We start from the raw sequence: 57,671 nt of genomic DNA, 5'->3' as shown, positions 1-57,671 counted from the left end.
GCGGCAACCTGCCCGCGGCCAAGCTGTCGGGTGTGAAGGACAAGAAGGTCACCTTCCTGGTCTTCCTGAACATGGGCATGCTGGCGGCGCTGGCGGGGCTGGTCTTCGCCGCCCGCTTCAACGCGGCCTCGCCCAAGGCCGGCCTCAACTTCGAGCTGGAGGCCATCGCCGCCTCGTTCATCGGCGGCGCGTCGATGAGCGGCGGCGTCGGCACGGTCCTCGGCGCCATCATCGGCGGCCTGGTCCTGGGCGTGCTCAACAACGGCATGAACCTCGTCGGCATCGGCACCGACTGGCAGCAGGTCATCAAGGGCGCGGTGCTGCTGGCGGCGGTCGGGTTCGACGTGTGGAACAAACGCAGGGTCGGTTCTTAGAGAAGCGGTCTATTCGGGCCGTACGGAGACCGCGGGCCGGTTGTGGCCGGTCGCGCCCACGCGGCGGAGCCGCACATCGACACAGCCCCGCGCCCCTGATGGCGCTTCTGTCTACCCACTTGAGGAGTTGCCGTATGGAACTGAACAGGCGCACGGTCATCGCCGGCGCAGCCGCCGTCGGTCTCACCGCCGCCACCCTCGGCGGCACCGCACACGCCACGGGAGGCAGGAAGCCGGTGAAGGAGCTCTTCGGCAAGCTCGCCGACGGCACGAAGGTGTACCGCTGGTCGCTGGAGAACGGCGGCACGCGGATGAAGGTGCTGTCGTACGGGGGCGTCGTCCAGTCCCTGGAGATCCCCGACCGCCGGGGCCGCCACGAGAACGTCTCGCCGGGCTTCGACAACCTCGACGACTACGTGGCCTCCAGCCCCTACTTCGGCGCCCTGATCGGCCGCTACGGCAACCGCATCGACAAGGGCCGCTTCACGCTGGACGGCAAGGCGTACCAGCTCTCCGTCAACGACGGCGAGCACACCCTGCACGGCGGCGCCCAGGGCTTCGACAAGCGGGTCTGGGACGTCGAGCCGTTCACCGAGGGCGCCGACGTCGGCCTGGTCCTGCACTACACCGGTGTCGACGGCGAGATGGGCTACCCGGGCACGCTCCGGGCGAAGGTGACGTACACGCTCACCCGGCGCGGCGACTGGCGCATCGACTACGAGGCCACCACCGACAAGGCCACCGTCGTCAACCTCACCAGCCACGTCTACTGGAACCTGGCCGGCGAGGGCAGCGGCACGATCGAGGACCACGAGCTGTCGATCGCGGCGTCCCGCTACACGCCCACCGACGCGGGCCTCATCCCGACGGGCGAACTGGCCAGGGTGTCCGGCACGCCCTTCGACTTCCGCCGGGCCAAGCCGATCGGCCGGGACATCCGGGACGGCCACCCGCAGCTGATCACCGCCAAGGGCTTCGACCACAACTGGGTCCTCGACAAGGGCATCACCGACCGCCCCGAGCACATCGCCACCCTGCGCGACCGATCCTCCGGCCGCTCCCTGCGCATCGCCACCGACCAGCCCGGCCTGCAGTTCTACTCGGGCAACTTCCTCGACGGCACCCTGACCGGCACCGGCGGCTCCCTCTACCGGCAGGGCGACGCCCTGTGCCTGGAGACGCAGCACTTCCCGGACTCGCCGAACCAGCCGTCGTTCCCGTCGACCGTGCTGCGGCCGGGGCAGACGTACCGGACGACCACGGTGCACTCGTTCGACGCGTGAGGGCGTGAGGGCGTGAGGGCACACTTTCTTCACACGCGTTGAACAGCGCCCCACCCCCCTCCGTATGTAAGGGCGGCCCGTGCTCCCCCGCGCGGGCCACCCACCTACGGAGGTTCACTTGTCCGGCAACGTCACCTCGTTGTTCCGCGGCACCGCGGCGCACAGCCCGTCGATGGCGGCGCTGACGCGGGAGAGCGGCGAGGCGGTGGGCGCCGGCCCGGTGGACTTCTGCATCCCCTGCAACCCGTACTTCCCCACCCCGGCGATGTTCGACGAGATGGCCGGCCGGCTGCGCGACATCATCACGTACTACCCGAGCGGCGCCGAGACCATCACCGCCGAACTGTGCAGCCTGCTCCAACTGCCGCCGCAGTGCGTGGCGATGGGCAACGGTTCCACGGAGCTGATCACCTGGATCGACCATCTGCTGGTCCGGGAGTCCCTCGCCGTCCCCGTCCCCACCTTCGGCCGCTGGACCGACCAGCCCATGGAGACCGGCAAGCGGGTCGACATGTTCCCGCTCCAGGAGTCCGGCGGCTTCGCCCTCGACCTCGCGCAGTACGCCGAGTTCATCCGGGTCCGCGGCACCCGGGTCGCCGTCGTCTGCAACCCCAACAACCCCGACGGCGGCTTCCTGCACAAGCACGCGCTCGTGCAGTTCATGGACGCCATGGCCGACCGGGACCTGGTCGTCGTCGACGAGTCGTTCCTGGAGTTCGCCGACGCGGAGGCCGAGCCCAGCGTGGTCCAGGAGGCGATGCTGCGCCCCAACGTCGTCGTCCTGCGCAGCCTCGGCAAGAACTTCGGGCTGCACGGCATCCGCTTCGGCTACCTGGTCGCCAACCCGGCGCTCGCGGGCCGGGTGCGCGCCATGCTCCCCAAGTGGAACCTCAACTCCTTCGCGGAGCACGTGGTGTTCATGCTGCGCGACCACGGGCCCGAGTACGCGCAGAGCCTCCACCAGGTCCGCCGCGACCGCCTGGAGATGGCCGGTCAGCTCTCCTCGCTGCCCGGCCTGACGGTCTATCCCTCCCAGGGCAACTTCCTCTTCGTGCGTCTGCCCGTGGGCGCCGAGGGCACCGTCGTCCGGGACCGCATGCTCACCGAGCACCGGGTCCTGGTCCGTGAATGCGGCAACAAGATCGGTTCGTCCAGCCGCTTCCTGCGTCTCGTGGTGCGCCCCCAGGCCGACGTGCGTCGCCTGGTGTCCGGCCTGGAACAGGTGCTCTACGGGTCCAGGAGGGGAGCCGCCGTGCCCGAGCCCGCTACCGGGACCGGCTACAGCTCGGGCACGGCGGCGGTGGACCGCCTGATGAGCGAGACCAACGGGGCCGGCCTGCGGGGGATCGCCGCTCGGGCCGCCGGCACCGGTGCCCCGGGGCTCGTCGCCGCCCCGGCCGCCGGCACGGGCGTGCCGCTCCCCGCCGCGGTGCCCGCCGCCCCGGCGGCGGCCGCCATCGGCCCGATGCCGGTGCCGACGGCACCGCGGCAGGCCCCGCAACCTGCGCCGGTCCCCCAGCCGGCGCCGTATCCCGGGCCGGTGCCGGTCCCCCACCCGGCACCGGTCCAGCAGCCCGTGCCCGCCCCGGCCCCCGCAGCCGCCCAGTACCCGGTGCCCGCCGGCCCCACCCCGCCCGGCGTCCCGGCCCGCGGTGGCCTCACCGCCGCCCAGGTCAGGGGCACCAACGGCCTGGAGTCGGTACCGGCGACGGGCTGGCCCGGCCCGCAGAACTGGCCGCACCCGGCGGGCATGGACCGGACTGGCTGACCCCGCTTCCGGGAAACACCACGTTTCCCAGGTGACACACGGATGAATTCCTGACGGCCGGTCAGCACAGACCCGGTCGACCGCCCTCCTCCCCGGACAACATGGCCTCCCCATCCAGGTACGTCCATGCCCCGGGAGTCGGTTGTGAACGGTGTTCCGTGGGAGTCGGTCATCGCCGTGCTCGGCCTCGCCGTGCCCGTGACCGCCGCCCTGTGGGAGTTCTTCCTCGCGGGCCGCAAACGGCTCGGCTACCGCGTCCAGATGGACACCAGCGCCCGGGACTCGGCCACGTCCTCCGGACCCGAGGCCGGGGTGCTCCAGCGCATGCAGTGGGACGGCGCCGACCTGCACGACCCCTCGGTCGTCCTGCTGCGGATGGAGAACGTCGGCTGGACCCCGATAGTCGAGGAGGACTACGTGGCCCCCGCCAACGACCCGGTGGGCATACGCGTGGCGTTCCCGGGCCGCCGCGTCGTCGGCATGGTCGTGACGGAGTGCAGCCACACCGTGCTGCGCGACTTCTTCGCACCGGGAACGCCGGGCCTCGGGGCCACGGACGGTGTCATCAGGCTGCCCAAGGTGAAGCTCAACCGCCGGGCGCACTACAAGGTGCTGGCGGTTCTGGACCGCGTACCGGACTTCACCGAGACCGACTTCCCCGATCCGGAGGTCACCGCGGGCGTCGTCGGAGGGGTGCGCGGCGGGACCATCAAGAGGACCGAGTACTACCCCTTCGCGTCCCGGCCGGTCCGCTGGCTGCTCGCCGCGCTCGTCCTGGTGAGCGTCGCCCAGTCCGTGTCCACCTTCGCCCGGAGCGACGAGACCGTGGCCGCGCCGCTGGACTGCGCCGAGGGGACGCTGCACCTGACGGGCTCGACGGCGTTCCAGCCGATCCTGGAGCGCGCCGCCGAGCAGTACACGAAGACCTGTACGGACGCCCGTATCCCGCTCACCGACAACTCCTTCAAGGGCAGCGTCCCGGGGCTGGACACCCTCGCCGCGGCAGGCGGCAAGGCCGGGTCGGAGGAGAGTCGAGGACTGGGAAACCGGCTGTCGTTCAGTGACGGCCCCAAGTCCGACGGCCGCCCGCAACTGCTGCCCAGGCCGGTGGCCCTGTCCTTGTTCACCCTGGTGGTCAACAAGGACACCGGCGTCCGGGACCTGTCGCTGAAGCAGGTCCGGGAGATCTACGCCGGGAAGATCACCAACTGGAAGCAGGTGCGGGGCAACGACCTGCCCGTCCAGCTCGTCAGCCGCAACCCCGGCTCCGGCACCCGCACCACGCTCCAGGAGCAGGTCCTGGAAGGCAGGCCCCTGCTCGCGACCACCGCCAACGACTGCAGGAGCCTGGACACGAAGACGCCCGGCCGCTGCGAGGTCGGCGCCACCCCCGGCCTGCTGGACACCGTGGCCTCGGTCCCCGGTGCCCTCGGCCACAGCGAGGTCGGCGCCGCCACCGCCCGCGACGACGTGCGCCTGGTCCGCATCGACGGCTACCCGGCGACCCTGGAGGGCGCCGACGAGGGCGCCTACCCGTACTGGCAGACGGAGATCGCCTACACCTACGGCGAACCCCCGGCGGACTCGATCGCCGCGGGCTTCCTGCGCTACCTCGCCAACGAGGTCGGCAAGGACATCATCCGCTCCCAGGGCCACCGCCCCTGCTCGGAACTGGACAAGCCGCTGCTGTGCCGGCCGTCCGGGCCGTGAACCTCATCAGGTCCAGGTCCTCGCCCCACGCGTCCAGCACGGCCCCCTGCCCGGCCGCGCGGGCCACCGCCTCGACCCGTGTGAAGAGACGGCGCTGTACGGACACGTCGCCCGTCGCCGAGACGCGGTCCGCGGCGTCGAGCAGCGGGCCCGTCTCCCAGCCCGGCAGCGGGAACCGGGCGAGTTCCCATTCCAGGTACTTGTTGTAGGGGCGGGGGCGGCGGTCCAGCGCGAAGAGCAGCTCCAGCAGGAACCGGACGCTGTCGGCGGCGTCGAGCCGGGCCGCGACCGGGTGTCCGTCGCGGTCGTTCTTGACCGAGCGGTAGAGGGAGTTGGCGTAGGCGTCGAGCCATTCGCCCGCGTCCCGGAAGGCCTCGTCGGGGTCGAGCCGTGCCTTGGCGGCCAGTACCCGGGCGATGCCTCCGTCCAGCCGGTCCAGCACGATCCGGGCGCGGGCGAGGGCGTACCGCTCGAAGCCGGGCATTCCGGCGGCGCGGAACGCGTCGAGGGAGAGGACGACGAGGTCGAGTTCCGGGGTGCGGTGCCCCGCGAAACCGGTGAGGGCCGTGGTCGCGCCGTCGGCGAGGACGACGTACAGGTCGTGGTCCGAGTGCTCGGTGGTCATGCCCTCGTGGGCCCGGGAGCCCTTGAGGACGAGTCCGACGACGGCCGGGTCGGCGGAGGCGAGTTCGACGAAGGCGTCGTAGGTCAGGGGCTGCCGAGCAGTCTGAGGGGTTTGAGGGGTGTGAGCGGTCATGACGTGATCTCCGTGAGGGCGGACGACGGGTATGCCGACCGGGCGGCCCCGCGCCGGCGGGGTCGCCCGTACCGTCTGCGGCGGCGCTCGGCCGCCGCCCGGAGGATCAACGCACGTGCGGACCCTACCCCGCACGTGCGTCGTCAACCGGGAGAGGACCGCGGCCCACGTCGAACAGGTCCGCGCACCCGGCCTCACCCGGTCAGGACTCGGGGCACTCCTTCCACGCCAGGTGGTACACCGTATTGATCTCCCCGTCCGTCGAGTCCATCGTCATGAAGCTCACCTTGGCGGGGTCGGACGTCCCCGTGCTCACCCGCAGCTCCGTGTTGATGTTGAAGTTGCGCTGGACTCCGCAGGGCGCCCAGACCAGCTGGGCCCAGTCGGTGCTGTCGGTGGCCTGCCAGTTGTCGTTGAGCGGGCCGCTGAAGGGATGGGTGCGGTACTCCGTGTTCGGGGAGCCCTGGAAGTAGTACGAGGCCCGCTGGGTGCCTGTCGCGCCGGACTGGAGGGCGGCGAAACCGCGGTAGTCCGCGCTGGCCACGGCGTAGGTGAAGCCCTGCGGGACGTGGACGAGCAGACTGAGCTGGCAGTTCTTGCGGAAGTCCGTGGAGGCGGAGTCGCCGCCCGCCTGGGCGAGGTAGTCGCTGTAGGTGACGGTGAAGGCGGTGTTGTCATCGGATACGGCGACCGCCGCCGTGCCCTGCGGGCAGCCGGAGCCGTTCACCGTGGCGACCTTGATGACGATCTTGTCCGGCGGCGGGTCCTCGAACCCGCCGGAGGGCTGGTGCTGCGCGGGCAGCGCGGAGGTGAGGAGCGCGGCGATCGTGCCGCTCAGGAGCAGGCCGGTGGCCATGGGTCTCCCATCCCGGTCAGTGGGGGGTGGATGTAGTTGAATGACCTGCACATCTGTTGTGCACATGTCATTCACGGGGCGGTCGCATCGTATGCACACCCGCGGGACGCGAACAGGTCGCACTTTGGCCATTTAACGCATCGCCGGTCCGGTTGTGGAGAATGGCCCGGCAGCGCGGCACCAGAAGTACAGCAACAGGAGAGGCTCCCTTGGAGCTCAGCAGGCTCAGCAGACGAGCGTTCAGCGCCCTCGCGGGCACCACCGTCCTCGGTCTCGCGCTCGGCGGCAGCGTGAGCAGCCAGGCGCTGCCCCGCTCCGGCGTCCGTGGCCCCGTGCCCACCGGGCCGCCGCCCGGACCGCCCGGCGCGGACGGGGTCCGCCACCGGGTCGCCCTGGACCGGTACTCCCTGCTGATCGACGGCAGACGCCTCGCGCTGTGGTCCGGCGAGATGCACCCGTTCCGGCTGCCCAGCCCGTCCCTGTGGCGGGACGTGCTGCAGAAGATGCGCGCCTACGGCTACAACGCGGTCAGCGTCCGCCTCGCCTGGAACCAGCACTCCCCCGCCCCCGGCGAGTACGACTTCTCCGGCGTCCGCGACCTGGACCTGTTCCTGCGCACGGCCGCCGAGACCCGCATGTACGTCGTCCTCCGGCCGGGCCCGTTCATCGGCGCGGACGTGGACGCGGGCGGCCTGCCCGGCTGGCTGACGGCCACCGAGGGCACGGCCCGGACGCTCGACCCCGCCTATATGCGCCACGCCGACGAGTGGCTGAGCCGCGTCAACGCCGTCGCCGCCCGGCACCAGTACACCCGCGGCACCGGCACCGTCCTGCTCTACCAGGTCGACGCCCCCCAGCGCGCCCGCCTGACCCGCCTGCACGACAAGCTCCGCGCCGACGGCATCGACGTACCCCTCCTGCACGCCGACACCCCGGTCGCCTGGGGCGAGGCGGAGCGGACCCGGGACGCCGCCGAGGCGCGCCGGGTCCACCTCGACCACCTCGCGCACGGCGTCACGCTGCACAACGTCCACACGGCGTTCGGCGGCACCTCGTGGGGCTGGCTGTCCGCGCCGTCCGCGCCCACGCCCACGTACGACCCCACCGCGGCGATCGACGAGGCCCGCCGGCCGACGGACAAGCTCGCCCCGCTCCACCAGCTCGGGCAGCTGCTCCGCCACGTGCCCGACTTCACGCGGCTGGACGAGGCCCCCGAGGTCAGGGCCGCGGACGCCCGCATCAAGGTGCGGCACCTGGCCAACCCGGACACCGGCACCCACGCGTACGTCGCGCGCAACGACTCCGCGACCGACGTCACGTCGACGCTGCCGATGGGCGGGACCGACGTGGAGGTCACCGTCCCCGCCCGGGACGCCAAGCTGTTCGCCACCGGGCTCCACCTGGGAGCGGGCCGGAAACTGGCGTACGCCACCGTGCAGCCCATGATGTCCCTGAGCGTCGGACGCCTCGACATCGCCGCCTTCGTGGGCCGGGCCGGCGAGTCGGCGCACCTGGTGCTGGACTGCCCGCACGAGCCGTGGCCGACCCGGCTGGACGAGGAGGCCGCCTGGGCGTACGACCACGGGAAACTGCACATCACGGTGCCCCTCGGCGAGGACCGGGTGACCCGGCTGCGGGTGCGCAGCGGCGAGTCCGACCGCACCCTGATCCTGCTCGTCGCCGACGACGCCGCCTCGCTGCGGCTGTGGCCGTACGAGACCCCGTCGGGCCGGGTCCTCGTGCACGGCCCGGCGCTGCTGCGCGACGTCGCCCTGGACGGCGCCACGATCCGGCTGACCGGCGACACCGTCGAGGAGCGCGGCCTGGAGGTGTGGGCGCCGCGCGGCATCACCCACGTCACCTGGAACGGCGAGCCGGTGGAGGCATCCGTCGGGCGTGCCCAGAGCCTGATGGCCGTCTGGCCGCTGCCCGGCGTGCCCGAGCTGGTGCTGCCCGCGCTGGACGGCTGGCGGCGCCGCACCGAGAACCCGGAGTCCGGGCCCGGCTACGACGACTCGGGGTGGACGGTCGCCGACCGGCGGACGTCGCACAGCACGACCCCCGTGCCCGACGGGCAGCCCGTGCTCTTCGCCGACGACTACGGCTTCCACTACGGCGACGTCTGGTACCGGGGCCGGCTCACCGGCGCCGCGGGCCTGGAGTCGGTGTCCCTCGCCTACAGCACGGGCGCGCGCGGGATGCTGATGGCCTGGCTGGACGGGGAGCCGCTGGGCATCCACCGGATGGGCCGGGGTGACGACGGCGGCGAGGGCACGTGGACGGCCACGGCCGCTTTCCGCCTGCCGGAGGAGCTGCGGACGGCGCTACGGGAGAAGCGTCGGGCGAACCCCGACGCCGCCGCCGTGCTGTCCGTCCTGGTCCGGCGCACCCAGCACGACCAGGACACCTACAAGGCGGCCCGCGGGCTGACCTCGGCCGCCTTCGAAGGGGCGTCACCGCGGGTGGAGTGGCGGATCCAGGGCGCCGCCGCGCCCGACCCCGTGCGCGGGCCGCTCAACAACGGCGGGCTGTACGGGGAGCGGTGGGGCTGGCATCTGCCCGGGTACGACGACGGCGGCTGGGAGTCCGTGTCCTCGGCGTCCTTCCCCCGCGAGGACCGGCGCCAGGGCGTGACCTGGTACCGGACCACCTTCCGGCTGGACGTCCCGCCGGACGTCGACGCCTCGGTCGGGCTCGTCCTAGACGGCGGCCCGGACCGCGACCACCGCGCCCAGGTCTTCCTGAACGGCTGGAACATGGGCGAGTACGTCGGCGACGGCCCCGCGGGCGCTCCGCACACCTTCGTCCTGCCGAACGGCATCCTGCGCACCCGCGCCGCCGCCAACACCCTGGCCCTCGCCGTCCTGGCCGACGGCGAGGCGGTGTCGGGGCCGAGGGCGGCGCGGCTGGAGCTGCTGGGCGGCGCGGCGGGAGGGGTGCCGGTGGAACCGGTCGCCTCCCCCGGCCCGCGCCGCTGACCTCGTCGGGTCTCAGCGCAGCCGGATCACGTTCCAGGAGAGCGGCTCCAGGGAGGCGGTCAGCCTGCCGTCCGCCACGGTCGTGCCCTCGGCCGGGTGCGGGACGACCCGCTCGGGCTCGGCGAGCGTGTTGCGGGCGTCCGGGTCGGCGTCCGCGAGGGCGCTGTGCTCGACGACCTCGGTCAGGTCCAGGCCGCTCAGGGCGACGTCGAGCGGCAGCGACTCGGTGCGGGAGCGGTTGACGGCGAAGACGGTGACCGAGCCGTCCTCGGCGCGCACGGCGGTGGCGTGCAGCAGGTCCGCCTCGCCGTACTTCTTCGTCTCGTACGTCGGTGAGTCCACCCGGACGTCGAGGACCTCGCCGCGGCCGTACTTCGAGGCCTGCGCGAACGGGAAGAACGTCGTCTGGCGCCAGGCCGGACCGCCCGGTTCGGTCATGATCGGGGCGATGACGTTGACGAGCTGGGCGAGGCAGGCGACGGTGACGCGGTCGGCGTGCCGCAGCAGGGCGATGAGGAGCGAGCCGAAGACGACGGCGTCGGTGACGCTGTAGTTGTCCTCCAGCAGGCGGGGCGCCTCGGGCCAGTCCAGGGCGCTGACCTCGGCCTGGGTCTTGGCCATGTACCAGACGTTCCACTCGTCGAAGGAGAGGTTGATCCTCTTCTTGGACTTGAGGCGGGCGCCGATGTGGTCGCAGGTGGCGACGACGTTCTCGATGAACGACTCCATGTCCACGGCGGAGGCGAGGAAGGAGTCGATGTCGCCGTCGAACGGCTCGTAGTAGGCGTGCAGGGAGATGTGGTCGACCAGGTCGTACGTCTCCTTGAGGACCGTCGCCTCCCACTCGGCGAAGGTGTCCATGGACTGGCCGGAGGAGCCGCAGGCGACGAGTTCGAGATCCGGGTCGATCTGGCGCATGGCGCGGGCGGTCTCGGCGGCGACCCGGCCGTACTCCTCGGCGGTCTTGTGGCCGGTCTGCCAGGGGCCGTCCATCTCGTTGCCCAAGCACCAGAGCCGGATGCCGAAGGGGTCCTTGTCGCCGTGCTCGGCGCGCAGGTCGGAGAGCGCGGTGCCGGCGGGGTGGTTGGCGTACTCCTGGAGTTCGAGGGCCTCGGCGACGCCTCGGGTGCCGAGGTTGACCGCCATCATCGGTTCGGCCTGGGGGCCGATCTTCTTGAGGAAGGCGATGTACTCGGAGAGGCCGAAGCGGTTGGTCTCCGTGGAGCGCCAGGCCAGGTCGAGGCGGCGGGGGCGGTCCTCCACCGGGCCGACCGAGTCCTCCCACTTGTAGCCGGAGACGAAGTTGCCGCCGGGGTAGCGGATGGCGGTGACACCGAGTTCCCGGACCAGGTCCAGCACGTCCTGGCGCAGGCCGGCGTCGTCCGCGGTGGGATGGCCCGGTTCGAAGATGCCGGTGTACACGCAGCGGCCGAGGTGTTCCACGAAGGAGCCGAAGAGGCGGGGGTTGACCTCACCGACGGTGAAGGCGGGGTCGAGGGTGAAGCGGGCGGTTCGCATGTCTGCCTTTCCAGAGGTTCGCGTGTGTCCGCGGGTTCGTCGTGGCCGGCCGTGCCCTAGGAGACCTTCGGCCAGCCGTCCTTGGTCCAGGTCAAGGCGTTCAGCCCGAGCTTGGGCGTGCCTTCGTCCTCGGCGTCGTAGTAGTGGTAGGCCAGCCAGTCCTGTCCCCGGTCGCGGTGCACGGACTGGCCGCCCGTGCCGATGTGGCGGCCGTGGCCCTCCAGGAGGAGGTCGCCGCCGCCCTGGAGCATGGGAGTGCCGGTGCTGTCGACGTAGGGGCCCTTGATGTCCGTGGCCCTGCCGACCTTGATCTTGTACGTGCTCTCCACGCCCGAGCAGCACGCGTCGTACGACGCGAACAGGTAGTAGTGGCGGCCGTGCTTGACGATGGCCGGGCCTTCGACGGCGTACGGCTCGTCCGGGCGGGTGGCGAGGTGGTGGACCTCCGCGTCCCGGACGGCCTTGCCGGTGCGCGGGTCCAGCTCGACCATGCGGATGCCGCTCCAGTACGAGCCGAAGGACATCCACAGGCGGCCGTCGGCCTGGACGACCGCCGGGTCGATGGCGTTCCAGGTGTCGGTCGTCTCGGAGGAGAAGACCTTGCCGTGGTCGGTCCAGGTGCCGGGCAGGCCCGTGCGGGAGGTGGCGACGCCGATCGCGGAGTGGTTGGTGCCCCAGGACGAGACCGCGTAGTAGAGCCAGTAGCGGCCGGCGCGGTAGGAGAGGTCGGGCGCCCACGGGTCGCCGGTGTCGTTGTACTCGTACCACCAGCCCGGGGGCTTCGCGAAGGCGTTGCCCGCGTCGTCCCAGTGCCTGCCGTCCTCGGAGAGGCGGGCGCCGATGACGCCACCGGTGGAGTAGGCGACGTAGCCGCCGCCCTTCAGCGGCATGACGGTGGGGTCGTGGATGATCTCCTGGCCCGTGATGGGGCGCGGGTCGGGGTAACTCTCCGCCGCCTGCGCCGCGTTCGGCAGCAGGGCCAGCAGGGATGCCGCCGCCACGGCGACGAGGGTTCTGCGCACGGTCACTGTCCCGCCAATCCCGTGTGGGCGACGCCCGCCACGATCTGCCGCTGGAAGAAGACAAAGACGATGATGAGCGGCAGGCCGGCCATGAGGCCGCCGGCCATGAGCTGGGCCCACTGGATGCCGTAGGAGTTCATGACGGTCGCGATGCCGTTCGGCATGGTCATCAGGTCGGGGTTGTTGGTCACCATGTAGGGCCACAGGAAGTTGTTCCACGAGCTGATGAAGGTGAAGATGCCGACCGCCGCGAGGGAGGGGCGGGAGAGCGGCACGATGATGGTGAAGAAGACGCGCCAGCGGCCGGCGCCGTCGATGAAGGCGGCCTCCTCCAGTTCGCGCGGGATGCCCTGGAAGAACTTGTAGAGGATGTAGACCATCGCGGCGGGCGCGCACTGCGGCAGGATCATGCCCCAGTAGGTGTCGACCATCCCCATTTGCTGGACGGTGGTGAACAGGGGGACGCCGAGCACGGCCGGGGAGACCATGAGGCCGGCCATGACCACGCCCATCAGGAGGCCCTTGCCCCGGAACTCGGTGCGCGCGAAGCCGTAGCCGGCCAGGGCGCTGACCAGCAGCACGACCGTGGTCACGCAGACCGACACGACCAGGGAGTTGACGAACCAGTTGGTGATGTTGCCGGTCTCGAAGAGGGCCGTCCACGCCTGGCCCGTCCAGTCCTCGGGCAGCCAGTGCGTCGGCACCTCGACGGCCTCGGTCTCCGACTTGAGCGAGGTGAACAGCGCCCAGGCGAGCGGCGCCAGGAAGAGCAGGGAGACGGCCGTGCCGAGGAGGGTGAGCACGATCTGGCCGGTCGACCAGGCCCTGCGGGGTGTGGTGCGCGTCGGCGCCGCGGCGGTGGTCATCGGCCGCCCTCCTCACGGTTGCGCAGCAGCCACATCCGGGCGAGGGCGACGGCCGCGATGAGCACGAAGAAGATGATGGAGATCGCGGAGGCGTAACCCACGCGGTAGCTGGTGAAGCCCTGTTCGAGGGTGTACTGCACGAAGGTGCGGGTCGATTCCTCCGGGCCCGGCCCGAAGTCCTGCATCACCACGGCCTGGTCGAACACCTGGAGCGAGGCGAGGATCTGGAGGGCGACGACGAGGCCGGTGATGTTGCGCAGCATCGGCAGCGTGATGTGGAGCATGCGGTGCCAGGCGTTCGCGCCGTCCAGCTTGGCGGCCTCGTAGAGGTGCAACGGGATGCCCTGGAGGGCGGCGAGGTAGAGCAGGAAGCTGAAGCCGACCGTCCACCACAGGGTGGTGATGACGACCGCGAGGAGCGCGTACGACTTGTCGGTCAGCCACGGCGTCTCGAGGCCGAAGACGTGGTTGATCATGCCGGTGCCGGGGTTGAACAGCCACTGCCACAGGTTGGCGGCGACGGTGGACGGCAGCAGGAACGGCATGAAGAAGCAGAGCCGCCACAGCCACTTGCCGCGCTCGATGTGGTGGGCGAGCATCGCGAGGAGGAAGGCGAGGACGGTGATGCAGGGCACCACGAGCAGCGTGAAGTACGCGCTGTGGCCGAGCGCGTCCCACATCAGGGGGTCCTGGAGCGCCTCGCTGTAGTTGTCCAGGCCGATGAAGCTCGCGCTGTCGCCGGAGATGTTGGCGTCCGTGAAGCTGAGGTAGAGGCCGCGCAGCAGGGGCCAGACGACGAAGAGCGCGAACAGGGCGAGGAACGGGGCGACGAACCAGCCGCCGTGCTGGAAGCCCTGCCTGCGGCGGACGGTGGCGCTGTCGGCGGCGGTCTTCGCGCGCGCCGGGCGGATGATCGTTTCAGCGCTGGTCGTGGTCATGCGGCCGCACCTCCCTGCGCGGCGGTCTTGCCGTCCATGGGGTTCTTCGTGCCGAGCAGGTCGGTGAGCACGCCCTTCATGCGGCGGGCGGCGGCCTCGGGCTTCGCCGAGCCCATCGTCGAGGAGACGACGATCGGGCCGACGCGCTGGGCGAGGATGCCGGTGGATCCGGCGAACCACACCTTGGGCTCGGTGGCCTGGTGGTCCATCGCGCCGGCGTACTCGCTCTGCGGGTTCAGCTCCTTGTACGCGGCCGTGGACAGGGTCGGCGTGTAGGCGGGGATGTGGCCGCCGGCCGCCCACTGCTGGGCGTGCTTGACGACGTAGGCGGCCAGTCGGTGCGCGGCCTCGTTGGTGGCGCCGCCGCGCCCGGCCTGGTGCGGGAGCACGAAGGAGTGCGACTCGGCGTGGGTGGCCTGCTTGCCGAAGACGGGCGGCAGCGGGGCCGCGCCGTAGTCGAGTTCCGCGCCGGAGAAGACCGGCACCGACCAGTTGCCCTCCCAGGCGAAGGGGGCGCCGTTGACGAACTGTTCGGCGCCCGCGCCACCACCGTAGCTCGGGTCGGCGTAGCCGTCGGCGACGTGCCGGCGCAGGAACTCCAGGACCTGGGTGGCCTTGTCGGTGTCGAAGGTGACCTCGGTCTTGTCGTCGTTGAACCAGGTGCCGCCGAGCTGGGTGTAGAAGGTGACGAAGTCCCACCACTGGAAGTTCTGGTCGTTGTGCCAGAAGCCGATGGTCTGCAGGCCCTTCTTGGTGGCCTTCCTGGCCTCCTTGAGCACGTCGAACCACTCCTCGGCCGACGTCACGGACACCATCCGCCCGTCGGCGCCGAGCAGGCCCGCCTTCTTCAGCACGTCCTTGCGGTAGAAGCAGAGCTGCACGTGGATGTCGAGAGGGAGGGCGTAGAGCTTGCCGTCGATGACGGCGCGCTTCCACAGCTCGGGGTTGAAGTCCGCCTCCCGCACGCCGTACTTGGCGAGCAGGCCGACGTCCCAGGGGTCCAGGAGGCGGCCGGGCGAGAAGCCGGTGACGCGGCCGAGGTGCATGACGCCGAGGTCGGGTGCGCGGTTGCCGGCGGCCGCCATGGCGAGCTTGGTGTAGAAGGGGCTGCCCCACTGGAGGGTGGAGTCCTTCACGTCGATGCCGGGGTTGTCCTTACGGAAGGAGTCCAGCATCGCGATCATGTTGTAGCCGTCGCCGCCACTGAAGAGGTTCCAGTAGCTCACGCGGGTGTCCGCACCGGAGGCGAGCGCGTCGGCGCCCGTGCCCAGGGCCGCGAAACCGAAGCTCCCCGCGACCGTCAGGCCGCCCGCCGCGGCCAGAAAGTGCCTGCGATCCAGGCCAGGTCGTCCCATGCCCTGCCCTATCTGCTCATAGATGGTTCGAAATATCGAATGCCGCTCGTAACTTCGAACGGGACCGTAAGTGGGCGACGACGGCGCGTCAATGGTTCGGACAAGAACTCGGGGAACGACTTTCCGCGCGCCCCCATCGCATGACGCGGACACATCCAGCCGCGTAGGCTCGAACGTCCTTGGAGACGACGGCGGGTGCCGGCGGGGGTGGGGGACGAAGATGGAGTCCGCGGACGCGGCCATGGGTCCGGCCTCGTTCCTCAGCGAGTTCTACACGTCCTTCTGGTGGGTCCCGGCCGCCGTCCTGGCCGCCGCCCTGGCGATCAAGGTGCCGACGATCATCCGGCTCTGGAAGGACCCGCTGCTGCGCGCGGTCGGCGGCCTGCTGCTGCTCGCCTGCGCGGTGTTCGTGTTCGTCGCGCCCTCGACCATCGTCTGGGTCAACCGCGTCACGGGCGTGCCCAACATCTCGGCGCCCTGGGTGTATTCGCTGCTCACCGCCTTCTGCGGCTCCTGTCTTGTGCTGATCATCGCCTGGCGCGACGGGCTGTCCGAGCGCTCCGCCCCGACGCGCCGGGCCACGCGCTGGGTCGTCTTCGCCTACGGCAGCGTGATCGTCGCGCTCTGGGTGCTGTTCGCCCTCGCCGACGTGCCCGTGGAGCGCACCCGGGACCTCGACACGTACTACGCCAACACGCCGTTCATGCGCGAGGAGATCCTGCTCTACCTCGTCGCGCACACCACCGCCGTGCTCATCACCTCGAAGCTGATCTGGAACTGGATCCGCACCGGCGGATTCGACGCCTGGCTGCGCTGGGGACTGCGGTTCCTGGGCGTCGGCTACGCGCTGAACCTGGCCTTCGACGCCGCCAAACTCACCGCCGTCACGGCCCGCTGGACCGGCAACGACCTGGACTGGCTCAGCCTGGACGTGGCCCCGGCCCTGGCCTGTCTGTCCGCGGTGTCGATCGCGGTCGGCTTCATCCTGCCGCACGCCGGGCAGTACCTGCGCGAGCGGTGGCGGATCCGCCTGGCCCACCGCCGGCTGCGACCGCTGTACCGGCTGACGCGGACCGTGCACGGCTCCGGAGTGCCGTTCGTCCTGCGCGCCAGCCCCGAGCTGCGCCTGACCCGCCGCGAGACCTTCATCCGCGACGTCCTGCTGCCGCTGGCCCGGCGCACCGACGAACGGCTGGGCGAGCGGTCGTACGTCGCCGCCCTCGGCCTCGGTTTCCCCCCGGCGCGGGCGAAGGCGCTCGCCTCGGCGGTGGTGATCCTCGACGCGGTCGACGCCGGGCCCCGCGCGGACGGCGGCGACGGCACCCGCGACCCCGACACCACGGACCTGCTCCGCGAGATCGGGGCGCTCTCGCGCGCCCTGCGCCACCCCGAAGTGCTCCGGGAGATCCGCGCCCGCGCCGCGGCACCCGAGGACACCGTGGCGGTCACCGAGTGACCGTGCCGCACGCGGAACTGGCCCGGACGGCACCCGTCTTGGCATATTGCACAGGTGACCGAGCAACAACCAGGGGAACAGGGAGACAGCGGTGCGTACCAGGAAGGAGATGCGTCGTCTCGCTGACGCCCTCATCGACCCCATCCGGGTGCCGGTCCCGGCCGATCCCGAAGTCCTGTTCGACGCGCTCGTCGCCTCCGTCAGCGCCTGGCGGGGACGCGACGTGATCGTCCACCGCGCGGCGTTCCCGCCGCACACCGCGAGCGGACTGTGGCTGGAGCGCGAGAGCCACGACGACGTGGTGGTGGACGAGCGCGCCGCCGTGTGGCACCAGATCGTGATCCTCTGCCACGAGGTGTGGCACATGAGCCGCCGCCAGGCGGAGACGGACGTCGGTGCAGGCCCCCGGCCGGTCGCCGCGCGCACCGACTTCTCCCTGGCCGAGGAGCAGGAGGCGGACCGCTTCGGCATGCTGATGGGCCGTCGGCTGCGCACCTGGCTGGAGGCCTCCACCGACTCGGTGTTCGCCGCGGAGGGCGGCGAACCCGACGACCCCCAGGACCTCGCCGGACGCATCGGGGCCGCGCTCAACTACCGCGGGACGACGAGATGAACGGCCTGATCAACTACGTCAGTTGCGGGGTGCTCTGGCTCGGCCTGCTGGTGAAGGCCCCCGATCTGGTGCGCCACCGCCGCGATCCGTATCTGCGCGCCATCTGCGCCGTGCTGGGGCTGGCCGGGCTCTGCTTCCTGCTCGGGGCACCTCCGACGGTCGGCGCCGTCAACCGGCTGAGCGGTGTGCCGAACCTCGCGGCCCCGCTCACCTACGCGGCGATCACCGGGTACTGCGCCGCTTCCCAGGTCCTCGTCGTCCACTGGCGCGGCGGGCCCCGGGTGCACCGCACGGCGCGCCGCTGGACGCTCGCGTACGCCGCCGTGGTCCTCGGCATCGCGGTGACCTTCGCCCTCGGCGACGCGCCCGTGGAGCGCCGCACCGACCTGGACACCTACTACGCGACCACCCCGTTCATCGCCCAGATGATCGTGCTGTACCTGGTCGCGCACCTCATCGCGGTGACCGTCACCACGGTGATGTCGCTGCGCTGGGCGCGCCGGGTGCGGGGCGGGCTGCGGGCGGGCCTGACACTGCTCGGCGTCGGCTCGCTGTGCGGCGCCGGCTACAGCGTCGCCAAGCTGGTCGCGGTGGGCGCCAGTTGGTCCGGGCGGGACTGGTCGGCACTCGACACCGCCTTCTCCCCGGCCGCCGCCGGTCTCGGTGCCCTGCTGATGGTCGTCGGGGTGCTGGTCCCGCTGGTGACGCCCCGGGTGACCGAGTGGCGGCGGGCCCGGCGGACGTACGCCCGGCTCGAACCCCTGGAGCGGGCGCTGGACGACCTGCTCACCCGCCGGGCGCTGCGGCTGCCCCGGCCCCGGTTCGCCTCCCCCGCCACCCGGCTGATGTGGCGCCAGACCAGCGTCCACAACGCGCTCGGCCACCTGGACGCGTACTTCGACCGGGACCTGTACGACCGGGTCCACGCCGGTGTGCTGGCGGCGACGGGTGATCCGGAACGTGCCGAGGCCGACGCCTGGGCGGCGGTGATCGTCGCCGCGGTGCGGCACGAGGCTGAACCGGAGGGGGATGCCCCGCTTCCCGGCGGCGCCGGTCCGCTCCCCGGCCGCGTGCCGGGCCCGGCCGCCCTCGGCCGGATCGCCGACGCGCTGGCCGGCACGGCGCCGCCGCCGGTCCCCGCCGCCGTGCCGAGCGGCAGGACCACGGCGGGAACCGCGTGAACCGGGCCCCGGGCGAGAGGAGTCTGCCGGTATGAGTCTCGTCGTGTATCTGGCGGCCGTCGTGTTCGGAATGACCTCCGTCCTGCTGTTCCGCCGTCCGCGCACGGCCATGCGGAACCCGCTGACCCTGTCCACCAGCATGGCGGTCGTCCTCGGCGCCCTGGTCTTCGTCTGCGCCGCCCCGGCCACCCTCGCCACCGTCAACGAACTCACCGGCGTCCCCAACTTCGGGGCCCCGCTGACCTACGGGATGCTCTCCGCGTACAGCTGCGCCGTGCTCGTGCTGCTGATCAACTGGCGGGGCGGTTCCCGCGAGCGGGTGCGGCGCATGGTGCTGCGCTGCATGGCCGCCTACGGTCTCCTGGTGGTCGCCATCGTCGTGCTGTTCACGCTCGCCGACGCGGACACCGAGCGGCTGACCGACCTCGACACGTACTACGCCGGCACCCCGTACATGCGGGAGATGATCCTGCTGTACCTGCTCGGGCACAGCGCGGCGATGCTCGTGATGTGCGCCGTCTGCGTCAAGTGGGGCCGCGAGGTGGGCGGACTGCTGCGGGCCGGACTGCGGCTGATCCTGCTGGGGGCGCTGCTGGACGTGGTGGGGTTCCAGCTGACCAAGTACACGGCGGTCGTCGCCCGCTGGTCGGGGCACGACCTCGACTTCCTGTCCACCACCGTGGCCCCGCCGATGGCGTCACTGGCCGCACTGCTGTGCTCGGCCGGGTTCCTGCTGCCCAGGCTGCTGCCCCCCGTGGTCGGCCACTGGCGGGGGCTGGGCGACTACCGGCGGCTGGATCCGCTGTGGTCCCTGGTCAGGTCGGTGTCCACCGCCCCCAAGCCGCCGACCGCCTGGTGGCAGCTTCCCCAGGCCCGGCTCCAGTGGCGCGAGGTGTCCATCCACGACGCCCTGCTCGCGCTCGCGCCGTACTTCGACCACCGGGTCCGTGAGCGGGTGCGGGACACCGCCCTGGGCGCGGGCCGCTCACCCCACGAGGCCCGGCTGGCGGCGGAGGCGGCCATGCTCGCCGACGCCGCGCGCCGGGCCGTCACCGGTGAGGAACCGCCCGAGACCGCCGGTACCTACCGTCTGCACGCCACCGAGGTGTCCGGCCCGAGCGGACTGGTGGAGCTGGCGCAGGCGCTCGACCGACCGCCCGCCGCGTCCGGCGGAGCGGACCCGTCTTCCATGACCGGACCCATGGCTGAACCCGAGGAGCCCCATGTCGCGTAGAGCTGTCGTCATCGGTGCCGGCCTGGCCGGGATGCTGGCCGCGTCCGTGCTGTCCACCGCGGGCGTGGACGAGGTGATCGTGCTGGACCGGGACGAGTTGCCCGAGGGGCCGGAGCACCGCCGTGGGCTGCCGCAGGGGCGGCACGCGCACCTGCTCATGGCCGGCGGGCTGGCCGCCATGGAGGAGCTGGTGCCGGGCGTGAGCCTGGGCAAACGGCTGCTCGCCGCCGGGGCCCACGAGATATCCCTCAGCTCGGGCATGCTGGCCCGCACGCCCGAGGGCTGGCTGCGGCGGTGGCGGCGCGAGGGGCCCGTCATGCTCACGTGCAGCCGGGCGCTGCTGGACTGGACGGTGCGGGCGGCGGTGCTGGAACACTGTCCGATCGAGGTCCGCAAGGCGGCGGTGGTGGGGCTGACGGGTTCCGCCGGCCGGGTGCGGGGCGTGCGCGTCGCGGCCGTCGGCGGGGACACGGATCTCGACGCGGACTTCGTCGTCGACGCGAGCGGGCGCGGCACCCGGGTCGTCACCTGGCTCGACGGGCTCGGTCTTGCCGGTGTCCGGGAGCACACCGTGGACTCCGGGCTGGTCAACGCGACGCGCGTCTACCGGGTTCCGGAGGGCGCGGAGCGGTTTCCGCTGACGATCGTGCAGTCCGACCCGTACGTGTCCCGGCCGGGGCGGAGCGCGATGGTGCTGCCGATCGAGGACGACCGGTGGATGGTCAGCTGCGGCGGTACGCGAGGCGGTGAGCCGCCGGCGGACCCGGAGGGTTTCCTGCGGTACACGCTCGACCTGCCGGATCCGATCGTGGGGCGGCTGATCTCCGGCGCGGAGCCGCTCACCGACGTGCATCTGAGCCGGTCGACCAGCAATGTGCGGCGGTACCTGGAGAAGTCCGCCCGGTGGCCCGACGGTTTCGTCGTCCTGGGCGACGCGCTGGCCACCTTCAACCCGGCGTACGGGCACGGCATGTCGGTGGCCGCGTTCGGCGCGCGGGTCCTCGGCCGGGAGCTGGAGCGGGCCGGCGGTCTCGGCGCGCCCGGTCTCGCCCGGCGGGTGCTGCGGGGTGCGGCGCGCTCGGCGGACCCGGCGTGGTCCATGGCCGTCGGCCAGGACGTCCTCTACCCGGGAGTGCGCGGCGGACGGCCGGGGCCCGCCGACCGCGTCGTGACGGCGTACACGCGGCGCATGACGAGGGCGGCCGCGGGCTCCTTCGCGGCGGCCTCGGCGATCTGGGACGTCACCAGCATGCGCACGCCCCCGACCCGCATGTTCCGCCCCGGCGCGGTCCTGGCCGCCCTGGCCGGCTCCCCGCTCGCCCCGCTGACCGGGCCGCCGCTGACCCCGGGTGAGCGGGAGGTGCTCCGGGGGCTGGACCGCACGGGGGTGTGAGGGAACGGGGGTGTGAGGGAACGGGCGGACGCGCACCGGCGTCCGCCCCCGCTCCGGCGGCCCCGCGCTCAGCCCGCGAACGCCGGCTGGGCCACCCCCCGGCCCGCGCCCGGCACCACCAGAACCGAGCCGGCCAGCGGGTGCGGGGCCGGCAGCCCCACCCGGGCCGTGGTGATGTACAGGTCGGTCAGGCCGGGGCCGCCGAAGGCGCAGGCCGTGACCCGGGGAACGGGGAGGGCGATCACCCGGTCCAGGTCACCGGACGGGGTGTACCGGCGTACCGCGCCGCCGTCCCACAGGGCGACCCACACGCAGCCCTCGGCGTCGACACACAGGCCGTCCGGGAAACCGGCGCCGTCCTCGATCGTGGCCAGGGCCCGGCGTCCCGTGATCCGGCCTTCCCCGGTGCCGGGGTCCGCGTCCTCGAAGACGTCGAAGACGTCGATACGGCGGGTCGGCGAGTCGACGTAGTACATCAGCCGCCCGTCGGGACTCCAGCCGGTGCCGTTGCTCACCGCCACGTCGCCGAGGAGGAGCTCGACCGTGCCGTCCCCGGTGACCCGGGACAGCGAACCGCCGCCGGGTGCCTCGTCGTAGCGCATGGTGCCGGCCCACAGCGTGCCGTCGGGAGCGACGGCGGCGTCGTTGGCGCGGCGGCCGGGGACGACCTCCCGGTGCAGCCAGCGGAAGGTGTCGTCGGTGTCTAGCAGACCGATCCCGTCCCGCAGGTTGAGGACGAGGCCGCCGCCCGCGCGGGGCTTGACGGCGCCCACGTGCTGGTCGGTGCGGCGGACCGTGCGCCGGCCGGTGGCCGGGTCGTAGGTGTGGACGCGGGAGTTCAGGATGTCGATCCACAGGAGGCGGCCCGTCACGGGGTCCCAGGTGGGCCCCTCGCCGAGGGACGCCTCCGCCCGGACGGCCACGTCGTACTCCGTCCCGGTCGGCGTCGTACCGTGCTTCGTCATGCCGCGCTCCGGTGGCCGAGTCGCTCGGAGAGGTCGGCGGCGCCCTTGACGGCGAGCTGCTCCAGCTCGCCGAGGCGCTCCTCGCTCCAGCGGATCATGGGCACGGAGATGGACAGCGCGGCGACGACCCGGCCGGTGCGGTCGCGGACCGGGGCGGCCACGCAGGAGACGTCCGGGTTGGACTCGCGGCTCTCCACCGCGATGCCCCGCCCGCGGATCCCGGCCAGGGCCTCGCGCAGGGCGGCCGGCTCGGTGATGCTGTTCGGGGTCATCGCGGTCAGCTCGGCGCCGTCGGGGAAGCGGGCGGCGACCTCCTGCTCGGGGAGGGAGGCCAGCAGCATCTTGCCGACGGAGGTGCAGTGGGCGGGCAGCCGGCGGCCGGCCGCCGACACCATGCGCACCGCGTGCGTGGAGTCGACCTTGGCGATGTAGATGACGTCGGTGTCCTCCAGGATCGCCACGTGCACGGTCTCGTCGCAGGTCTCGGCGACGGCCCGGGCGACCTGCTGGCCCTCGGCCGCGAGGTCGAGGTGCTCGGCGTAGCGTGCGCCGAGCTGGTACGGGCGCACGCCGAGGCGGTACCGTCCGGGCTGCCCGGCCACGGGGACGATGTACTTGCGGGCGGCGAGCGTGGTGACCAGTTCGTGCACGGTGGTGCGCGGCAGCTGGAGCCGGCGCACGATGTCGGGGGCGGAGAGCGTGCCGTCCCCGTCGAGGAAGAGCTCCAGTATGTCGAGAGCCCGGGTCACGGCTGGTACGAGGCGTCCCATGTCCCGCCCCCTCCCTAAGTTTGTTCGAGATTTCAACAGGCGATCGGAATAGCGAACACAGGCTACTCATATCGCGTTTGCCGGGGCAATGGGCAGGCGGCACCGCGATCGCGCCCCGAGCCATGGGCCACGATGGTCTCCATGCCCACCGGAAAGCAGCCCGCCGGCCCGTTCACCCCGCGCGACTTCCAGCTCGTACTGCTGCGCCGCATGGCCGACCACAATCCGGGCCCGGTCGAGGACGCCCGTCGCGAGCTGGGCGCCTCGCTCGCGGAGATGCGGGAGGCCAACAAGCGCTGGCAGGCGATGCTCCGCTCGCCCCGCTCCCGCTCTGCGGCCGCCCGCTACCGCTCGGTCCTGGGCGAGCCCGAGTCGGCGACGCCCCGCCGGATCGGCGACCTGGAGTGCGAGGCCCGGCAGTGGCGGCTCCCCCTCTGGCCGGACCTGCGCTTCGAGGTGCTCGTCGCCGACAAGGGCGTCGTGTGGAACGAGTGGCTGGTTCGCGCCCCCGGCGCCGAGGGACCGGAGCTGCGCACCCTGGACGACCTCACGCCCTGGTCCTGCACGGTCGACGAGGCGGCCCGCGCCTTCGCCCCCGCCCGCCCGCTCCAGGGCTCGGCGCCCACCCGCTGGGGGCTGGCCTTCACCGCCCCGGACGCGCGGGGGCAACGCCACGACGTCGTCGCGGAGTTCACCTGGGGACTGCTCCAGCGGACGGCGGTCGGCGACCGCTAGCGGGCCGCGTCGAGCACCGCCTCCACCACCCGCGGCAGCGACCGCTCGTGCAGCCACAGGAACAGGTTCGGCTCGACCAGCTCCAGCTCCATCACCCGCGGCCGTCCGTCCTCCCCGTCCACCAGGTCGACGCGGGCGTACAGCAGCTCGGGGGCGTCCGGTACGGCGGCCAGGGCGCTCTCGGCGACGGCGAGTTCGGCCGGGGCCGGGGTCCAGGGCTCCAGACCGGGGTGCGCGACCTTGCGCTCGTCGTACGGCGTCCCCGGCGTGAGGACGGCGCCCTTGCGACTGGCGTGCAGCAGGCGCCCGCCGAAGAACTGGAGAGCCCGCTCACCGGCGGTGTCGATGCTGCGCACGTACGGCTGCACCATCGCCGTGAACCCCTCGGCGTGCATCCGCTCCACCTGTCGTACGGCGGTGGCGTGCTCGTCGGGTGTGTAGCGGGCGGCGAAGCGGGCCCCGGCGCCCGAGGTGGGCTTGACGACGTACTCGTGGTCGCCGGGCAGGTCGGGCACCTCGCCGGGGGCCGTGTAGCGGGTGGGGACGGTGGGCACGCCGGCCGCCGCGAGGTCGCCGAGGTAGCGCTTGTCGGTGTTCCACCGCACGACACCGGCCGGGTTCGCGAGCCGCGTGACCTGGCCGCACTTCTCGGCCCACGCCGTGAACTCGTCCGCGCGCCAGCTGTAGTCCCAGGTGGAACGGAGCACGGCGAGGTCGAAGGACCCCCAGTCGACGCCGTCGTCGTCCCACACCTCGGCGGAGGCCCGCGCCCCCGCCTCCTCCAGCGCCCGCACGAGCACCGGGAGATCGCGGTCCTCGCTGACGTGCGGTCCGGGACGGCAGGTGACGAGCGCTATTCGGGGCGTTACGGATGTACGGGTCATTGGTTACCGTTCCTCTTCCGGGTCCCAGTCCAGCAGCCGGACCTTGGCGACCGTGCGGACGTGGCGCCGCATCGCGGTGGCGGCCTGCCGGGGCTGCCGGGCGGCGACGGCGTCCAGGATGTCCTGGTGCTGGGCCAGGGAGCGGCCGGGGCGGCCCGGCTGGCGCAGGGACTCGGTGCGGCTCTCGGCGATCTGGTGGGCGATGGAGCGCATGAACTCGGCGAGCAGGCTGCTGTGCGCGGCGGCCGTCACCGCCGCGTGGAACAGGCGGTCGCCCTCGACGCCGTGACCGCCGCTCCCGATCTCCTCGGCCATCACGCCCAGCGCCGACCGCATCGCGGCCAGGTCGTCCTCCGTGCGGCGCTCGGCGGCCAGTTCGGCGAGCTTCGTCTCCAGCGCCTCGCGGGCCTCCAGGACGTCCGGGAGCCGCCGCCGGCGTTCGACCATGTCCTCGACCGGCTCGACGTCGAGGCTGTCCCGCACCAGGTACGTACCGCCGCCGTGCCGCGCCTCCACCAGGCCCTGGACCTCCAGGACCACGATCGCCTGCTTCACCGAGGCCCGGCTGACACCGAGGCGCTGGGCGAGGTCCCGTTCGGGCGGAAGCCGGTCGCCGGCCCGCAGGCCGCCGTCGGTGACGTACTGGCGCAGCCGCTCCAGCACCTGTTCGTACAGGCGCTGCTTGGTCATGGGGCGCAGGGCGTCGGTCACGAGATCCCCCTCTCGCCGGGAGCGTAACACCGGGCGGCGCGTGGCCGAGTGGCTGAGCCAATTCGTGCGCGACCCCTTGACGCGGGACCGGGGCGGGCCCACGCTGACCGACCAGCCGCACCGTTCAAGTGGTTCAGCCACTCAGCCAATAAGGTCAGCCCTCGGGAGCCCCCGCATGTCCCCCGAACTCATCTCGATCCTTGTCCTCGTCGTGGTGTTCGTCATCGCCACGACCCGTTCCGTCAACATGGGCGCGCTCGCCTTCGCCGCCGCCTTCGGGGTGGGCACGCTCGTCGCGGGCCTCGACGCGGACGGCATCTTCGCCGGTTTCCCCGGCGACCTGTTCGTCGTCCTCGTCGGCGTCACCTACCTCTTCGCCATCGCCCGGGCCAACGGCACCACCGACTGGCTGGTGCACGCCGCCGTCCGGCTGGTGCGGGGGCGGGTCGCGCTGATCCCGTGGGTGATGTTCGCGCTCACCGGCGCGCTCACGGCCATCGGCGCGGTCAGCCCGGCCGCGGTGGCGATCGTCGCGCCGATCGCGCTGAGCTTCGCCACCCGGTACGCGATCAGCCCGCTGCTGATGGGCACGATGGTGGTGCACGGCGCGCAGGCCGGCGGCTTCTCGCCGATCAGCATCTACGGCTCGATCGTGAACGGCATCGTGGAGCGCGAGGGCCTGCCGGGCAGCGAGGTCACCCTCTTCCTGGCCTCGCTGATCGCCAACCTCGTCATCGCGAGCGTGCTGTTCGTGCTGTTCGGCGGGCGGAAGCTGTGGGCGCGGGGCTCGGTGACGCCGGACGACGACGGCGCGGCGGGCAAGGGCTCGGAGCCCACCGGCGCGGGGGCCGACGCCGGCACAGGCACAGGGACCGGCACCGGCACGGGGGCCGGAGGCACGAGCACCGGGGCCGGCGGTACCGCACCCACCGCCGTGGCCGTCCGTCCGGACCAGGACACCGACGGCACCGGCGCCGGCCTGCGCCTCACCCCCGCACGGGTCGCCACCCTCGCCGCCCTGGTCGCGCTCGTGGTGGCCGTCCTCGGCTTCGACCTGGACGCGGGTCTGACCGCGGTCTCCCTGGCCGTCGTGCTGAGCACCGCCTGGCCGGACGACAGCCGTCGCGCGGTCGGCGAGATCGCCTGGTCCACGGTCCTGCTGATCTGCGGCGTCCTCACGTATGTCGGCGTCCTGGAGGAGATGGGCACCATCACCTGGGCCGGCGAGGGCGTCGGCGGCATCGGCGTCCCGCTGCTGGCGGCGGTGCTGCTCTGCTACATCGGCGCGATCGTGTCGGCCTTCGCCTCCTCCGTGGGGATCATGGGCGCACTGATCCCGCTGGCGGTGCCGTTCCTCGCGCAGGGCGAGATCGGCGCGGTCGGCATGGTGGCGGCGCTCGCGGTCTCGGCGACGGTCGTGGACGTCAGCCCGTTCTCGACGAACGGCGCGCTGGTGCTGGCCGCGGCGCAGGAGGCGGACCGGGAGCGCTTCTTCCGGCAGTTGATGGTGTACGGAGGGATCGTCGTGGCGGTCGTGCCCGCGCTGGCGTGGCTGGTGCTGGTCGTGCCCGGCTTCGGGTAGGCCCACCTCGGACAACCGATAAATCGTGAGCAACAGCTAAGGAGTACGACGCGTGTCCACTCTCTTCCCGGCCCTCTCCCCGGCCGCGACCGGCGCCGGGGCCGACCGGCCCGCCCTGCGGTTCGGCGGGCGTTCCCTGACGTACGCCGAACTGGCCGCCGCCGCGGGTGGCACCGCCGGACGGATCCGGGGGGCCGGGCGGGTCGCCGTGTGGGCGACGCCGGAGATGGAGACCGCCGTCGCCGTGGTGGCGGCGCTGCTGGCCGGGGTCCCCGCCGTGCCGCTCAACCCGAAGTCCGGCGACAAGGAACTCGCGCACATCCTCTCCGACAGCGAGCCCTCGCTCGTCCTGGCGCCGCCGGGGAGCGACCTCCCGCCCGCCCTGGCCGCCCTGGAGTGCGTCGACGTCGACGTGCGCGCCACCGGACCCGTTCCCGAGGGCGGCCGCACCGGCGACGGCGACCCCGCGCTCGTCGTCTACACCTCCGGCACCACCGGCCCGCCCAAGGGCGCCATCATTCCCCGGCGCGCGCTCGCGACGACCCTGGACGCGCTCGCCGACGCGTGGCGGTGGACCGGGGACGACGTACTGGTGCAGGGGCTGCCGCTGTTCCACGTGCACGGCCTCGTGCTCGGCATCCTCGGCCCGCTGCGGCGCGGCGGGTCCGTGCGGCACCTGGGCAGGTTCTCCGCCGAGGGCGCGGCGCGGGAACTGAACGACGGCGCGACCATGCTGTTCGGGGTGCCGACGATGTACCACCGGATCGCCGAGGCGCTGCCCGGGGACCCGGAGCTGGCGAAGGCGCTCGCCGGGGCCCGGCTGCTGGTGTCCGGGTCGGCCGCGCTGCCCGTGCACGACCACGAGCGCATCGCCGCCGCGACCGGCCGGCGGGTGATCGAGCGGTACGGCATGACGGAGACGCTGATGAACACCAGCGTGCGGGCGGACGGCGAGCCGCGCGCCGGGACGGTGGGCGTGCCGCTGCCCGGGGTGGAGCTGCGGCTCGTGGAGGACGACGGCACGCCGATCGCGGAGCTGGACGGGGAGAGCGTCGGCGAGATCCAGGTGCGCGGCCCGAACCTGTTCACCGAGTACCTGAACCGCCCCGACGCCACCGCCGCCGCCTTCACCGACGACGGCTTCTTCCGCACCGGCGACATGGCGGTGCGCGACCCCGACGGCTATGTCCGCATCGTCGGCCGCAAGGCCACCGACCTGATCAAGAGCGGCGGGTACAAGATCGGGGCCGGCGAGATCGAGAACGCGCTCCTCGAACACCCCGGGGTGCGGGAGGCGGCCGTCACCGGGGAGCCCGACCCGGACCTCGGTGAGCGGATCGTGGCGTGGATCGTGCCCGCCGACCCCGCCTCGCCGCCCACCCTCGACGCGCTGGCCGACCATGTCGCCGGCCGGCTGGCCCCGCACAAGCGGCCCCGCGTCCTGCGGCACCTCGACGCCCTCCCCCGCAACGACATGGGGAAGATCATGAAGCGGGCGCTGACGCATGACTGACCGGCCGTCCGCGCGCGAGTTCCTCGCCCTGCTCACCGACGACTTCACCGAACTGCCCCACCCGGGGAGGGAGTCGCGGCCCGACGGCCCGCTCGGCTGGCCCGGCTACGACGCCTCCCGCGTCCGCGCCGCCGAGCGCACCGGCGAGGAGGAGTCCGTCGTCTGCGGGACCGGGCACGTCCAGGGCACCCGGGCCGTGCTCCTCGCCTTCGAGTTCGGCTTCCTCGGCGGCTCGCTGGGCCGCGCCACCGGCGACCGGCTGGTGGCGGCGTACACGTACGCCCGTGAACACCGGCTGCCGGTGGTGCCGTTGGTCGCCACCGGCGGCAGCCGGATGCAGGAGGGGATGCTCGCGCTGACCCAGCTCCAGCGGGTGGCCCGCCAGTCGGCGCTCACCCGGGAGGCCGGGCTGCCGCAGATCGCCGTACTGCGCGACCCGGCGACCGGCGGCGGCTGGGCCACGCTGGGCGCGGGCGCCGACGTGGTCCTCGCGCTGCCCGGCGCCCAGGTGGGTTTCGCCGGCTCCCGGGTCCGGCCTCCGGGCGCCGACCCGGCGGCGTACACGGCCGAGGCGCAGGTGGCGGCGGGCAGCGCGGACGCCGTCGTACCGGCCGGGGAGCTGCGCGGGACGCTGGGGCGGTGGCTGCGGCTGCTGACGGCTCCCCCGGGCGGTCCGGCGCCGGTGCCCGAGCCGCTGGGCGCGCGGGACCTGCCGGCCGGCGGATGGGACGCGGTACGGCGGGCCCGCGCCCCCGAACGCCCGCGCGCCCGGGCGTACCTGGACGCCTACTTCGCCCACCGCGTCGCCCTCTCCGGCGACCGCTGCGGGGGCACCGACCCGGACGGCATGCTCTGCGGCTTCGGCGAGCACGCGGGGCGGACGGTCGCCTACGCCGCCCAGACCGGGACGGCGACCAGGCCCGCCGGGTACCGCACCGCCACCCGGCTGATCCGCCTCGCGGACCGGCTCGGCATCCCGGTGCTGACCCTGGTCGACACCCCGGGTGCGGCGAGCGACGCGGAGGCGGAGCGGCAGGGCGTGGGCGCGGCGATCGCCGACCTGTTCGCGGCGGTGGCGTCGGTGCGGACGCCGGTCACCACGCTGGTGATCGGCGAGGGCGGCTCGGGCGGGGCGCTGGCGCTGGCCGCGCCGGGCAGCACCTGGGCCACGCCGGACAGCTACTTCTCCGTGATCGCGCCGGAGCTCGCGGCGGCGATCCTGAAGCGGCCCCCGGAGGAGGTGGAGGCGACGGCCGGTCAACTGCGGCTGCGGCCGCAGGACTTGACCGAGCTTGGCGTGATCCGAACAAGCGATCAGTTGTTCCCTGGAACAGGTGATCGTCGCTCTGAGGAGCGTATGTGACTGCCGGGACCAACGATACTTACGTTGTGCGGGCGACGGGCTGCAGACCGTAGTCGACGCACAGTCCCAAGTAGGTCCCACACATGCACAGCGCAAGGAGCTGCACGATCATGAACCTTCTCACCGACATCCTCGCCGGCATCGTCCACTTCGTCGGCTGGCTGGTCTGACGGTCCGAGAACCCAGGCGGCGCCGCCTCCCCGTCCCAGGGAGGCGGCGCCGTCCGCGTGTCACCGCACGGCCACGGCCCGCACGATCTCCTGCGTGACCGAGCCGCCCCGGTCGTCGCGCGCCGAGGCCCGCAGCGAGACGTGCCCGGCGTCGCGGGGCACGCTCAGCGTCCCGTGCCAGGACGTCTGCCCGTCGCCCTTCCGGTCGCCGCCGCGCAGCCGGACCTGCTGCCAGGTCTCGCCGTCGTCGTACGACACCTCCAGTTTCCCGCCGCCGATCGTCCCGGTGCCCGGGGCGCCCGCCACGTACTCCGCGCCGATGCCGACCCGCAGCCTCTTCCCGCCGCGCACCTCGCCCGCGAGGTCGGTGCCGACGTCGAAGGAGAGGTTGATCAGGGGCAGGTAGGTCCAGCGGTCATCCGGTGTGGCGGCCGAGCGGAAGGTCCACTCCGCGTGCCCCTCGGTCCCGAGGCGCCAGCGACCGGCGTCGAGCGCGGTGTCGGTGACGAGCCGGTACGTGTGCTCGTCGGCCGGCGCGTCGTCCACGTACGCGGCGGAACTCGGCCCCTGGTCGACCAGTTCGCCGTCCAGGTACACCGACGTGGTCTGCGACATCCCGCTGCCCTCGCTCCACACGTCACCGAAACCGGTGTGGTCCGGGCCGGAGTCGCCCCAGCCGGGGGCGTTGAACTGGAGCCGGTCGCCCGCGCGCTGCTGTCCCCAGCCGAGTCCGGTGCCGAGATACGGGTGCCACACGGGCTTGAACCAGTTCAGCTCCGTACGCGCCCCTCCCTCGTACCGGACCGTTCCGGACCGCTGCTCCAGCGCACCGTCGGCGGCCGTCACGGACTCGTGCCACAGCTGGCCCGGGCCGGTGGACACGTACTCGGTGCGCTCGACGGGGTAGTCGATCCGCTCCCGGAAGCCGATGCCGATCGGGAACGTGTCGGTGATCGAGTACCGGAACTCGCCGCCACTCGCCGGCTCGGCGGCGTGGTACCTGGTCCGCAGCGTGGCGAGGTCGCGACGCCCGGGCTCGTAGGTGAGGTCCCGGTCGGGCACGCCGCCGCGATGCCCTTCGGAGAGGTCGTACGTGTAGGGCGTGTTGCGCGTCCCGGTCATGTCGACCCGCCCGGCGTCCCGCAGCCGACGCGCGTCGGCCGCACCGACCGTGGCGATCTGCAACGGCCGGTCGGCGTTGTCCGCCGTGCCCCACCAGGCCATCAGCCGCCCGGCCGCGTCGTCGGTCACGAACAGCGCCTGCACGCCCGCGTCCTGGGCGGCCTGGGCCAGGTCCGCCGGTTCGGTGCCCTCGGTGAGCCGGGCGAGGGCCGCCTTGCCCCGGACCGCGTCCGGGAACGGGCCGTCGCCGACGTCGACCAGCGGCATCCGGCCGCGCCCCTCGATCAGGGTGCCGCCCGCCTGGACGACGGCCTCACCGATCCCCCTGACCTCCAGCAGCGGCTTGCCGAGCCGCCACACGGTCCGGTACTCGAAGTCGCCCTCGGTGACCTTCCCGGTGGGCGCGGCGAAGACGCTGTCGTACGTCAGGGGCACCTGGACCGCGCCGAACAGGTCGGAGCCGTTCGCGCTCCGGTCGTACTCCATGAGCAGCTGCCGAGTCTCGGTGCGCTTGTCGACGTCGGCGCTGATCTCGCGCAGCTCGCGTCCGTCGAGGGTGATCTCGCGGTCCCGGTCGACGACGACCTCGGGCGCCGCGAGGAAGCCCAGCCCGAGCGAGTCGGCGCCGTGGCTGCCGCGCACGTCCAGGAAGGAGGTCAGGCTGTACGTGCCCGGCGCGAGGCGCAGCTTCAGGGTGCCGGAGTCACCGACGTGCGCGGGGACGGGGTCGACGCCCTCGGCGAGGCGCTGGACGACCAGGTCGGCCGGGGCCGCGGCGCCCGCCCGGTCCTTGACGTGCACGGTGAGCGTGTACCGCTCGTCCTCCTTGACCATCCCGAACGCCGTGTGCGCGACGGGCGTGCCGTCGGCGCCGGACGCCACGATCCGGCCGCTCGTCGTGCCGACCGGCGCCTTGGACCCGTCGCCGGTGACGGTGGTGGAGGCGGTGCCGTGCGCGGGCACGGTGAGGGTGGTGTCGGCGAGGGTGGCGACGCCCTCGGGGGCGCCCCGCACGGACAGCCGCAACTCGACGGCGGCGTCGGAGTCGTTGGTGTAGGTGACGGTGCGGGTCACCGGCTCGTTCGCGTCGTACGGCCAGGAGTGGAAGCCCAGGTCGGCGCTGCCGGTGGCGGTGACCTCGGCGCCGATCGCGTCCGGCACGCTGACCCGGCCCGCGCCCAGCTGGTAGGCGGACGCGTCCAGTTCCTTCGACGTGGACATCAGCGCGTCCTTGAGCCGCGCGCCGGTCCAGTCGGGGTGCTGCTCGGCGAGCAGGGCGGCGACCCCGGCGACGTGCGGCGTCGCCATCGACGTACCGCTCATGGAGATGTAGTCGCCACTGCCCCCGGTCAGACCGGAACGGGCGGCGAGGATGTCGACACCGGGGGCGGACAGGTCGGGCTTGAGCGCGTTGTCGCCGTGGCGTGGTCCCGCGCTGGTGAAGTAGGCCGCCTCGTCGGCCGGGTCGACGGCTCCGACGGTCAGGGCCGCGTCGGCGGCGCCGGGCGAGCCGATGGAGGACGGGGCGCCGGTGTTCCCGGCGGCGATGACGAACAGGGCGCCCGTCTCGCGGGACAGGGTGTCGACGGCCCGCGCCATCGGGTCGGTGCCGTCGCTGGGCTCGGTCGAGCCGAGGCTCATGGACACGATGTCGGCGTCCACGTCCCGGGCGGCCCACTCCATGCCGGCGATGATCTCCGACTCGCTGCCCGAGCCCGAGTCGTCCAGGACCTTCCCGACCGCGAGGTCGGCGCCCGGCGCGACGCCCTGCTCCTTGCCGTCGGAGGCCGCGCCGCTGCCGCCGACGGTGGAGGCGACGTGCGTGCCGTGGCCGTTGCGGTCGGCGACCTCCTCGCCGGCTATGAAGCTCCGGCTCTCCCCGACCCGTCCGGCGAGGTCGGGATGGTCCGCGTCCACGCCGCTGTCCAGCACGGCCACGGTGACGCCCTTGCCGGTCAGCCCGGCCTGCCAGGCCTCGGGGGTGCCGATCTGCGCGTTGGACTCGGCCATCGCGGCGGTGACCCGCCCGTCGAGCCACACGCCGTCGATGCCGGCGCCACGGCGGGTGAATTCCCGCCAGAATTCACGCCCCTTGCCGGCCTCGACGGCGGCTCCGCGCACGCTGGGCAGCGCCCGCGTCCGCTCGGATCCGCGCGGGGTGGCGGCCCGCGCGCCTTTCTCGTAGGTCACGATCAGCGGCAGTTCACCGGTCTCGGAGTCGGCGAGCCCCTGCTCCAGCAGCTCACCGACGTCGAAGAGGCGTTCGTCGAGGCTGCCGTCACGCAGGTACGGCAGGGCCTCGTCCGGTACGACGGTGGTCCGGCCGCCCGAACTGCGGGTGTGCACGGCGCCGGTGGCGCCCTCGGGCCGCTCGACCGTGACGGTCTTCCGGCCGCCGCCGAGGCCGGTGACGGTCACCCGGTCGCCGGTGACGAGGGTGACGGTGCGGGCGGCGGCCGCGGCAGTGCCGGCGGCGGCCGGTGTCCGCGCCGTGTCCGGGGCCGGCTCCTGCGCCGCCGCCGTGCCGGCCGGCAGCAGCGCGATCACGAGCCCCGCCGACAGGAGGGTCGCCCCACGTCTGACTGGTCCTCTGCTCATCCACGCCTCTCTTCGTAACGTCGTAGAGTGCTGCGACGAGTGCTGGGAGAAGTCTCAGGGGGCTTGTGGGGCAGCGGAGTTGACCGGAGGTGGCGGATTGGTGCCCTGGCGGGTTTCCGCCAGAGCGGCGGTGGGCCGGAGGCGATGGGCGGGACAGGGCCGAGTACGGTCCGTCACAATGACCTTCCGCACAGGTACGGCAGACGGGGAGCGAGCGGCGTCATGGACGGGTGGGTCGAGTTCAGGACCGAGGACGGCACGCCGGTGGTCGTCGAGGGTGTCGAGGACGAGGACGGCGCGCGGCTGGTCTCGCGCGGCGACGGTCCGGCCCAGGCGGCGCGCACGTTCGAGGGCTCTTTGGAAGGCGTGCGGGCGGCGGCCGAGTCCGCGCTGCGGGTGTTCCGGGACGGCTCGCTCAGACCCGACTCGGTGGAGCTGGAGTTCGGGGTCAAACTGAGCGCGGAGGCCGGCGCGATCATCGCGAAGGGCTCGGCGGAAGGCCATCTGGTCGTGAAGCTGAGCTGGTCGCCGGAGCCGTCCCCGACGCGCCCGGACGGCCCGGAAGCCGCCGGCCGGTCATGAGCGGGACCGCGTGGCACGCCCGCGTCGAGTGCGGCAAGGAGGTCGGCGCCGGATTCCTCGTCTCCGCACGCCGGTTGCTCACCTGCGCCCACGTCGTCCGGTGGAGCGAGGGCGCGGCGGTCACGGTGACCTTCCCGGGCCGCCGGGAGCTGGGCGAGCTGTCCGCCACGGTCGCCGTGCACGGCGGCTGGCAGGGCGGCCCCGCCGACCCCGGTGACCTGGCCGTACTGGAACTGGACCGTGAGGTGCCGCTCGGACCGGCCGTCTTCGCCCGGCCCGGCTCGGAACAGGGAACGCCCGCGCCCCAGTTGGTCGCCTACGGCTTCCCCAAGGGCTACGACGAGGGCATGCTCGCCTCCTACCGGGCCCTGCCCGGCCCGCTCATCTCGGACGAGTGGGTCCAGTTGGAGGCGCTCACGGCACACGGGCAGCCGCTCGCGGCCGGGTTCAGCGGCGCGGCCCTGGCACTGGCCGACGGCACGGTCGTCGGCATGGTCACCGCGGTCGCGGGCGCCAAGGACGTACGCGTCGGCCGGATGCTGCCCGTCGAGATCATGGCGCGCTACTGGCCGGAGCTGGGCGAACTGGTACCCACGCCGGGCCACCGGGCGGACGCGCGCAGGCGGTTGTACGCGCTGGTGCGCCGGGCCGAGGGCACCGGCCTGGCGTGCGACCCGAACCGGCTGTACGTCTCCGCCATGGACCCCTTCGACCCGCCGCCCCCGGAGGGTGGCTTCGACTCCCTGCGGGAGGCCGCCGCGTACGTGCAGTGGGAGGTGCCTGAGCCGGGTGCCGTGGCCCGGCTCGCCGACCGGCTGGAGGAACTGCTGCACGCACCGCCGCCGCGCCCCGCGACGTGGTCGCCCATCGTCGTGGAGATCGATCACAGCGGCGCCGGCGCCGACCAGGTCACCGTGGAGGTGTCCGCCTACCGGGACGGGCAGCGCCGCCCGGTGGGCACGCGCCGGCTGGCCAGGGGCGCGGTGCGGTCGTTCGTGCAGGAGCGCATCGACGAGGCGTTCACCCAGCTCGATCCCGGCGCCGAGGAGCTGCTCACCTTCGTGCTGCCGCGCGAGTGGCTGAACGAACCGGTGGCGCACTGGGCGTGCAGCGAGGACGACCCCACGCCGCTCGGCTGCGCCTATCCGCTCGTGGTGACCGACCGCCACCGCCACCGCAGCGGGCGGCTCCGCCACCAGTTGCGCAAGAAGTGGCGCAAGCTCGGGGTCAGCACGGGCGGCACACTGCACCGCGTGGACTGCGGCACCCGGGAGCGGCCGGCCGGCCTGCGCAGGCGGCTGCGGGACGACGCGGAGCTGGCCGGTTTCGCCACCGCGCCCGCGGCGGCCCGGGAGCACTTCGAGGTCGGTCTCCACGTCCCCGTGCCGGTGCTGCTGTGGCCGCGCAGGGGGTGCCCCGGCGACGGGCACGACGGCCCCTGCTCCGGTACGGCGTTCCTCGACGAACTCACCGTGTCCGTGGCCGGGGTGCCGCCGTCCGAACTCCCCCGCCTGGTCATGGAGCTGCGCGAGGCGGCGGACGCGGCCGACGTCCCCGACGAGCACTGGGCGAGAGACGTCCAGCTGCTGTGGGACGACCCCCGCTGCTTCGCGGAGCCCGCGGCCCTGCTCCACTCGCCCGTCGGCTGAACCACCCACCACCGAATCACTCCCCGCGACCCACCACCACCGGCCCGCCCACGCCGAAACGCTCGCCGCTGAACCGCCACCGCCCGCCGACCGGACCACCCGCCACCAAAACGCCCACGCCCCACCGCCCGCCGCCGAAACGCCACCGCCGCTGAACCGCCCGCCGCCCGAACCACCCGCCGCCGACCGGACCACCTGCCGCCGCACCACCCGCCGCCGAAACGACCCGCCCGCCGCACCGATCGCTCGGAGAGAAGAACCATGCCCCTGTGGCCCGTCTACACCGGCGCGCCGGCCCCCCACGACGGCATCACCAAGTTGCCCCCGCCGCCGCCCTGGCGGGCCTTCGACGGCCACCCCGTGCTCGACCCGCCGGACGAGGACGGCGACGCCCCGGCCACCTCGCCCGACCGCGTCCACCGGGCCGCGACCTACCAGGCCTCCGCGCACACGGTGCAGTTGGTCAACGCCGCCTTGTACCTGCGGCGCCCCCTGCTGGTCACCGGCCCGCCCGGCACCGGCAAGTCGTCCCTCGCCTACGCGGTCGCCCGCGAACTGCGGCTCGGCCCGGTCCTCCGGTGGAACATCACCAGCCGCAGCACCCTCCACGACGGCCTCTACACGTACGACCCGCTCTCCCGCCTGTACGCGGCACGCCACGCCACCGAGCGCCCCGACGACCCGGCGGCCGGGACGGGCATCGAGAACCACCTGCGCCTCGGCCCGCTCGGCACCGCTCTCCTCCCCTACGCCCGCCCGCGCGCCCTGCTCATCGACGAGATCGACAAGAGCGACCTCGACCTGCCCAACGACCTGCTGCACGTCCTGGAGGAGGGCCAGTACGAGATCCCCGAACTGGTGCGGGCCTCCCGGGACATCCCCAATGGGCGTGCCGAGGTGCTGATCGACGGCACCGACCAGCGGGTCCCCGTCGAGCGCGGCCGGGTCCGCTGCAAATCCTTCCCCTTCGTCGTCCTCACCAGCAACGGCGAGCGCGAGTTCCCGCCCGCGTTCCTGCGCCGCTGCGTCTCGCTGCGTCTGCGGCAGCCGGACGACGCGCACCTCACCGAGATCGTCCGCGCCCACCTGGGCGAGCCCGACGGGTACGCGCAGCAGCTGATCGACCGGTTCCTGTCCCGGGTGGGCAGCGGTGAACTGGCCACCGACCAGCTCCTCAACGCGATCTACCTGGCCCGCTCCTCCGGCCTCGGCACCGAATCGCTCGACGAGCTGGCGGAGCAGCTGATGCCGTACCTGGGCCGTTCCCCGCAGCCAGACGCCTTCTGATGCCCGCCGACCGCCCCGGCCCACCGGAGCCCCTTCCCCGCCTGGCCGACATCCTCGGCCAGGCGGCCTCGGGCGTCCGCCCGACCCCGCTGGAGCTGGCCGAACTCCTCTGGCTGGCAGCACAGATGGAGCAGCCCGGGGAGCCGGACCGGTCGACTCCGGCGGCTCCGCCGGCTCCGGCGACTCCGGAGGCCGAGACGGAACCCCCGGCGCCGACACGGCCCGCGCCCCGGATGGCGCCGGAGCAGCACGGGCCGGGCGGACCACCCCGGCCGGACCGGCCGGACCGGCCGCGGAAACCGCCGCCCGTACCCGAGGCGCGCACCCCCCTGCGGCTGCCGTCCCCGGCCCCCGCACCGGGCTCCTCGGCGGTCGAACCGCACAGCGCCCTGCTGGCGCCCGCTCCGCCGATGCTGCGGCACACGCTTGCGCTGCAGCGTTCCCTGCGCCCGCTGAAGCGCCGTACCGACGCTCCGGTGGGGCACGAGGTGGACGAGGCCGCGACCGCCGACCGCATCGCGCGGCTGGGCGCAGGACCCGAGTGGTGGCTGCCGGTGCTGCGGCCCGTGCGGGAGCGCTGGCTGCGGCTGAACCTGGTGCACGACGCGGGCCCCACGATGCCCGTCTGGCAGCCCCTGGTGCGCGAACTGCACGCCACGCTCGCCCAGTCGGGCGTCTTCCGCACGGTCACCCTGCACCGCGCGGAACCCGACGGCACCGTCCGCGGCGAGGGAGCCGACGCGCCCGCCGACGGCCGTACCGTCACCCTGCTGATCAGCGACTGCATGGGACCGCAGTGGCGCGAGGGCCCGGCCGGCACCCGGTGGTTCGGCACCCTGCGCCGCTGGGCGCGCCGTACGCCCCTGGCCGTCCTGCAGCCGCTGCCCGAGCAGTTGTGGCGGGACACCGCCCTGCCACCGGTCCCCGGCCGGCTGTCGGCCCCGCACCGGGCCGCGCCCAGCGCGTCGCTCGCCTTCACGCCGTACGACGACGGCACCGCGCCCCCGGCGCCCGGCGAGACCGTGCACGTACCCGTACTCGAACCGGGACCCGAGTGGCTGGCGAACTGGGCCGCACTGGTCGCGAGCCCGGGCGGCACCGAGTACCCGGGCGCCGCCGCCGCACTGCGCCGCCCGTTGCCGGCCGACGCCGACGACCGTACGGACGTGGCGCGGCTGTCCGCCGAGGAGCTGGTCCTGCGTTTTCGCGCGAGCGCGTCGCCGGAGGCCTTCCGGCTGGCCGGCCACCTCGCGCTGGGGCGTCCGGACCTGCCGGTGATGCGGCTGGTGCAGGCCGCCGTCGAGCCGCACCCGCTCCCCCAGCACCTGGCCGAGGTCATCCTCAGCGGGCTGCTCACCACGGTCGCCGGGCCGCCCGGCTCGTACGCGTTCCGCCCCGGCGTGCGCGACCTGCTGCTGCGCGGTCTGCCCCGTACCGCGCGCAACCGCACCCACGAGCTGCTGCTGCGGACCGGCGGCCTGATCGACGAGCGGGCGGGGCGGTCGCCCGGCGAGTTCCGCGCGCTGATCCCCGACCGGGACGGCACCGAGCGGGCCGACGGGAACGAGTCGTTCGCGGCGATCAGCGAGGAGAGCGCGCGGCAGCTGGCCGCGCGGGAGCGGCCGGCTGCCGCGTCGCCTTTCCCGCGCGCGGTGAGCGCGCGCTACCGGCCGGTGCGCCGGCTCGCGCCGACCGGGAGGATGTGGCTGGCCGAGGACACCGCGGCGAACCGGACGGTGATGGTCCGGCTGCACGACGCGAACACCGACCCCGCGTCGCGCGAGGCGTTCCTGCGCGACGCGCGCCGCCTGACGGAGATCGCCCACCCGAACCTGGTCACCGTCCTCGACCGCGGCATCGAGGACGACATCCCGTACGTCGTCATGGAGCACCTCGACGGCATCGCCCTGAACGCCCTCACCCGGTCGGGCGGCCGACGGCTGCCGGTGCCGCTGACGGTGTCGGTGGGGGCGCAGCTGGCGACGGCGCTCACCGCCCTGCACGAGGCGGGCGTCACGCACGGCGGTCTGGAGGCCTCCCGGGTGGTCCTGCTGCCGGACGGCACGGTCCGGCTGAGCCTCTTCGAACCGGGGCGCACCTCGGGCCCGGCCGGCCGCTCCGAGGACCTGCGGGCCCTGTGCGACGTCCTGCTGCTGCTGACGTCGGGCACCTCGCGCCTGACGGTCCCGATCGACTCCCGCCACCTCGACCGGCTGCCCGGCAGCCTGCGGATCCACTACGCGCACGCCTTCGACCAGCTGATGTCCGCCTCGTCGGCGACGCAGGCCCAGGGCCTGGGGCTGCTCGCGGACCCGCAGCTGCCGGCCCGGGCGGCCGAGGCGTACGAGCGGCGCCGGTACCACGTCCTGGGACCGCTGCGGGTGCGGCTGCCGGACGGCTCCCCCGGCCTGCCGCCGGACATCCGCGCGCTGCTCGCCATGCTGCTGCTCAAGCACGGCCGCACGGTGACGCACGAGGAGCTGCGGTGGGGCCTGTGGGACCCGGGCGACGAGCCGCGCAACCCGCGGGCCGAGGTGACCCGGCTGGCGGCGCGGCTGGCGGACGTCCTGGGCCCGGGCGTACTGGCGACGTCCGCCCACGGCTGCGCCCTGCACACCAGCGCCGACGAAGTGGACGTGGTGCGGTGCGACGAGCTGGTACGGCGCGCCGACGCGGCGCGGCTGGACGGCGCGCGCGAAGAGGCCCGCGACCTCGTCACCGGGGCGCTGGCGCTCTGGGACGGCGCCGAGCCGCTGGCGGGCGTGCCCGGTCCCGCCGCCCGCACCGCCCGCACCCGCCTCGTCCGGCTCCGCCTCGCCCTGCACACCAAGCGTGCCGAACTCGACCTGGCCCTCGGTGAGTACGACCGGGCGTCCACCGACCTGGCCGGCCTGCTGCACGCCCACCCGCACCGGGAGGACTTCCGCCGCCTGTACCTGATCGCCTTGCGCCGCCAGGGCCGGGGTGAGGAGGCCCTGGCGGTGTACGAGGAGTACGAACTGTCCGGGGGGCGGAGCCCGGCTCTGGCGGCGCTGGGCCGGGAACTGCGCGAGGAGCACGACGAGCCGGCGGACGACGCCCCGTGGCAGGCGCACGAGGAGCCGTCGGCCCCGGACGGCCCGAACGGCGCCGTGTCCGCACCGGACGAGCTTCCGGAGGGCCCGTTCCCCACAGAGGACGGCCTCTGGACGCCCCTGCTGGAGGAGCCGGAGGAGACGACCGAGGAGGCGGAGGCGGCCGAGTCGCTCGCCGCGCGCGGGGTGTGGATGGGCGATCCCGACGACGATCCGGACCTCGACCCGGCGGAGGTCCTGGAGCGGGCGGAGATCATGGCGGAGGTCGCGGCGGAGGCGGAGGCGGAAGCGGCCGACGACGACACCGACTTCCGCGACTGCGCCCGCTACACCTCCGCCGACGGCCCCTTGGACGGCGAGGCCCGTTCAATCCTGCACGGCGTGGTCACGGACCTGCTGGCGGACAGCCGGCTCCACGGTGAGGCGTACGAACTCCTGGACGATCAGGACGGGGGCCTCCTCGTGCTGCTGGCGCCGCGGGTGGCGGCCTCCCGCCTCCTCCGGGCGACCGTGGAGGGTCTGCCCGGGCACCTGGCACGGGTGGGCGGCCTGCGGGTGCGGGTCGAGTTCTGGCAGGTGGAGTTCCGCACGGACGGCGGTGCGGAGCAGGCCCTCCGCGCCGACGCCGGGTCGGTCGACGCGGCCCTGGACACCTCCGGCGCACAGGCGATCATCGCCCTCTCGGACTCCCTGTACTACGACGCGGTGTACGAGAACGAGATGGACGAGGACGACGAGGGTGACGGCCCCGCCCTCGCCCCGGACGCGTTCCGGCCGCTGGGTGGCGACAGGGGTTGGTACCGCACGGTCGACGGGGCCCGTGGCCGCTGATCGCACACCCCCCGTTCGGCGGCCCCCCGCCCGGCCCCCTCCAGAAGGCGCCCGCCCCGGCCCCCGCGCACGATGCCTAGGAGGCCGGCCACCGGGCGGCCCCGCACGGTCCGCGCTCTCGGGAGGATCTGCCATGACCGCCAGTACCGCCAGTCTGGAGCAGCTGCGTCGCTGCCACTTCGCCGTCGATCTGGGTGCGGCGCGGACCCGCGTGTACGTCAAGGGTGCCGGGCTCGTCGTCGACCAGCCGTCCGCCGCCGCGGTCAACACCCGCACGGGTGCGCTCATCGCGGTCGGCGAGTTCGCGGAGAAGATGACCGGCCGCACCCCCGCCTACATCCGTGTCGTCCGGCCCGTGTCCGGCGGTACGGTCGTCGACATCGAGATGGCCCAGCGCATGCTGCGGCACCTGCTCGGCGACAAGATCCGCCGCGCGCTGCGCCGCAAGCCCCGGCTGCGTGCCGCCGCCTGCACCCCGCACGACGCCGATCCGCTGGCCCAGCGGGCGGCGATCGAGACGCTGGTCGGGCTCGGCGCGCGCCGTGTGGAACTCGTCGACACGCTGATCGCCGCGGCGGTCGGCTGCGGACTGCCCGTGGAGCAGCCCGAGGCGACGATGATCATGGTGTGCGGGGCGCACGCCACCCAGGTCGCGGTGCTCTCCCTCGGCTCGATCGTGACCGCCGAACGCATCCCGGTCGGCGGTGAGGCCGTGGACCACGCGATCGTGCAGCTCCTGCGCCACCAGCACGAACTGGTGCTGCCCAGCCAGTCCGTACGCCCGCTGCAACTCGCCCTCTCCGGCAACGGCCTCACCCCGCAGGGACCGACGACCACCGAGATCCACGGACGGGACGTGGCGACAGGGCTCGCGCGCAGTGTGCGGGTCGACACCGCCACCGTGCGCAACGCCATCCAGACGCCGCTGACGGCCGTGCTCGACGGGATCGGCAAGGTGCTGCGGGACTGCCCGCCGGACCTGGTCGCGGACCTCGCCGACCGCGGGATCATGATGGTCGGCGGGAGCGCGCTGCTGCCGGGCTTCGACCAGATGCTGCGTCAGGCCACGGGCATGCCGGTGCACATCGCGGAGCGGCCCGACGTGTGCGCGGTCCAGGGCCTCGGCACCATGCTGGAGGGCCGGGTCGAGCCGCTGGCCCTGAACCCGGCCTCGTCCGACTGACCCACCGGCGAGCGGACCGGAGAAGCCGGACGGCATGACCGCGCAGCCCGCGCCCCGACTGACCCGCCTCCTCGAAGCCGTCCTGGGCGTCGGCACCGACCTCGACCTCCGCAGCACCCTGCGGCACATCGTGGACGGCGCCGCCGAACTGACCGGTGCCGTCTCGGCGGCCCTGACCACCGCCGACCCCGGCCGGGACGGCCTCGCCGAGATCCGCACCCCGGGCCGGTACGGCGTACCGGAGTCGGCGCCCCGGCTGCGGGTGCCGATCCACGTGCGCGACGGTGAGCGTGACGAGGAGTTCGGCGAGCTGTGCCTCGTCCGGCGGCCCGGCGGCGACCCGTTCACCGCCGACGACGAGCAACTGCTGCGGGTCCTCGCCACGCAGGCCGGCATCGCGATCGGCAACGCCCGGCTGTACGAGACGGCCCGGCAGCGCGAACGCTGGCTCGAGGGCGCGGCGGCCGTCACCACCGCGCTGCTCACCGAGGACAGCGCCGACGACGCGCTGACGACGGTCGCCGAACGGGCCCGGCTCCTCGCCGGCGCCAACGCGGGCGTGATCCTTCAGCCGACCGCCGAGGGCGGCATGGAGATCGTGACCGCATCGACGCCCGACGACCCGGACGGCATCGTCGGCGCGGCCATCGCGCCGGGCAGCCCGGTCCTGGAGCAGCTCCTCGGCGGCGAACCGGTGTTCGTCGCGGACTCGGCGACCGATCCGCGCATGACGACGCACGTGCGGCACCGGTTCGGGCCGAGCATGATGCTGCCCCTGGAGGCGAGCGGCCGGCTGATCGGCACCCTCGCCCTCCCCCGCCGCCGCGGCGACCGCCCGTACACGGCCGTCGAACGGCTGCTCGCCACGCAGTTCGCCTCGCAGGCCGCGCTCGCCCTCGTCCTCGCCGACGCCCGGCGCGGCCGGGAGCGCCTCGCGGTCTACGAGGACCGCGACCGCATCGCCCGGGATCTGCACGATCTGGTGGTGCAGCGGCTGTTCGCCACCGGCATGATGCTGGAGTCCACGCAGCGCCGCCCCGGCGCCGAGGACGTCCGCGACATCCTCGGCCGGGCGGTGGACGAACTGCGGTCCACGGTCCGGGAGGTCCGTACGACGATCTTCGCGCTGCGGCAGCCTCCGGCCGACCCGCCGGCCGGACTGCGCGGCCGGGTACTGCGCGAGACCGCGTCCGCCGCGGCCCTGCTCGGCTTCCCGCCGTCCACGCACTTCACGGGCGCCGTCGACACCCGCGTACCGGACCGGGTCGCGGACCGCCTGCTCACCGCCCTGCGCCACGCCCTGGCCGACGCGGCCGGACGGCCGGGCGTCTCCCGTGTCGAGGTCGCCGTCGACGCGACCGCCGCTTCGCCGGGCGGCGGGGAGGAAGTACGGCTGACGGTCGGCGACGACGGGGAGACCGGCGGGGGCGACGGCGGCAGGACGACGGTCACGTGGCGGTCGCCGCTGTGAGGGGGGGCGGGAGGGTCGGGAGGAGGGCCGGGCCGGAGCCGGCGGACAGCGCCTTTACCCAACGATGGGCCGGGCATTCCCCGGGCCCGGGTGTAGTCCGCTGTCCGCCGGGCAGGTGAACCGACAGCGCCGCCGGACCGCTGCGGGCCGGGACCCTGTTTCCCGGTCGGTCCGACGGCCGACGGGGGCTGTGTGACGTTGGCGAACGTCTGTCAGGGACGGAGCTAGGACGGACAAGGCGGTGACATGACCCCAGGGGCACCACCACGTCTGGCGGGGACGCCGGCCACCCTGGTCATCGACGGCCGGGTGCACGCCGGCCGGGCGCTGCTCGTCCCGCGCGGAGAACTCGTCCACGGGTGCGCGGACATCCTGGCCGAGGCCCTGGCCGCGCTGCCGGCCGACGTGGACCGGGTCGACCTTGACATGGGCGACGTGAGGTTCATGGACACGGCCGGGCTGCGGTTCCTGGACCAGCTGGGCGGCTACAGCCACCGGCAGGCGGTGCCGGCGACTGTGACGAACTGGCACGGCCAGCCGCTGCGGATCCTGGAGCTGGCCGGCCTGGACACCACCGACCCGCTGCAGGCCACCGCCCACCGTCCGGAACCGGAACCGGAGCCGGAGCCGGCACCTGAGTCCGCGCCCTCCACCGCCCCCACGGGCCCGGCCGAGCGGCTGCACGTCCTCCAGGAGGAGGTGGACCAGCTGCGCCAGGCGATCGCCTCCCGCCCGGTCATCGACCAGGCGCGGGGCGTGCTCATGGCGCTGCACGCCTGCACGTCGGAAGAGGCGTGGCACATCCTGCGCGAGGCCTCCCAGCTGTCCAACACCAAGCTGCGCACCGTCGCCGCGGCGGTCACCGCCAGCGCCGAGAGCGACGGCCCGCCCCCGCCGGCCGAGGTGCGCACGGCCCTGCGGACGGCACTGGGCCGGCTCGGACGCTGAGTGGTGCCGCCGGCCACGGATGGGTACCCGGCCCAGGACCCGTCCGGCAGGAGGAGGCACCACGATGAGCGAACAGACCCCGTCCCAGGCCGAGGGCGAACGCGACGACGAGCGGAACGACGCCACCGACCCGCCGCACACCACTCCCTCCCAGGCGGAGGGTGAGCGCGACGACGAGGAAGCGGACACGGTGGACGGCGCGGAGCGTCGGTGACCCGGCGCCTCCGTCGGGCCGAAAGCGGTGAACGCCTGCCTAGGTCTGTGGACGCCTACCGACGCCTCGGCGTGGCCATGCGCACGTCCGCCCGCACGTCCGCCCGCACGGCGGTCCGCGCGGCTCTCCCGCGCGAAGGGGCGGGGTGGTGCTGCTCCCGCCAGTCCCGCGGTGAGATGCCGTAGGCCTGCTTGAACGCCTTGCTGAAGTGGGTCGCGTCCACGAAACCCCAGGTACGGCCTATCGCCGCGATGGTCCGCACCCGGCCGCTCGGGCCGGCCAGCTCCCGCCTGCACTCGGCCAGGCGGTGCGTGCGGATCCAGTCTCCGAGGCTGATGCCCGACCGTGACAGCACGGTGTAGAGGTGGCGGACCGAGATGCCGTGCGCGGCGGCGATGCGTGGGGCCGACAGCGCCGGGTCGGCCAGGTGCTCACGGATGTACTTGGTGATGCACAGGCTGAGCGGCACCTCCGACACCGCCGCCCGGCCGGGGCCGGCACCGCCGAACTGGGAGGTCACGACGGCCCGGAGAAGTTCCACGCTGGGTCCGACGATCGCTTCGGCGTACGCCCCGCTGCGTAACTCCTCGCTGGCGGCCAGGTGGGAGAAGTACGTGAAGGCGAGGCGCGCGGTGGGATTGCCCGGGCCCAGGGCGATGGCGGCGACATCGCGCAGCACCCGCTCCGGGAGGGCGAGCGCCTCGCGCGGGATGCGCAGGGAGAGGTAGTCGAAAGCCTTCTCGAAGCGCAGCGTGTACGGGGCGGTCGACTCGAAGACCACGAGGTTCCCCGGCCCGACCAGGCACTGGCGGTCGTACTGCCCCACCAGGTTGGTCCCCGCCACCTGGAGACCGAGGAACACCGACGGCTCGGCGTCCTCCCGGGCCAGCCGCTCCGTACGGCGCAAGGACACCGGGGTCCCCTGGGCGGAGCAGACCTTCATGGGCCCCACGGTGCCGAGCCCCATACGGGCTCCGATGGCCTCCTGGGGGGCGTGGTGATCGATGTCGACCCGGGAGAATGACTTCCACAGGGCGTGCCGGATGGTGTCCTCACGTTCCCGCGGTGCCACAACCGAAGTGTCCAGTGTCGCCGGCGCGACGACGCGGTGATCTGTTCCCCCCACAAGCCACCCCTCCCTCACGGATATCAGGATGCGGCTTGCACACCCACCGCACAAGGCACGGACAGTGACCGGTGGCCGACCGCACAACTGACAAAGATCCGTGCGCGCACGACAAAGTCCGGCCTCCTCGGCACCTCTAGTCTCCTGAATCGAAGCGGAGCCATTGATGAGGAGGCACCGGGTGCGGGGGAAGAAAACCATTCTGCTTTCGGTCGCTCTCGTCCTGTGCCTGACCGCCGGCTGCGAAACCGGGAGCGGAAGTCCGACGGACACGGAGCGGCCGCATCAGGAAAAGGCCGCCGCCGAGCCGGGAACTCCGGTCAGGGACCTGACCTCCGCGGAAGAAATAGAAGTCGACCGCGCGGAGGAGGAACTCGTCCGACGGTGCATGCGCCGCGAAGGCTTCCGCTATTGGCCGGGCCCGGTGGCGGGCCTCGCGGAACGCAAGGCCGGCGGGTACGTCGTGGACGATGTCGAATGGGCCCGCCGGTACGGCTACGGCCGGTCATTCGACATCGCGGCCGAGAAGGCACGCCGCAGCCACCCCAACATCACCTACTCCGAAGCGCTCCCCGAGAAGCAACGCGTTCGGTACTCCCGGGCGCTCGACGGGGACTTCGACGACACCCTCACCGTCGAACTGCCGTCCGGCGGCTCGGTCCGCACCCCGCGCACGGGCTGCTACGCGGAGGCGAGGGGGCAGCTCTACGGCGACTACCCGACCTGGTTCCGCGCCAGGAAGACCGTGACGTCGCTGACACCCCTGTACGTTCCGCGGATCCTTCGGGACGAACGCCTGGTCACCGCCGTGACGGCGTGGTCGCACTGCATGAAGGACTCGGGGAAGCCCTTCGAGAGCCCCGATGACATCCGCAGGCAGCGGGCCCGTCTGACCAAGGGCATGAGCGAGTCGCAAGCCCGGAAAGCGGAATCCGCGCTGGCCGTGACCGAGGCCGAATGCTCCCGGAAGACATCCCTCGGAAAGATCGCGCGTGCCCTCGAGAAGGAATACCGCGAACGAGCCCTGCGCGAGCACTCGGAAGCTTTCACCACATACCAGCGGATGAGGATGTCCGCCCTCGAACGGGCCGGAAACCTCTGAGGCCGAAACATGCCCCGCCCAGATCTCCGTGGCGTGCCGGCCACGGGAAGTTCCTATTCGACCGACAGCCAAGGAGTCTCATTCATGAGGAAACTGCCCGCCGCCCTGACCGTCATGGCCATGGCCGCTCTCGGAACCGCCCTTCCCGTCTCCTCCGCGCACGCGGCCGCGACCTGCTCCGACAACTACTCGGGCGCGGCCTCCGGCTACATGTACGCCTACGACTACGCCTACTGCGACGGATACCTCGGCAGGGCGGTGGGCAACGACTCCAACTGGGGTGACGGCGGCGGAAGCTTCCAGGGCGGAGACACCAACAAGGCGACGTCCATTCTCAACAAGGGCAACAACTACGAAGTCCAGTTCTTCAACGGAACCGGAACGCAGTGGAGCGGCGGCCACATCTGCCTGTCCCGCAACGAGGGCTACGCCTCCGACCTCACCAACGACTACTTCACCAGCGGCTACCGGGTCAGCAACGCCATCAGCTCGCACCGCTGGGTGAGCGCCGGCACCTGCAGCAAGTGGGCCGTCTGACCTCAGCGCCGACGCCGACACGTGCGGGGACGCCACCGACCCGGTGGCGTCCCCGCACGCGTGTACCTGAACGTTCCTGCGCCAAGAGGCTGGAGTGGGGCGGGTGGGACTCGAACCCACGGCCGGCGGATTATGAGTCCGCTGCTCTAACCGGCTGAGCTACCGCCCCATAGCGGCGTGTCGCGTACAAGTGTGCGCGCCGTCTGCCGCAGCATAGCCGCTCATACGATCTCCTGCCTCGGATGGTCGGCTACCGCGACGCCTTCATGACCTTGAGGACTCCGCAGCGTGCCGCGCGGTTCCCGGACATGAAAAAGGACCCCCTGCGGGGTCCTCGTTCACCGTGCTCCCCCGACTGGACTCGAACCAGTAACCTGCCGGTTAACAGCCGGCTGCTCTGCCAATTGAGCTACGGAGGACCGAGCTCCTCGGACTGGACTCGAACCAGTAACCTGCCGGTTAACAGCCGGCTGCTCTGCCAATTGAGCTACCGAGGATTGACTCGTTGCATCGAACGCCTCCTCCTGGGTATCCGCCAGGGGGCGCGCGCTCGCTGCGACACATACATTAGCGCAAGCAGGGGGGTGCTCCGCCAATCGGTACTCCCCGGCACCGGGGACCTAGGGCAAGGGAAGGGTGGCCGCCATGCGTTACCGGCTCACGTTCGTCGTCGGACTCGCGGTGGGATACGTGCTGGGCACGAAGGCCGGTCGGGAGCGGTACGAGCAGTTGCGGAAGTCCGCCCGTCAGGTCGCGCAGAACCCCGCCGTACGCAACACCGCCGAGTCGGCGGCCCAGCAGGGCAGGCACTTCGCCGACAAGGCGTACACCGCGGTGAGCGACAAGGTCGGGGACCGGATGCCCGACTCGGTGGCCCAGCGGGTCCGCTCCCTGCGCGAACGCAACACCAACGGCAGCGGAGCGGACGACTGGGGCACCAGCAACACCTGAGACGGGTGCCTGTGCCGGGTCCCGTGCCCCCACCGGGTACGGACACCGCTCGCGGTGCGGCAGAATTTTGGGCATGGGGATAGTCGCCGGGTTGGACAGTTCGCCCGATTTCACTCGTATCGTCGTCTGCGATTCGGACACGGGTGCCGTGCTGCGGCAGGGCTACGCGCCGCATCCGGTGGAGAGCCCCGAAGGCGGGGGCCGTCCATCGGACGTCGATCCGCAGGCCTGGCTGCTGTCCCTCGGGGAGGCCGCCGGCGGCGGCCTGCTGGAGGGCGTGCAGGCCATCGGCGTGTCCGCGCAGGCGAACTCGGTCGTGCCGCTGGACTCGCAGGGCAACACCGTGCGCCCGGCCATGGTGGGCGGCGACAAGCGCTCCCAGGTGGCCGCGGCCGACCTGATCGACGCGCTCGGCGGGCGTGAGGCGTGGGCGCATGCCGTGGGCTCGGTGCCGCAGGCCGCGCAGCCGGTGACCAAGCTGCGCTGGCTGGCCCGGACCGAACCCGAGGCGGCGGCACGGACCGCCGTGCTGCTCCAGGCCCACGACTGGCTGGTGTGGCAGCTGCTCGGGCGGCCGGTCCGGAGGACCACCGACCGGGGCGGAGCGTCCGGGACCGGTTACTGGTCGGCGGCGACCAGCGGCTACCGGCCCGATCTGGTCGAGATGGCGCTCGGGCACCAGGTGATGCTGCCGGAGGTGATCGGCCCGGCCGACGCGGCCGGTACGACGCCGGAGGGCCTGCTGATCTCCGCCGGGACCGGCGAGACGCAGGCCGCCGCCTTCGGGCTGGGGATCGGGCTGGGCGACGCGGTGGTGTCGCTGGGCGCCTCCGGGTCCGTCATGGCCGTGCACACCGAGCCGCTCGTCGACCAGTCCGGCATGATCACCGCCCTGGCGGACGCCACCGGCATGCACCTGCCGGTCGTCACCACCCTGAACGCCGTACGGACCCTGCGGGGCGCCGCCGAGCTGCTCGGCGTGCCGGACCTGGAGAGCCTGTCCGAGCTGGCGATGAAGTCGACGCCGGGCTCGCACGGGCTGGTGCTGCTGCCCTACCTGGAGGGCGAGCGCACACCGAACCTGCCGCACACCGCCGGCACGCTCGCCGGCCTGCGGCGCGAGTCGATGAAGCCCGAGCATCTGGCGCGGGCCGCGTTCGAGGGCATGCTGTGCGGTCTCGCCGACGCCCTGGACGTGCTGCGCGGCCGGGGCGTGGACGTGCGGCGGGTCTTCCTGCTGGGCGCGGCGGCCGAGCTGCCGGCCGTGCAGGCGGCGGCGCCCGCGCTGTTCGGGACGCAGGTCGTCGTACCGCAGCCGGCGGACTACGCCGCGATCGGCTCCGCCCGGCAGGCGGCCTGGGCGCTGGGCGTGTCCCAGGGCACGCTGGACCCGCGCACTCCCCCCGTCTGGCAGGGCGCGGTCGCGCAGGTGCTGGAGCCGGGCGAGGAGCTGGCGGTGGGGCAGGCGGTGCGCCAGCAGTTCGTGTCGGTGCGGGAGCAGACGCATCCGGGCGCGCTGCGCACGTGAGGAGCGGCCCCGCACCGCCCGTAAGGCCGGAAGTAGCGCGCTGTTGGGTTAATCGGTTGAGGTAACGCGGGTGGAGTGTTCGACGATAGGGGCCAGGGGCAACCAACCGCTCCTGTCGCCGACTCCGAGAGACCCAGCGTGCTCATACGACTCCTGCGGACCTGTCTCAGGCCCTACCGAAAACCCATCGCCCTGCTGGTGGCGCTGCAGTTCCTGCAGACCTGCGCCTCCCTCTACCTGCCGACCCTGAACGCGGACATCATCGACGAAGGGGTCGTGAAGGGGGACTCCGGTTACATCCTGAGCTACGGCGCCCTGATGATCGGCATCTCGCTGGCCCAGGTCGTGTGCAACATCGGTGCCGTCTACTACGGTGCGCGAACCGCGGCCGCGGTCGGCCGGGACGTGCGGGGCGCGGTCTTCGACCGGGTGCAGTCCTTCTCGGCGCGCGAGGTCGGCGGCTTCGGCGCTCCCTCGCTGATCACCCGGACGACGAACGACGTGCAGCAGGTCCAGATGCTGGCCCTGATGACGTTCACGCTGATGGTGTCGGCGCCCATCATGTGCGTCGGCGGCATCGTGATGGCGCTCGGCCTGGACGTGCCGCTGTCCGGGGTGCTCGTCGCGGTGGTGCCGGTGCTGGCGATCTGCGTGACCCTCATCGTGCGGCGGCTGCGCCCGCTGTTCCGGGCCATGCAGGAGCGGCTGGACACGGTGAACCGGGTGCTGCGCGAGCAGATCACCGGCAACCGGGTCATCCGCGCCTTCGTGCGGGACGAGTACGAGCAGCAGCGCTTCCGGAAGGCCAACGCGGACCTGACCGAGGTGGCGCTGGGTTCCGGCAACCTGCTCGCGCTGATGTTCCCCGTGGTCATGACGGTGGTGAACGTGTCGTCGGTCGCGGTGGTGTGGTTCGGCGCCCACCGGATCGAGAGCGGCGGGATGCAGATCGGCGATCTGACCGCGTTCCTCGCCTACCTCATGCAGATCGTCATGTCCGTGATGATGGCCACCTTCATGTTCATGATGGTGCCGCGCGCGGAGGTGTGCGCCGAGCGCATCCAGGAGGTCCTGGGGACCGAGAGCAGTGTGGTGCCTCCCGTGGCGCCGGTCACCGAGCTGCGCCGGCACGGGCACCTGGAGCTCCGGGGGGCCGGTTTCCGCTACCCCGGTGCCGAGGAGCCGGTGCTCCGGCACATCGACCTGGTGGCCCGGCCGGGCGAGACGACCGCCGTCATCGGCTCCACCGGCAGCGGCAAGTCCACGCTGCTCGGGCTGGTCCCCCGGCTGTTCGACGCCACGGACGGCGAGGTGCTGGTCGACGGGGTGGACGTACGGACCGTCGATCCGAAGCTACTGGCCAGGACCGTGGGGCTGGTGCCGCAGAAGCCGTATCTCTTCGCGGGCACGGTCGCCACCAATCTGCGCTACGGCAATCCGGACGCCAGCGACGAGGAGCTGTGGCACGCGCTGGGGGTGGCGCAGGCCAAGGAGTTCGTGGAGCGGCTGGAGGGCGGGCTCGACGCGCCGGTCTCGCAGGGCGGCACGAACGTGTCGGGCGGCCAGCGGCAGCGGCTCGCCATCGCCCGGACGCTGGTCCAGCGCCCGGAGATCTACCTCTTCGACGACTCCTTCTCCGCCCTCGACTACGCCACCGACGCCGCGCTCCGTGCCGAGCTGGGCCGGGAGACGGCCGAGGCGACCGTGGTGATCGTGGCGCAGCGGGTGGCGACCATCCGGGACGCGGACCGGATCATCGTGCTGGACGAGGGGCGGGTGGTCGGCGTGGGCCGGCACCAGGAGCTGATGGCGGACAACGAGACCTACCGGGAGATCGTGCTCTCCCAGCTGACGGAAGCGGAGGCCGCCTGATGGCCGGGCCTGCGGGTCGCATGATGGCCGGGGGCGGTCCCGACCAGCGTTCGATGGACCTCAAGGGGTCGGGCAAGCGGCTCGTCGCCCGGTTCCGGCCGGAGCGGGTGGTCCTCTGCACGCTGCTGGCGTGCCTGGTCGTCAGCGTCGGTCTCAGCGTGATCGGGCCGAAGATCCTCGGCAGGGCCACCGACCTGATCTTCGCGGGCATCGTCGGGCGGGACATGCCGTCCGGGGCCACGAAGCAACAGGTCCTGGACTCCATGCGCGAGCGCGGCGACGGCGATGTCGCCGACATGCTCCGCAGCACGGACTTCACCCCGGGCCAGGGCATCGACTTCGGTGCCGTGGGTGAGGTGCTGCTGCTCGCGCTGGCGGTGTTCGCCGTCGCCGGGTTGCTGATGGCGGTGGCCACGCGGCTGGTGAACCGCGCGGTCAACCGGACCATGTTCCGGATGCGGGAGGACGTGCAGACGAAGCTGTCGCGGCTGCCGCTGTCGTACTTCGACAAGCGGCAGCGCGGCGAGGTGCTGAGCCGGGCGACGAACGACATCGACAACATCCAGCAGACGCTGCAGCAGTCCATGGGCCAGCTGATCAACTCGCTGCTGACCATCATCGGCGTGCTGGCGATGATGTTCTACGTCTCCTGGATCCTGGCGCTGGTCGCGCTGGTGACCGTGCCGCTGTCGTACGTGGTGGCCACGCGTGTGGGCAAGCGGTCGCAGCCGCAGTTCGTGCAGCAGTGGCGCTCGACGGGACGGCTGAACGCGCACATCGAGGAGATGTACACCGGACACGCCCTCGTGAAGGTGTTCGGGCGCCAGGAGCAGTCGGCGAAGCAGTTCGCCGAGGAGAACGACGCGCTGTACGAGGCCGGGTTCAAGGCGCAGTTCAACAGCGGGGTCATGCAGCCGCTGATGATGTTCGTGTCCAACCTGAACTACGTGCTCGTCGCGGTGGTGGGCGGCCTGCGGGTCGCCTCGGGCTCCCTGTCCATCGGTGACGTGCAGGCCTTCATCCAGTACTCCCGGCAGTTCTCGATGCCGCTGACGCAGGTCGCGTCGATGGCGAACCTGGTGCAGTCGGGGGTGGCGTCGGCGGAGCGGATCTTCGAGCTGCTGGACGCCGAGGAGCAGTCGGCGGACCCGATCCCGGGAGCCCGGCCCGAGGACCTGCGCGGGCGGGTGGAGCTGGAGCACGTGTCCTTCCGCTACGACCCGGAGAAGCCCCTGATCGAGGACCTGTCCCTGAAGGTGGAGCCGGGGCACACGGTCGCCATCGTCGGACCCACGGGCGCCGGGAAGACCACCCTCGTCAATCTGCTGATGCGGTTCTACGAGGTATCCGGCGGGCGGATCACCCTGGACGGCGTGGACGTGGCGAAGATGTCCAGGGACGAGCTGCGGGCCGGCATCGGCATGGTGCTCCAGGACACCTGGCTGTTCGGCGGCACCATCGCGGAGAACATCGCGTACGGGGCGTCGCGGAAGGTGACGCGCGGGGAGATCGAGGAGGCGGCGCGGGCCGCGCACGCCGACCGGTTCGTGCGGACGCTGCCCGACGGCTACGACACGGTGATCGACGACGAGGGCACGGGGGTGAGCGCCGGTGAGAAGCAGCTCATCACCATCGCGCGGGCGTTCCTGTCCGACCCGGTGATCCTGGTCCTCGACGAGGCCACGTCGTCCGTGGACACCCGTACCGAGGTGCTCATCCAGAAGGCGATGGCCAAGCTGGCGCACGGGCGGACGTCCTTCGTGATCGCGCACCGGCTGTCGACGATCCGCGACGCCGACGTGATCTTGGTGATGGAGAATGGGTCCATCATCGAGCAGGGCACGCACGGCGAGCTGCTGGCGGCCGGCGGCGGGTACGCGCGCCTGTACGCGGCGCAGTTCGCGCAGGCGGTCGCCGAGGTCGACTGACCTGCGGCCACGGACACGAGGGGTAACGGGACGATGGCGGACGACGGCAAGGCTCCGGGTGCGGACGGGGCGGACCGGACGGACGACGGCACCGGGTACCGGCCGGGCACCGGGCTGGCGCTGTGGCTGCCGATCGGGGTGGCGCTCGGCATCAGCCTCGGGCAGCTCGGCGGCAACCTGGGCGCGGGCGTCGCGCTCGGGATCGGCTGCGGTGCGGCGATCGGCGCCGGCGTCGACGCCAGGCAGCGGCGGCAGACGGCGGGCCCGGACGACGCCTGACCGGGCCGCTCCCGCGGTTCCGCCTCAGTCGAGGTACCCGCGCAGCTGGTCCGCGTAGGCGTGGTCCCGGAGCTTGTTGAGCGTCTTGGACTCGATCTGGCGGATCCGCTCGCGGGTGACCCCGAAGATGCGGCCTATCTCCTCCAGCGTGCGGGGGCGGCCGTCGACCAGGCCGTAGCGGAGCTGGACGACCTTGCGCTCGCGCTCGCCGAGGGTGGAGAGCACCGCGTCCAGGTGCTCGCGCAGCAGCAGGAACGCGGCCGACTCGACGGGGCTGGCGGCGTCGCCGTCCTCTATCAGGTCGCCGAGGGCGACGTCGTCCTCCTCGCCGACCGGGGCGTGCAGGGAGACCGGCTCCTGGGCGAGGCGCAGCACCTCCCCGACCCGCTCGGGGGCCAGGTCCAGGTGGGCGGCGACGTCCTGCGGGGTCGGCTCGTAGCCGCGTTCCTGGAGCATGCGCCGCTGGACGCGGACGACCCGGTTGATGAGTTCCACGACGTGGACGGGGACGCGGATGGTGCGCGCCTGGTCGGCCAGCGCCCGGGACATGGCCTGGCGGATCCACCAGGTGGCGTAGGTGGAGAACTTGTAGCCGCGGGCGTAGTCGAACTTCTCCACGGCCCGGATCAGCCCCAGGTTCCCCTCCTGGACCAGGTCCAGCATGGTCAGCCCGCGCCCGACGTACCGCTTCGCCACCGACACCACGAGCCGCAGGTTCGCCTCGATCAGGCGCCGCTTGGCCAGGCGGCCCATGACGACGAGCCGGTCGAGGTCCAGGGCGAGCCGGCTGTCCAGGTCGACGGCGAGCCGCAGCTTCTCCTCGGCGAACAGCCCGGCCTCCACGCGCCGGGCGAGGTCGACCTCCTCGGCCGCGGTGAGCAGCGGAATCCGGCCGATCTCCCGCAGGTACTGCCGGAACAGGTCGGAGGAGGGCCCGCCGGTCTCCGTACGGGTGGGCGGCGGCGGTCCGTCCGGCTCGGGGGCGTCGGCGGGGGCGGCGGGGTGCTCGGCCGCTTCGGGGGCGTCCTCCGCCGCGGGCGGCTCCTCCGGCCGGTTCTCGGGGTGGTGCACGGCGCGGTGCTGCGGGGGCATAGCGACGAGGACGCCGCTCTCCGCGTCCGGCTCCGCGCCGTCGGTACTGGTGTCGGTCTGGGTGAGGGTCTGGGTCTGCACGGGGGCGACCTCCAGGATGGACGCGGCCGACGGGGGCCGGCGGCGGTACTTCGGGGGCGGAGCCGGCTCGTTCGCCGCGGTCCGCTCCGTACGCGTGAACGGAACCGCGGGAATCAGCGACCCGCCGGGACGGATCGGCCGCGCTCCGAGGACTCGGGCACCGCCCCCAGTGTGGGGTACGACACATCACCGCCACGAGGGGCGTGCGGTGACTTTTTGCGTCCGGGCGTGACCGCGCGGTTACCCGCGGTCGTTCCTAGAGGGCGGCGGCGCCCTGTACGCGCAGGGTTTGGTCGTACTGCTGGAGGATCCACAGCTCGTTCTGCACGGCGGCCAGTTCGGCGGGGTCGCCGTGGCCGGTGAGGCGGGTGAGGCGGCCTGTGATGTCGCGGATGCGGCGCTCGACGGCCCGGCGGCGGACGGTGACCAGCTGGGCGCCCGCGTAGACCTCGTCGACGTCCTTCACGCCGCGGTGCAGCATGATCGCCTCGACCGCGAGTTCGGTGACCATGGCGCGGACGGCGTCGTCGGGGGCGGCCTCGCGGACGCGGACCAGGTAGTCCTGCGGGTCCTGGACGCCGAACTCGGCGCCGCCCGCCTCCATGATCGCCTCGCGTACGGCGGCGTAGGGCGGGGCGGTGAACTCGTCGACGCCGTACGCGTCGAAGGCCGGGGAGACCAGCTCCGGGCGCTGGAGGGCCAGCTTGAGCAGCTCGCGTTCGGTGGCGAAGACGGGGTTGCGGAGGTTGAGGGCCGGGCCGCCGCGCGGGCTCGGACCGGCGGGGCCGGCGTACTGCTGCGGGGCGCCGCCGCTGCCGCGCTGCTGCCGGTCGGGGGCGGAGCCCTTGCCGCCGCGGTCGCGGGACCAGCGGGCCAGCTGGGCGATCCGCTTGACCACGAACTGCGTGTCGAGGATGCCGAGCATGCCGGCGAGCTGCACGGCGACCTCGTGCTGGGCGCCGCTGTTCTTGATGCGGGCGACGACCGGGGCGGCCTCGTCCAGCGCCGACGCGCGGCCGGCCGGGGTGTCCAGGTCGTAGCGGCTCACGATCTGGCGGAGCGCGAACTCGAAGAGCGGGGTGCGCGGCTCGACCAGGTCGGCGACCGCGTCGTCGCCCTTGGCCAGGCGCAGGTCGCAGGGGTCCATGCCGTCGGGGGCGATGGCGATGTACGTCTCGGCGGCGAACTTCTGGTCGTCCTCGAAGGCACGCAGGGCCGCCTTCTGGCCGGCCGCGTCGCCGTCGAAGGTGAAGATCACGCGGGCGGAGCCGTTGTCCATCAGGAGGCGGCGGAGGATCTTGATGTGGTCGCCGCCGAACGCCGTGCCGCAGGTCGCGATGGCGGTGGTGACGCCGGCGAGGTGGCAGGCCATGACGTCCGTGTAGCCCTCGACGACGACCGCGCGGGACGCCTTCGCGATGTCCTTCTTCGCCAGGTCGATGCCGTACAGGACCTGGGACTTCCGGTAGATCGCGGTGTCCGGGGTGTTCAGGTACTTCGGGCCGTTGTCCGCCTCGTAGAGCTTGCGGGCGCCGAAGCCGACGACATCGCCGCCGATGTCGCGGATGGGCCACATCAGGCGGCCGCGGAAGCGGTCGATGGGGCCGCGGCGGCCCTCCTGGGAGAGGCCGGAGAGGACCAGCTCCTTGTCGCTGAAGCCCTTGCCGCGCAGGAAGCGGGTGAGGTGGTCCCAGCCCTGGGGGCTGTAGCCGACGGAGAAGTGCTGGGCGGCGGCCTGGTCGAAGCCGCGGTCCGCGAGGAAGGCGCGGCCGGTGTCGGCCTCGGGGCTGGTGGCGAGCTGCTCCGCGTACCACTGGGCGGCGATCTTGTGGGCCTCGACCAGGCGGATGCGTTCGCCGCGCTGGTGGGTGGGGTTGTACCCGCCCTCCTCGTAGCGCAGGGTGATGCCGGCCTGACCGGCCAGGCGCTCGACCGCCTCCGAGAAGGTGAGGTGGTCGATCTTCATCACGAACGTGATGGTGTCGCCGCCCTCCTGGCAGCCGAAGCAGTGGAAGAACCCCTTGCTCGGGCTGACCTGGAAGGACGGGGACTTCTCGTCGTGGAAGGGGCAGAGGCCCTTCAGGTTGCCGCCGCCCGCGTTCCTGAGCTGGAGGTACTCGGACACCACGGCGTCGATCGGGACCGCGTCCCGTACCGCCTTCACGTCCTCGTCGTTGATCCGTCCAGCCACGCGTGAAGTCTACGGGGCGGCACCGACATG

Annotated in this window: 44 protein-coding genes and 3 tRNA genes (1 of these 47 cut by a window edge); 29 read left to right on the top strand and 18 right to left on the bottom strand. The window is 72.9% G+C overall.

Annotated features, from left to right (window positions below; all coding sequences use genetic code 11):
* The 4 genes from mmsB to RI578_RS27380 form a co-directional block, all read left to right on the top strand.
* Positions 1 to 374: the 3' portion of a multiple monosaccharide ABC transporter permease gene (gene mmsB, locus RI578_RS27395; RefSeq protein ID WP_310873557.1), read on the top strand. 871 nt of this gene lie to the left of the window's left edge; only the last 374 of its 1,245 coding nucleotides appear in the window; its start codon lies off the left edge, out of view; the stop codon is at positions 372 to 374.
* A 134-nt stretch (positions 375 to 508) separates the two neighbouring features.
* Complete coding sequence (locus RI578_RS27390) at positions 509 to 1,657, top strand: aldose epimerase family protein (protein ID WP_310873556.1); 1,149 nt, start codon at positions 509 to 511, stop codon at positions 1,655 to 1,657.
* Positions 1,658 to 1,775: 118 nt separating this feature from the next.
* A complete protein-coding gene (locus tag RI578_RS27385; RefSeq protein ID WP_310873555.1) occupies positions 1,776 to 3,425 on the top strand; it encodes a histidinol-phosphate transaminase in 1,650 nt (549 codons plus the stop codon).
* Positions 3,426 to 3,569: 144 nt separating this feature from the next.
* Positions 3,570 to 5,135 carry a substrate-binding domain-containing protein gene (locus tag RI578_RS27380; RefSeq protein WP_310873554.1) on the top strand — a complete coding sequence of 522 codons (1,566 nt, stop codon included), beginning with the start codon at positions 3,570 to 3,572 and terminating at the stop codon, positions 5,133 to 5,135.
* Here RI578_RS27380 and RI578_RS27375 read toward each other — a convergent pair.
* Both RI578_RS27375 and RI578_RS27370 read right to left on the bottom strand, forming a co-directional pair.
* Complete coding sequence (locus tag RI578_RS27375; RefSeq protein WP_310873553.1) at positions 5,062 to 5,892, bottom strand: hypothetical protein; 831 nt, start codon at positions 5,890 to 5,892, stop codon at positions 5,062 to 5,064. The two genes, RI578_RS27380 and RI578_RS27375, sit on opposite strands and share 74 nt — an antisense overlap.
* Before the next feature lie 202 nt (positions 5,893 to 6,094).
* Positions 6,095 to 6,748: a DUF4360 domain-containing protein gene (locus RI578_RS27370; RefSeq protein ID WP_310873552.1), complete on the bottom strand. Its 654-nt coding sequence runs from the start codon at positions 6,746 to 6,748 to the stop codon at positions 6,095 to 6,097.
* A 209-nt stretch (positions 6,749 to 6,957) separates the two neighbouring features.
* Here RI578_RS27370 and RI578_RS27365 point away from each other — a divergent pair, with 209 nt between their 5' ends.
* Complete coding sequence (locus RI578_RS27365) at positions 6,958 to 9,726, top strand: beta-galactosidase (RefSeq protein WP_310873551.1); 2,769 nt, start codon at positions 6,958 to 6,960, stop codon at positions 9,724 to 9,726.
* 12 nt (positions 9,727 to 9,738) lie between these two features.
* On the opposite strand, the gene RI578_RS27360 is transcribed toward RI578_RS27365, so the two are convergent.
* From RI578_RS27360 to RI578_RS27340, 5 genes are read right to left on the bottom strand one after another with little or no spacing between them, the layout of a single operon-like run.
* Positions 9,739 to 11,244, bottom strand: a complete 1,506-nt coding sequence (locus RI578_RS27360; protein ID WP_310873550.1) for an alpha-N-arabinofuranosidase — start codon at positions 11,242 to 11,244, stop codon at positions 9,739 to 9,741.
* A gap of 56 nt (positions 11,245 to 11,300) precedes the next feature.
* Positions 11,301 to 12,272 carry an arabinan endo-1,5-alpha-L-arabinosidase gene (locus RI578_RS27355; RefSeq protein ID WP_310873549.1) on the bottom strand — a complete coding sequence of 324 codons (972 nt, stop codon included), beginning with the start codon at positions 12,270 to 12,272 and terminating at the stop codon, positions 11,301 to 11,303.
* Entirely contained in the window at positions 12,269 to 13,132 is an 864-nt protein-coding gene (locus RI578_RS27350; RefSeq protein ID WP_310873548.1) for a carbohydrate ABC transporter permease, read from the bottom strand. Before RI578_RS27350 ends, RI578_RS27355 begins: the two co-directional genes overlap by 4 nt.
* Complete coding sequence (locus RI578_RS27345; RefSeq protein ID WP_310873547.1) at positions 13,129 to 14,070, bottom strand: sugar ABC transporter permease; 942 nt, start codon at positions 14,068 to 14,070, stop codon at positions 13,129 to 13,131. Before RI578_RS27345 ends, RI578_RS27350 begins: the two co-directional genes overlap by 4 nt.
* Positions 14,067 to 15,425 (bottom strand): extracellular solute-binding protein, encoded by a 1,359-nt coding sequence (locus tag RI578_RS27340; RefSeq protein ID WP_310873546.1) that lies wholly within the window; start codon positions 15,423 to 15,425, stop codon positions 14,067 to 14,069. Before RI578_RS27340 ends, RI578_RS27345 begins: the two co-directional genes overlap by 4 nt.
* Before the next feature lie 220 nt (positions 15,426 to 15,645).
* Between RI578_RS27340 and RI578_RS27335 the strand changes: the two genes are divergently transcribed.
* From RI578_RS27335 to RI578_RS27315, 5 genes are all read left to right on the top strand, one after another.
* On the top strand, positions 15,646 to 16,881 hold the full coding sequence (locus tag RI578_RS27335) for a DUF6545 domain-containing protein (RefSeq protein WP_310873545.1): 1,236 nt from the start codon (positions 15,646 to 15,648) through the stop codon (positions 16,879 to 16,881).
* A 91-nt stretch (positions 16,882 to 16,972) separates the two neighbouring features.
* Complete coding sequence (locus RI578_RS27330; protein ID WP_310873544.1) at positions 16,973 to 17,494, top strand: toxin; 522 nt, start codon at positions 16,973 to 16,975, stop codon at positions 17,492 to 17,494.
* Positions 17,491 to 18,675, top strand: coding sequence for an MAB_1171c family putative transporter (locus RI578_RS27325; RefSeq protein ID WP_310873543.1), 1,185 nt, complete (start codon positions 17,491 to 17,493; stop codon positions 18,673 to 18,675). The genes RI578_RS27330 and RI578_RS27325 overlap by 4 nt, the downstream gene beginning before the upstream one ends.
* A gap of 31 nt (positions 18,676 to 18,706) precedes the next feature.
* Positions 18,707 to 19,909 carry an MAB_1171c family putative transporter gene (locus tag RI578_RS27320; protein ID WP_310873542.1) on the top strand — a complete coding sequence of 401 codons (1,203 nt, stop codon included), beginning with the start codon at positions 18,707 to 18,709 and terminating at the stop codon, positions 19,907 to 19,909.
* A complete protein-coding gene (locus RI578_RS27315) occupies positions 19,899 to 21,302 on the top strand; it encodes an FAD-dependent monooxygenase (protein WP_310873541.1) in 1,404 nt (467 codons plus the stop codon). Before RI578_RS27320 ends, RI578_RS27315 begins: the two co-directional genes overlap by 11 nt.
* Positions 21,303 to 21,370: 68 nt before the next feature.
* Here RI578_RS27315 and RI578_RS27310 read toward each other — a convergent pair whose 3' ends face one another.
* Together RI578_RS27310 and RI578_RS27305 are read right to left on the bottom strand one after the other, a co-directional pair.
* A complete protein-coding gene (locus tag RI578_RS27310) occupies positions 21,371 to 22,267 on the bottom strand; it encodes an SMP-30/gluconolactonase/LRE family protein (protein WP_310873540.1) in 897 nt (298 codons plus the stop codon).
* Positions 22,264 to 23,037: an IclR family transcriptional regulator gene (locus RI578_RS27305; RefSeq protein ID WP_121746808.1), complete on the bottom strand. Its 774-nt coding sequence runs from the start codon at positions 23,035 to 23,037 to the stop codon at positions 22,264 to 22,266. Before RI578_RS27305 ends, RI578_RS27310 begins: the two co-directional genes overlap by 4 nt.
* 141 nt (positions 23,038 to 23,178) lie before the next feature.
* On the opposite strand from RI578_RS27305, the gene RI578_RS27300 reads away from it, so the two are divergent.
* On the top strand, positions 23,179 to 23,772 hold the full coding sequence (locus RI578_RS27300) for a hypothetical protein (protein ID WP_310873539.1): 594 nt from the start codon (positions 23,179 to 23,181) through the stop codon (positions 23,770 to 23,772).
* On the opposite strand, the gene RI578_RS27295 is transcribed toward RI578_RS27300, so the two are convergent.
* Together RI578_RS27295 and RI578_RS27290 are read right to left on the bottom strand one after the other, a co-directional pair.
* Positions 23,769 to 24,656: a hypothetical protein gene (locus RI578_RS27295; RefSeq protein ID WP_310873538.1), complete on the bottom strand. Its 888-nt coding sequence runs from the start codon at positions 24,654 to 24,656 to the stop codon at positions 23,769 to 23,771. The two genes, RI578_RS27300 and RI578_RS27295, sit on opposite strands and share 4 nt — an antisense overlap.
* A 3-nt stretch (positions 24,657 to 24,659) precedes the next feature.
* A complete protein-coding gene (locus tag RI578_RS27290) occupies positions 24,660 to 25,367 on the bottom strand; it encodes a FadR/GntR family transcriptional regulator (protein WP_310873537.1) in 708 nt (235 codons plus the stop codon).
* Positions 25,368 to 25,542: 175 nt separating this feature from the next.
* Between RI578_RS27290 and RI578_RS27285 the strand changes: the two genes are divergently transcribed.
* From RI578_RS27285 to RI578_RS27275, 3 genes are read left to right on the top strand one after another with little or no spacing between them, the layout of a single operon-like run.
* Entirely contained in the window at positions 25,543 to 26,949 is a 1,407-nt protein-coding gene (locus tag RI578_RS27285) for an SLC13 family permease (protein ID WP_310873536.1), read from the top strand.
* A 52-nt stretch (positions 26,950 to 27,001) separates the two neighbouring features.
* Entirely contained in the window at positions 27,002 to 28,462 is a 1,461-nt protein-coding gene (locus RI578_RS27280) for an acyl-CoA synthetase (protein WP_310873535.1), read from the top strand.
* A complete protein-coding gene (locus tag RI578_RS27275; RefSeq protein ID WP_310873534.1) occupies positions 28,455 to 29,825 on the top strand; it encodes a carboxyl transferase domain-containing protein in 1,371 nt (456 codons plus the stop codon). The genes RI578_RS27280 and RI578_RS27275 overlap by 8 nt, the downstream gene beginning before the upstream one ends.
* Positions 29,826 to 30,055: 230 nt before the next feature.
* On the opposite strand, the gene RI578_RS27270 is transcribed toward RI578_RS27275, so the two are convergent.
* A complete protein-coding gene (locus RI578_RS27270) occupies positions 30,056 to 33,715 on the bottom strand; it encodes a S8 family serine peptidase (RefSeq protein ID WP_310873533.1) in 3,660 nt (1,219 codons plus the stop codon).
* A gap of 222 nt (positions 33,716 to 33,937) precedes the next feature.
* Between RI578_RS27270 and RI578_RS27265 the strand changes: the two genes are divergently transcribed.
* The 8 genes from RI578_RS27265 (at position 33,938) to RI578_RS27230 (ending at position 44,954) form a co-directional block, all read left to right on the top strand.
* Positions 33,938 to 34,297: a CU044_2847 family protein gene (locus RI578_RS27265; protein ID WP_121746815.1), complete on the top strand. Its 360-nt coding sequence runs from the start codon at positions 33,938 to 33,940 to the stop codon at positions 34,295 to 34,297.
* Positions 34,294 to 35,946 carry a trypsin-like peptidase domain-containing protein gene (locus tag RI578_RS27260; protein ID WP_310873532.1) on the top strand — a complete coding sequence of 551 codons (1,653 nt, stop codon included), beginning with the start codon at positions 34,294 to 34,296 and terminating at the stop codon, positions 35,944 to 35,946. Before RI578_RS27265 ends, RI578_RS27260 begins: the two co-directional genes overlap by 4 nt.
* 261 nt (positions 35,947 to 36,207) lie before the next feature.
* Positions 36,208 to 37,233, top strand: coding sequence for a MoxR family ATPase (locus RI578_RS27255; protein WP_310873531.1), 1,026 nt, complete (start codon positions 36,208 to 36,210; stop codon positions 37,231 to 37,233).
* Positions 37,233 to 41,138: an SAV_2336 N-terminal domain-related protein gene (locus tag RI578_RS27250; RefSeq protein WP_310873530.1), complete on the top strand. Its 3,906-nt coding sequence runs from the start codon at positions 37,233 to 37,235 to the stop codon at positions 41,136 to 41,138. The genes RI578_RS27255 and RI578_RS27250 overlap by 1 nt, the downstream gene beginning before the upstream one ends.
* A 133-nt stretch (positions 41,139 to 41,271) precedes the next feature.
* Entirely contained in the window at positions 41,272 to 42,321 is a 1,050-nt protein-coding gene (locus tag RI578_RS27245) for a rod shape-determining protein (RefSeq protein WP_310873529.1), read from the top strand.
* A 34-nt stretch (positions 42,322 to 42,355) separates the two neighbouring features.
* Positions 42,356 to 43,792 carry a GAF domain-containing protein gene (locus tag RI578_RS27240; RefSeq protein WP_310873528.1) on the top strand — a complete coding sequence of 479 codons (1,437 nt, stop codon included), beginning with the start codon at positions 42,356 to 42,358 and terminating at the stop codon, positions 43,790 to 43,792.
* A gap of 246 nt (positions 43,793 to 44,038) precedes the next feature.
* Positions 44,039 to 44,740 (top strand): ANTAR domain-containing protein, encoded by a 702-nt coding sequence (locus tag RI578_RS27235; protein ID WP_310873527.1) that lies wholly within the window; start codon positions 44,039 to 44,041, stop codon positions 44,738 to 44,740.
* A gap of 64 nt (positions 44,741 to 44,804) precedes the next feature.
* Positions 44,805 to 44,954 (top strand): hypothetical protein, encoded by a 150-nt coding sequence (locus RI578_RS27230; RefSeq protein ID WP_210963514.1) that lies wholly within the window; start codon positions 44,805 to 44,807, stop codon positions 44,952 to 44,954.
* Between the two features lie 55 nt (positions 44,955 to 45,009).
* Here the strand turns inward: RI578_RS27230 and RI578_RS27225 are convergent, their stop codons facing one another.
* On the bottom strand, positions 45,010 to 46,080 hold the full coding sequence (locus tag RI578_RS27225) for a helix-turn-helix domain-containing protein (RefSeq protein WP_310873526.1): 1,071 nt from the start codon (positions 46,078 to 46,080) through the stop codon (positions 45,010 to 45,012).
* Between the two features lie 388 nt (positions 46,081 to 46,468).
* Here RI578_RS27225 and RI578_RS27220 point away from each other — a divergent pair, with 388 nt between their 5' ends.
* Positions 46,469 to 47,182 (top strand): hypothetical protein, encoded by a 714-nt coding sequence (locus RI578_RS27220; RefSeq protein WP_310873525.1) that lies wholly within the window; start codon positions 46,469 to 46,471, stop codon positions 47,180 to 47,182.
* An 84-nt stretch (positions 47,183 to 47,266) separates the two neighbouring features.
* A complete protein-coding gene (locus tag RI578_RS27215) occupies positions 47,267 to 47,719 on the top strand; it encodes a hypothetical protein (RefSeq protein ID WP_310873524.1) in 453 nt (150 codons plus the stop codon).
* Positions 47,720 to 47,814: 95 nt separating this feature from the next.
* On the opposite strand, the gene RI578_RS27210 is transcribed toward RI578_RS27215, so the two are convergent.
* The 3 genes from RI578_RS27210 to RI578_RS27200 form a co-directional block, all read right to left on the bottom strand.
* A tRNA-Ile gene (locus RI578_RS27210) sits at positions 47,815 to 47,888 on the bottom strand.
* A 177-nt stretch (positions 47,889 to 48,065) separates the two neighbouring features.
* A tRNA-Asn gene (locus tag RI578_RS27205) sits at positions 48,066 to 48,138 on the bottom strand.
* Positions 48,139 to 48,143: 5 nt separating this feature from the next.
* A tRNA-Asn gene (locus RI578_RS27200) sits at positions 48,144 to 48,216 on the bottom strand.
* A gap of 148 nt (positions 48,217 to 48,364) precedes the next feature.
* Here RI578_RS27200 and RI578_RS27195 point away from each other — a divergent pair.
* The 5 genes from RI578_RS27195 to RI578_RS27175 all read left to right on the top strand — a co-directional run bounded on the left by RI578_RS27195 (position 48,365) and on the right by RI578_RS27175 (position 54,277).
* Positions 48,365 to 48,670 carry a YtxH domain-containing protein gene (locus tag RI578_RS27195; RefSeq protein ID WP_121746894.1) on the top strand — a complete coding sequence of 102 codons (306 nt, stop codon included), beginning with the start codon at positions 48,365 to 48,367 and terminating at the stop codon, positions 48,668 to 48,670.
* 73 nt (positions 48,671 to 48,743) lie between these two features.
* The gene (locus RI578_RS27190) at positions 48,744 to 50,198 is read left to right on the top strand and encodes an FGGY family carbohydrate kinase (RefSeq protein WP_310873523.1); all 1,455 of its coding nucleotides are present in this window, start codon (positions 48,744 to 48,746) and stop codon (positions 50,196 to 50,198) included.
* Positions 50,199 to 50,336: 138 nt separating this feature from the next.
* On the top strand, positions 50,337 to 52,070 hold the full coding sequence (locus RI578_RS27185; RefSeq protein ID WP_310873522.1) for an ABC transporter ATP-binding protein: 1,734 nt from the start codon (positions 50,337 to 50,339) through the stop codon (positions 52,068 to 52,070).
* Positions 52,070 to 53,998, top strand: coding sequence for an ABC transporter ATP-binding protein (locus RI578_RS27180; RefSeq protein ID WP_310873521.1), 1,929 nt, complete (start codon positions 52,070 to 52,072; stop codon positions 53,996 to 53,998). Before RI578_RS27185 ends, RI578_RS27180 begins: the two co-directional genes overlap by 1 nt.
* 33 nt (positions 53,999 to 54,031) lie before the next feature.
* Complete coding sequence (locus RI578_RS27175) at positions 54,032 to 54,277, top strand: hypothetical protein (RefSeq protein WP_310873520.1); 246 nt, start codon at positions 54,032 to 54,034, stop codon at positions 54,275 to 54,277.
* 24 nt (positions 54,278 to 54,301) lie between these two features.
* Here RI578_RS27175 and RI578_RS27170 read toward each other — a convergent pair whose 3' ends face one another.
* On the bottom strand, positions 54,302 to 55,450 hold the full coding sequence (locus RI578_RS27170) for an RNA polymerase sigma factor (RefSeq protein ID WP_399061535.1): 1,149 nt from the start codon (positions 55,448 to 55,450) through the stop codon (positions 54,302 to 54,304).
* Between the two features lie 256 nt (positions 55,451 to 55,706).
* Positions 55,707 to 57,641, bottom strand: a complete 1,935-nt coding sequence (dnaG, locus tag RI578_RS27165) for a DNA primase (RefSeq protein ID WP_310873519.1) — start codon at positions 57,639 to 57,641, stop codon at positions 55,707 to 55,709.
* Positions 57,642 to 57,671 lie beyond the last annotated feature (30 nt).

Origin of the sequence: Streptomyces sp. BB1-1-1 (assembly GCF_031597775.1) — a bacterium.
Lineage (GTDB): Bacteria > Actinomycetota > Actinomycetes > Streptomycetales > Streptomycetaceae > Streptomyces > Streptomyces thinghirensis.
This window is presented reverse-complemented; position numbering and strand designations above follow the sequence as displayed.

Bases quoted from the DNA above. Each gene is read 5' to 3' on its own strand.
- RI578_RS27390 (WP_310873556.1), top strand. From the start codon at position 509: ATGGAACTGAACAGGCGCACGGTCATCGCCGGCGCAGCCGCCGTCGGT.
- RI578_RS27375 (WP_310873553.1), bottom strand. From the start codon at position 5,892: ATGACCGCTCACACCCCTCAAACCCCTCAGACTGCTCGGCAGCCCCTG.
- RI578_RS27370 (WP_310873552.1), bottom strand. From the start codon at position 6,748: ATGGCCACCGGCCTGCTCCTGAGCGGCACGATCGCCGCGCTCCTCACC.
- RI578_RS27360 (WP_310873550.1), bottom strand. From the start codon at position 11,244: ATGCGAACCGCCCGCTTCACCCTCGACCCCGCCTTCACCGTCGGTGAG.
- RI578_RS27350 (WP_310873548.1), bottom strand. From the start codon at position 13,132: ATGACCACCGCCGCGGCGCCGACGCGCACCACACCCCGCAGGGCCTGG.
- RI578_RS27345 (WP_310873547.1), bottom strand. From the start codon at position 14,070: ATGACCACGACCAGCGCTGAAACGATCATCCGCCCGGCGCGCGCGAAG.
- RI578_RS27340 (WP_310873546.1), bottom strand. From the start codon at position 15,425: ATGGGACGACCTGGCCTGGATCGCAGGCACTTTCTGGCCGCGGCGGGC.
- RI578_RS27335 (WP_310873545.1), top strand. From the start codon at position 15,646: ATGGAGTCCGCGGACGCGGCCATGGGTCCGGCCTCGTTCCTCAGCGAG.
- RI578_RS27325 (WP_310873543.1), top strand. From the start codon at position 17,491: ATGAACGGCCTGATCAACTACGTCAGTTGCGGGGTGCTCTGGCTCGGC.
- RI578_RS27320 (WP_310873542.1), top strand. From the start codon at position 18,707: ATGAGTCTCGTCGTGTATCTGGCGGCCGTCGTGTTCGGAATGACCTCC.
- RI578_RS27315 (WP_310873541.1), top strand. From the start codon at position 19,899: ATGTCGCGTAGAGCTGTCGTCATCGGTGCCGGCCTGGCCGGGATGCTG.
- RI578_RS27310 (WP_310873540.1), bottom strand. From the start codon at position 22,267: ATGACGAAGCACGGTACGACGCCGACCGGGACGGAGTACGACGTGGCC.
- RI578_RS27305 (WP_121746808.1), bottom strand. From the start codon at position 23,037: ATGGGACGCCTCGTACCAGCCGTGACCCGGGCTCTCGACATACTGGAG.
- RI578_RS27300 (WP_310873539.1), top strand. From the start codon at position 23,179: ATGCCCACCGGAAAGCAGCCCGCCGGCCCGTTCACCCCGCGCGACTTC.
- RI578_RS27295 (WP_310873538.1), bottom strand. From the start codon at position 24,656: ATGACCCGTACATCCGTAACGCCCCGAATAGCGCTCGTCACCTGCCGT.
- RI578_RS27285 (WP_310873536.1), top strand. From the start codon at position 25,543: ATGTCCCCCGAACTCATCTCGATCCTTGTCCTCGTCGTGGTGTTCGTC.
- RI578_RS27275 (WP_310873534.1), top strand. From the start codon at position 28,455: ATGACTGACCGGCCGTCCGCGCGCGAGTTCCTCGCCCTGCTCACCGAC.
- RI578_RS27270 (WP_310873533.1), bottom strand. From the start codon at position 33,715: ATGAGCAGAGGACCAGTCAGACGTGGGGCGACCCTCCTGTCGGCGGGG.
- RI578_RS27265 (WP_121746815.1), top strand. From the start codon at position 33,938: ATGGACGGGTGGGTCGAGTTCAGGACCGAGGACGGCACGCCGGTGGTC.
- RI578_RS27260 (WP_310873532.1), top strand. From the start codon at position 34,294: ATGAGCGGGACCGCGTGGCACGCCCGCGTCGAGTGCGGCAAGGAGGTC.
- RI578_RS27255 (WP_310873531.1), top strand. From the start codon at position 36,208: ATGCCCCTGTGGCCCGTCTACACCGGCGCGCCGGCCCCCCACGACGGC.
- RI578_RS27250 (WP_310873530.1), top strand. From the start codon at position 37,233: ATGCCCGCCGACCGCCCCGGCCCACCGGAGCCCCTTCCCCGCCTGGCC.
- RI578_RS27245 (WP_310873529.1), top strand. From the start codon at position 41,272: ATGACCGCCAGTACCGCCAGTCTGGAGCAGCTGCGTCGCTGCCACTTC.
- RI578_RS27240 (WP_310873528.1), top strand. From the start codon at position 42,356: ATGACCGCGCAGCCCGCGCCCCGACTGACCCGCCTCCTCGAAGCCGTC.
- RI578_RS27235 (WP_310873527.1), top strand. From the start codon at position 44,039: ATGACCCCAGGGGCACCACCACGTCTGGCGGGGACGCCGGCCACCCTG.
- RI578_RS27230 (WP_210963514.1), top strand. From the start codon at position 44,805: ATGAGCGAACAGACCCCGTCCCAGGCCGAGGGCGAACGCGACGACGAG.
- RI578_RS27220 (WP_310873525.1), top strand. From the start codon at position 46,469: ATGCGCCGCGAAGGCTTCCGCTATTGGCCGGGCCCGGTGGCGGGCCTC.
- RI578_RS27215 (WP_310873524.1), top strand. From the start codon at position 47,267: ATGAGGAAACTGCCCGCCGCCCTGACCGTCATGGCCATGGCCGCTCTC.
- RI578_RS27195 (WP_121746894.1), top strand. From the start codon at position 48,365: ATGCGTTACCGGCTCACGTTCGTCGTCGGACTCGCGGTGGGATACGTG.
- RI578_RS27190 (WP_310873523.1), top strand. From the start codon at position 48,744: ATGGGGATAGTCGCCGGGTTGGACAGTTCGCCCGATTTCACTCGTATC.
- RI578_RS27180 (WP_310873521.1), top strand. From the start codon at position 52,070: ATGGCCGGGCCTGCGGGTCGCATGATGGCCGGGGGCGGTCCCGACCAG.
- RI578_RS27175 (WP_310873520.1), top strand. From the start codon at position 54,032: ATGGCGGACGACGGCAAGGCTCCGGGTGCGGACGGGGCGGACCGGACG.